General features: G+C 67.9%; 52 protein-coding genes, 1 pseudogene and 1 riboswitch (2 of these 54 running past the window's edge). Of the genes and pseudogenes, 25 read left to right on the top strand and 28 right to left on the bottom strand.

Annotated features, from left to right (window positions below; all coding sequences use genetic code 11):
* Positions 1-1,410 carry the 3' portion of a 2-isopropylmalate synthase gene (locus tag GV790_RS08425; protein ID WP_163812255.1) on the top strand. The gene continues 357 nt to the left of window position 1, outside the view, so only the last 1,410 of its 1,767 coding nucleotides appear in the window; the start codon falls outside the window, past its left edge; it ends in the stop codon at positions 1,408-1,410.
* Between the two features lie 119 nt (positions 1,411-1,529).
* Here the strand turns inward: GV790_RS08425 and GV790_RS08420 are convergent, their stop codons facing one another.
* Positions 1,530-2,051, bottom strand: coding sequence for a DinB family protein (locus tag GV790_RS08420; protein ID WP_163812253.1), 522 nt, complete (start codon positions 2,049-2,051; stop codon positions 1,530-1,532).
* Positions 2,052-2,110: 59 nt separating this feature from the next.
* Positions 2,111-2,740: a maleylpyruvate isomerase family mycothiol-dependent enzyme gene (locus GV790_RS08415; protein ID WP_163812251.1), complete on the bottom strand. Its 630-nt coding sequence runs from the start codon at positions 2,738-2,740 to the stop codon at positions 2,111-2,113.
* Positions 2,741-3,003: 263 nt separating this feature from the next.
* On the opposite strand from GV790_RS08415, the gene GV790_RS08410 reads away from it, so the two are divergent.
* The 5 genes and pseudogenes from GV790_RS08410 (at position 3,004) to GV790_RS08390 (ending at position 7,217) form a co-directional block, all read left to right on the top strand.
* On the top strand, positions 3,004-3,465 hold the full coding sequence (locus GV790_RS08410) for a thioredoxin family protein (RefSeq protein WP_163812249.1): 462 nt from the start codon (positions 3,004-3,006) through the stop codon (positions 3,463-3,465).
* A 112-nt stretch (positions 3,466-3,577) separates the two neighbouring features.
* Positions 3,578-5,041, top strand: a complete 1,464-nt coding sequence (locus tag GV790_RS08405) for a serine/threonine-protein kinase (protein ID WP_280211598.1) — start codon at positions 3,578-3,580, stop codon at positions 5,039-5,041.
* Between the two features lie 118 nt (positions 5,042-5,159).
* Positions 5,160-5,990: an IclR family transcriptional regulator gene (locus tag GV790_RS08400; RefSeq protein WP_163812247.1), complete on the top strand. Its 831-nt coding sequence runs from the start codon at positions 5,160-5,162 to the stop codon at positions 5,988-5,990.
* Between the two features lie 181 nt (positions 5,991-6,171).
* A pseudogene (locus GV790_RS30520) lies at positions 6,172-6,407 on the top strand (alcohol dehydrogenase); the annotation flags it as partial.
* Positions 6,408-6,563: 156 nt separating this feature from the next.
* Positions 6,564-7,217 carry a cutinase family protein gene (locus GV790_RS08390; RefSeq protein ID WP_256673122.1) on the top strand — a complete coding sequence of 218 codons (654 nt, stop codon included), beginning with the start codon at positions 6,564-6,566 and terminating at the stop codon, positions 7,215-7,217.
* Between the two features lie 9 nt (positions 7,218-7,226).
* Here GV790_RS08390 and GV790_RS08385 read toward each other — a convergent pair whose 3' ends face one another.
* The 3 genes from GV790_RS08385 to GV790_RS08375 all read right to left on the bottom strand — a co-directional run bounded on the left by GV790_RS08385 (position 7,227) and on the right by GV790_RS08375 (position 11,996).
* Positions 7,227-9,257 carry an SDR family oxidoreductase gene (locus tag GV790_RS08385; protein ID WP_163812245.1) on the bottom strand — a complete coding sequence of 677 codons (2,031 nt, stop codon included), beginning with the start codon at positions 9,255-9,257 and terminating at the stop codon, positions 7,227-7,229.
* Between the two features lie 341 nt (positions 9,258-9,598).
* Positions 9,599-10,282: a biliverdin-producing heme oxygenase gene (locus GV790_RS08380; protein WP_280211592.1), complete on the bottom strand. Its 684-nt coding sequence runs from the start codon at positions 10,280-10,282 to the stop codon at positions 9,599-9,601.
* 151 nt (positions 10,283-10,433) lie between these two features.
* Entirely contained in the window at positions 10,434-11,996 is a 1,563-nt protein-coding gene (locus tag GV790_RS08375; RefSeq protein ID WP_218586384.1) for a threonine/serine exporter family protein, read from the bottom strand.
* Positions 11,997-12,163: 167 nt separating this feature from the next.
* On the opposite strand from GV790_RS08375, the gene GV790_RS08370 reads away from it, so the two are divergent.
* A complete protein-coding gene (locus GV790_RS08370; protein WP_163812240.1) occupies positions 12,164-14,095 on the top strand; it encodes an acyl-CoA dehydrogenase family protein in 1,932 nt (643 codons plus the stop codon).
* Between the two features lie 114 nt (positions 14,096-14,209).
* Here the strand turns inward: GV790_RS08370 and GV790_RS08365 are convergent, their stop codons facing one another.
* From GV790_RS08365 to GV790_RS08355, 3 genes are all read right to left on the bottom strand, one after another.
* Positions 14,210-14,878, bottom strand: a complete 669-nt coding sequence (locus GV790_RS08365; protein ID WP_163812238.1) for a phosphatase PAP2 family protein — start codon at positions 14,876-14,878, stop codon at positions 14,210-14,212.
* 34 nt (positions 14,879-14,912) lie between these two features.
* On the bottom strand, positions 14,913-15,791 hold the full coding sequence (locus GV790_RS08360) for a nuclease-related domain-containing protein (RefSeq protein WP_280212815.1): 879 nt from the start codon (positions 15,789-15,791) through the stop codon (positions 14,913-14,915).
* 134 nt (positions 15,792-15,925) lie between these two features.
* Positions 15,926-17,335 (bottom strand): DUF2252 domain-containing protein, encoded by a 1,410-nt coding sequence (locus tag GV790_RS08355; RefSeq protein WP_163812235.1) that lies wholly within the window; start codon positions 17,333-17,335, stop codon positions 15,926-15,928.
* Positions 17,336-17,530: 195 nt separating this feature from the next.
* Between GV790_RS08355 and GV790_RS08350 the strand changes: the two genes are divergently transcribed.
* The 7 genes from GV790_RS08350 (at position 17,531) to gcvP (ending at position 24,884) form a co-directional block, all read left to right on the top strand.
* Positions 17,531-18,121: a CDP-alcohol phosphatidyltransferase family protein gene (locus GV790_RS08350; protein WP_104361077.1), complete on the top strand. Its 591-nt coding sequence runs from the start codon at positions 17,531-17,533 to the stop codon at positions 18,119-18,121.
* Positions 18,122-18,184: 63 nt separating this feature from the next.
* A complete protein-coding gene (gene gcvH, locus GV790_RS08345) occupies positions 18,185-18,583 on the top strand; it encodes a glycine cleavage system protein GcvH (protein ID WP_163812232.1) in 399 nt (132 codons plus the stop codon).
* A gap of 159 nt (positions 18,584-18,742) precedes the next feature.
* Positions 18,743-19,228 carry an oxoglutarate dehydrogenase inhibitor Odhl gene (odhI, locus tag GV790_RS08340; protein WP_036536402.1) on the top strand — a complete coding sequence of 162 codons (486 nt, stop codon included), beginning with the start codon at positions 18,743-18,745 and terminating at the stop codon, positions 19,226-19,228.
* A 54-nt stretch (positions 19,229-19,282) separates the two neighbouring features.
* On the top strand, positions 19,283-20,092 hold the full coding sequence (gene ftsR / locus GV790_RS08335; RefSeq protein ID WP_163812230.1) for a transcriptional regulator FtsR: 810 nt from the start codon (positions 19,283-19,285) through the stop codon (positions 20,090-20,092).
* A 158-nt stretch (positions 20,093-20,250) separates the two neighbouring features.
* Positions 20,251-20,724, top strand: a complete 474-nt coding sequence (locus tag GV790_RS08330) for a bifunctional nuclease family protein (RefSeq protein WP_163812228.1) — start codon at positions 20,251-20,253, stop codon at positions 20,722-20,724.
* 229 nt (positions 20,725-20,953) lie between these two features.
* Complete coding sequence (locus GV790_RS08325) at positions 20,954-21,511, top strand: MerR family transcriptional regulator (RefSeq protein ID WP_014350797.1); 558 nt, start codon at positions 20,954-20,956, stop codon at positions 21,509-21,511.
* Between the two features lie 311 nt (positions 21,512-21,822).
* Positions 21,823-21,919: riboswitch (glycine riboswitch) on the top strand.
* A 214-nt stretch (positions 21,920-22,133) separates the two neighbouring features.
* Positions 22,134-24,884, top strand: a complete 2,751-nt coding sequence (gcvP, locus tag GV790_RS08320) for an aminomethyl-transferring glycine dehydrogenase (protein WP_218586388.1) — start codon at positions 22,134-22,136, stop codon at positions 24,882-24,884.
* A gap of 137 nt (positions 24,885-25,021) precedes the next feature.
* Here the strand turns inward: gcvP and GV790_RS08315 are convergent, their stop codons facing one another.
* Positions 25,022-25,609: a TetR/AcrR family transcriptional regulator gene (locus GV790_RS08315; protein ID WP_163812224.1), complete on the bottom strand. Its 588-nt coding sequence runs from the start codon at positions 25,607-25,609 to the stop codon at positions 25,022-25,024.
* Positions 25,610-25,733: 124 nt separating this feature from the next.
* Between GV790_RS08315 and GV790_RS08310 the strand changes: the two genes are divergently transcribed.
* Complete coding sequence (locus tag GV790_RS08310; protein ID WP_163812222.1) at positions 25,734-26,591, top strand: Vgb family protein; 858 nt, start codon at positions 25,734-25,736, stop codon at positions 26,589-26,591.
* Between the two features lie 147 nt (positions 26,592-26,738).
* On the opposite strand, the gene GV790_RS08305 is transcribed toward GV790_RS08310, so the two are convergent.
* The 6 genes from GV790_RS08305 to GV790_RS08280 all read right to left on the bottom strand — a co-directional run bounded on the left by GV790_RS08305 (position 26,739) and on the right by GV790_RS08280 (position 32,798).
* Positions 26,739-28,409 (bottom strand): VWA domain-containing protein, encoded by a 1,671-nt coding sequence (locus GV790_RS08305; RefSeq protein WP_195019254.1) that lies wholly within the window; start codon positions 28,407-28,409, stop codon positions 26,739-26,741.
* 84 nt (positions 28,410-28,493) lie between these two features.
* A complete protein-coding gene (locus GV790_RS08300) occupies positions 28,494-28,742 on the bottom strand; it encodes a WhiB family transcriptional regulator (protein WP_163812220.1) in 249 nt (82 codons plus the stop codon).
* A gap of 28 nt (positions 28,743-28,770) precedes the next feature.
* Positions 28,771-29,319, bottom strand: coding sequence for an HNH endonuclease (locus GV790_RS08295; protein ID WP_163812218.1), 549 nt, complete (start codon positions 29,317-29,319; stop codon positions 28,771-28,773).
* 322 nt (positions 29,320-29,641) lie between these two features.
* Entirely contained in the window at positions 29,642-30,175 is a 534-nt protein-coding gene (locus tag GV790_RS08290; protein WP_163812216.1) for a DM13 domain-containing protein, read from the bottom strand.
* Positions 30,176-30,263: 88 nt separating this feature from the next.
* Positions 30,264-31,397, bottom strand: coding sequence for an acyl-CoA dehydrogenase family protein (locus tag GV790_RS08285; RefSeq protein ID WP_163812214.1), 1,134 nt, complete (start codon positions 31,395-31,397; stop codon positions 30,264-30,266).
* 108 nt (positions 31,398-31,505) lie between these two features.
* On the bottom strand, positions 31,506-32,798 hold the full coding sequence (locus GV790_RS08280) for an acyl-CoA dehydrogenase family protein (RefSeq protein WP_163812212.1): 1,293 nt from the start codon (positions 32,796-32,798) through the stop codon (positions 31,506-31,508).
* 272 nt (positions 32,799-33,070) lie between these two features.
* On the opposite strand from GV790_RS08280, the gene GV790_RS08275 reads away from it, so the two are divergent.
* On the top strand, positions 33,071-35,251 hold the full coding sequence (locus tag GV790_RS08275; protein WP_163812210.1) for a malate synthase G: 2,181 nt from the start codon (positions 33,071-33,073) through the stop codon (positions 35,249-35,251).
* A 94-nt stretch (positions 35,252-35,345) separates the two neighbouring features.
* On the opposite strand, the gene GV790_RS31865 is transcribed toward GV790_RS08275, so the two are convergent.
* Positions 35,346-35,585 (bottom strand): hypothetical protein, encoded by a 240-nt coding sequence (locus GV790_RS31865; protein ID WP_178127695.1) that lies wholly within the window; start codon positions 35,583-35,585, stop codon positions 35,346-35,348.
* On the opposite strand from GV790_RS31865, the gene GV790_RS31860 reads away from it, so the two are divergent.
* Positions 35,493-35,759: a methyltransferase gene (locus GV790_RS31860; protein WP_178127713.1), complete on the top strand. Its 267-nt coding sequence runs from the start codon at positions 35,493-35,495 to the stop codon at positions 35,757-35,759. The two genes, GV790_RS31865 and GV790_RS31860, sit on opposite strands and share 93 nt — an antisense overlap.
* 53 nt (positions 35,760-35,812) lie before the next feature.
* Here GV790_RS31860 and GV790_RS08265 read toward each other — a convergent pair whose 3' ends face one another.
* The 3 genes from GV790_RS08265 to GV790_RS08255 are packed head-to-tail and all read right to left on the bottom strand — an operon-like array spanning position 35,813 to position 40,584.
* Positions 35,813-37,228 carry a phytoene desaturase family protein gene (locus GV790_RS08265; RefSeq protein ID WP_163812208.1) on the bottom strand — a complete coding sequence of 472 codons (1,416 nt, stop codon included), beginning with the start codon at positions 37,226-37,228 and terminating at the stop codon, positions 35,813-35,815.
* A 51-nt stretch (positions 37,229-37,279) separates the two neighbouring features.
* On the bottom strand, positions 37,280-39,085 hold the full coding sequence (locus GV790_RS08260; protein WP_163812205.1) for a DUF3556 domain-containing protein: 1,806 nt from the start codon (positions 39,083-39,085) through the stop codon (positions 37,280-37,282).
* 41 nt (positions 39,086-39,126) lie between these two features.
* A complete protein-coding gene (locus GV790_RS08255; protein ID WP_163812203.1) occupies positions 39,127-40,584 on the bottom strand; it encodes a class I adenylate-forming enzyme family protein in 1,458 nt (485 codons plus the stop codon).
* 165 nt (positions 40,585-40,749) lie between these two features.
* On the opposite strand from GV790_RS08255, the gene GV790_RS08250 reads away from it, so the two are divergent.
* Positions 40,750-42,021 carry a PucR family transcriptional regulator gene (locus tag GV790_RS08250; protein WP_163812201.1) on the top strand — a complete coding sequence of 424 codons (1,272 nt, stop codon included), beginning with the start codon at positions 40,750-40,752 and terminating at the stop codon, positions 42,019-42,021.
* Positions 42,022-42,273: 252 nt separating this feature from the next.
* A complete protein-coding gene (locus GV790_RS08245) occupies positions 42,274-43,173 on the top strand; it encodes an SDR family NAD(P)-dependent oxidoreductase (protein WP_163812199.1) in 900 nt (299 codons plus the stop codon).
* 221 nt (positions 43,174-43,394) lie between these two features.
* Here GV790_RS08245 and GV790_RS30720 read toward each other — a convergent pair whose 3' ends face one another.
* The 3 genes from GV790_RS30720 to GV790_RS08230 all read right to left on the bottom strand — a co-directional run bounded on the left by GV790_RS30720 (position 43,395) and on the right by GV790_RS08230 (position 45,948).
* On the bottom strand, positions 43,395-43,613 hold the full coding sequence (locus tag GV790_RS30720) for a WhiB family transcriptional regulator (RefSeq protein WP_218586387.1): 219 nt from the start codon (positions 43,611-43,613) through the stop codon (positions 43,395-43,397).
* Between the two features lie 134 nt (positions 43,614-43,747).
* On the bottom strand, positions 43,748-44,608 hold the full coding sequence (locus GV790_RS08235; protein WP_218586383.1) for an acyl-CoA thioesterase domain-containing protein: 861 nt from the start codon (positions 44,606-44,608) through the stop codon (positions 43,748-43,750).
* Between the two features lie 179 nt (positions 44,609-44,787).
* A complete protein-coding gene (locus GV790_RS08230) occupies positions 44,788-45,948 on the bottom strand; it encodes a low temperature requirement protein A (RefSeq protein WP_163812194.1) in 1,161 nt (386 codons plus the stop codon).
* Positions 45,949-46,200: 252 nt separating this feature from the next.
* On the opposite strand from GV790_RS08230, the gene GV790_RS08225 reads away from it, so the two are divergent.
* Entirely contained in the window at positions 46,201-47,094 is an 894-nt protein-coding gene (locus GV790_RS08225) for an HpcH/HpaI aldolase/citrate lyase family protein (RefSeq protein WP_163812192.1), read from the top strand.
* Positions 47,095-47,119: 25 nt separating this feature from the next.
* On the opposite strand, the gene GV790_RS08220 is transcribed toward GV790_RS08225, so the two are convergent.
* The 6 genes from GV790_RS08220 to GV790_RS08195 all read right to left on the bottom strand — a co-directional run bounded on the left by GV790_RS08220 (position 47,120) and on the right by GV790_RS08195 (position 52,133).
* Positions 47,120-47,815, bottom strand: a complete 696-nt coding sequence (locus tag GV790_RS08220; RefSeq protein ID WP_375139379.1) for a GntR family transcriptional regulator — start codon at positions 47,813-47,815, stop codon at positions 47,120-47,122.
* 211 nt (positions 47,816-48,026) lie between these two features.
* Entirely contained in the window at positions 48,027-48,479 is a 453-nt protein-coding gene (locus GV790_RS08215; RefSeq protein WP_163812190.1) for a MaoC family dehydratase, read from the bottom strand.
* A 12-nt stretch (positions 48,480-48,491) separates the two neighbouring features.
* Positions 48,492-49,373: an FAS1-like dehydratase domain-containing protein gene (locus GV790_RS08210; protein WP_280213023.1), complete on the bottom strand. Its 882-nt coding sequence runs from the start codon at positions 49,371-49,373 to the stop codon at positions 48,492-48,494.
* A complete protein-coding gene (gene fabG, locus GV790_RS08205) occupies positions 49,370-50,116 on the bottom strand; it encodes a 3-oxoacyl-ACP reductase FabG (RefSeq protein ID WP_163812188.1) in 747 nt (248 codons plus the stop codon). Before fabG ends, GV790_RS08210 begins: the two co-directional genes overlap by 4 nt.
* Entirely contained in the window at positions 50,113-50,982 is an 870-nt protein-coding gene (locus tag GV790_RS08200) for an HpcH/HpaI aldolase/citrate lyase family protein (protein WP_280213025.1), read from the bottom strand. Before GV790_RS08200 ends, fabG begins: the two co-directional genes overlap by 4 nt.
* On the bottom strand, positions 50,979-52,133 hold the full coding sequence (locus GV790_RS08195; protein ID WP_280213031.1) for an acyl-CoA dehydrogenase family protein: 1,155 nt from the start codon (positions 52,131-52,133) through the stop codon (positions 50,979-50,981). Before GV790_RS08195 ends, GV790_RS08200 begins: the two co-directional genes overlap by 4 nt.
* 158 nt (positions 52,134-52,291) lie before the next feature.
* Here GV790_RS08195 and GV790_RS08190 point away from each other — a divergent pair, with 158 nt between their 5' ends.
* The 5 genes in view from GV790_RS08190 to GV790_RS08170 are tightly spaced (at most 50 nt apart) and all read left to right on the top strand, a layout consistent with a single transcriptional unit that may run on beyond the window.
* On the top strand, positions 52,292-52,774 hold the full coding sequence (locus GV790_RS08190; RefSeq protein WP_339384730.1) for a MaoC family dehydratase: 483 nt from the start codon (positions 52,292-52,294) through the stop codon (positions 52,772-52,774).
* Between the two features lie 29 nt (positions 52,775-52,803).
* Positions 52,804-54,747, top strand: a complete 1,944-nt coding sequence (locus tag GV790_RS08185; RefSeq protein ID WP_163812184.1) for an AMP-binding protein — start codon at positions 52,804-52,806, stop codon at positions 54,745-54,747.
* A 10-nt stretch (positions 54,748-54,757) separates the two neighbouring features.
* Entirely contained in the window at positions 54,758-55,933 is a 1,176-nt protein-coding gene (locus GV790_RS08180) for an acyl-CoA dehydrogenase family protein (RefSeq protein WP_163812182.1), read from the top strand.
* Between the two features lie 14 nt (positions 55,934-55,947).
* The gene (locus GV790_RS08175; protein ID WP_163812180.1) at positions 55,948-57,093 is read left to right on the top strand and encodes a CaiB/BaiF CoA transferase family protein; all 1,146 of its coding nucleotides are present in this window, start codon (positions 55,948-55,950) and stop codon (positions 57,091-57,093) included.
* Between the two features lie 50 nt (positions 57,094-57,143).
* Positions 57,144-57,671: the 5' portion of an enoyl-CoA hydratase/isomerase family protein gene (locus tag GV790_RS08170; RefSeq protein WP_163812178.1), read on the top strand. 264 nt of this gene lie beyond the right edge of the window; 528 of the gene's 792 nt are visible here — the first part of the coding sequence; its start codon is at positions 57,144-57,146; its stop codon lies beyond the right edge, outside the window.

Below are 57,671 nucleotides of genomic sequence, written 5' to 3'. Positions count from 1 at the left end.
ACCGATATCGTGCCGTCCGACGTCACCATTGTGGTGTTCACGCCCGCCCGGCGGGACCTGATCGAACGGACCGTCGCATCGGTGCGTGGACTGCGCAACGAGGTCGTCATCCACATGTACACCGCTACCGCGCCGGTATGGCGCAACACCGTGCTCGGCAAGGACATTCGTGAACTGCGCGACATGATCCTGGCGGGCGGACGCGATGTGCTCGAATTCGCGGGCGATCTGCCCGATGTGCGCTTCGAGTTCTCCCCGGAGGTGTTCAACTTGACCGAACCGGGTTATGTGCGCGATATCTGCGATGCGATGACCGAGCTGTGGGATGCCAGGCCCGAACGGCCGGTGATCCTCAACCTGCCTGCGACGGTGGAAGTGGCGACGCCGAATGTGTACGCCGATCAGATCGAGTACATGCATCGCACCTTGGCGCGGCGTGACGGCGTCATCCTGTCGGTGCATCCGCACAACGATCGCGGCACCGGCATCGCCTGCGCCGAACTCGCCGTGCTGGCCGGGGCGCAGCGGGTGGAGGGCTGCGTGTTCGGCAACGGTGAACGCACCGGCAACGTCGACATCGCCACCCTCGCCTTGAATCTGCACGCCCAGGGTGTGGACCCGATGATCGACTTCTCCGATATCGACGAGATCCGCCGCACCGTCGAACACTGCACCCGGCTGCCCATCCCCGAGCGCCATCCCTACGTCGGCGATCTGGTGCATACCGCGTTTTCGGGCACCCACCAGGACGCCATCAACAAGGGACTGGCCGAGCACCGTGCCCGCGCCGCCGCCACCGGCCGCCCCGAACGCGAGCTCGACTGGCAGGTCCCGTATCTGCCGATCGACCCCGCCGACCTCGGCCGCAGCTACGACGCGGTGATCCGGGTGAATTCCCAATCCGGCAAAGGTGGCATCGCCTACCTGCTGAACAGTGAATTCGGCATGGACCTGCCGCGGCGCCTGCAAATCGATTTCGCCCGGCACGTACAGCAACACACCGACGGCACCGGTGCCGAGATCACCGCGGCCGAGCTGCGCGAACTGTTCGACCGGACCTACCTGGCCACCGGTTCCGCCACCGTGACCCTCGACCACTGGCAGTCCGGCGAATCCACTACCACCATCACCCTGACCGCCGACGGGCGCACGCACACCACCGACCATCACGACGTCGGGCCGATCGACGCACTGGCCTGCGCGCTCCGGGACATCGGCCGCCCGGTGGAAGTCCTGGCCCTGCATCAGCAATCGCTCGGAGCAGGCAATGCCGGTCCGGCCATCACCTACCTCGAGTACCGGATCAACGGCCGAACCGGATGGTCGTGTGGCCGTAGCGATTCCGTGCTGACCGCGTCCATGGCCGCGGTGATGGTGGCCGCGAACACGGCCGTGCCCTCGATGATCTGACGGTCGGCGGTGCGGTGGTCGCCCGCGATCATCGCACCGCCCGGTTCGCTCCGGGGCAGCTCGGTGCCCCGGGGGAGTGCAGCCGGCCGCATTCGGCCGCGGCGCAGCCGGCGGATGTCCTACTCGCCCGTCCGTCCGTCGATGCGTTCGCGGAGGAAGTCGGCGTGGCCGTTGTGGCGGGCGTATTCCTCGATCATGTGCAGGTAGATCCAGCGCAGGGTGTATTCGGTGCCGGTGACGGGGTGGTGGCAGCGGTGGTCGAGGGGGAGGGCGGCCACGGCGGCGTCGGCCGCTTCGATCTCGCGGTGGTAGGTGGCGAGGTCGGTGGCCGGGTCGGAGTCCGGGACGTCGTCGAAATCGCCGTCGGGATTGTCCTCGGAGCAGTAGAGGTAGCCGAGGGATTCGCCGGCGGCGGTGACGCGGAACCAGCCGCGTTCGTTCTCGGTGAGGTGCCGGACGAGACCGTGCAGGGACATCTTCGACGGGGCGACGCACCGTTGCGCGAGCTGAGCGGCGTCCAGGCCCGCGCATTTCAGCAGCAGCGTCTGGCGGTGGTAGGCCAGCCAGGACTGCAACATCGGCCGTTCCTCGGCCACGGACAACGTCTCGATCCGATCGATCTCGGGGGCTATCCATGCCACCGGGGGACTGTACCGCGCGGGCCACGCAAGCGTGGGATGAATTTTCGGCGGCGCCGGACTCACCGGGCGGCGCTGAACCGATCCGCCGCAGAACCGCGCAGACGACCTGCCGGGAGGCTGCGTCCGCACAACACCAGCAGCAGGTCTTGGGCGCGGCCGGTGAGCGGGGCGCCGGTGCCGTAGGTCCAGTCGAGGTCGTCGGCGCGCAGCTGGATGCCGTCGAGGTCGACGCCGAAGTACTTCACCTGCTTCGGCCGCACCGATTCCAGCACCGGTCGCAGCCGATGTTCGGGCAGCACGTCGTCGAGGCCGAGGCCGACGGTGATATCGAGGCCGTGGATGATGTCGTGGCTGAGGGCGCCGACGTAGCCACCGCCGGGCGGCTTCCATGGGTGGTGCACGTTGTCGTGCAGGCAGGTCAGCAGCTGTGACGAGGTCATGTGCGCCGCGTCGGCGCGGGCGCTGCGATCGGACATGCGGTTGAAATTGCCGCCTGCCCTGATCATGCCGAGGACGAACCGCGGCAGCGAGAGCCGGTACGGCATGGTGATGTGGGCGACGACTTCGCGCACCCGCCACCCCTCGCACAGCGTCGGCGCGTCCCAGCCCGTTTCGTCCAGCCCACCCAGCACCTCGGTGAGATATCGGCGTTGCTCGGCGACCACCGCCCGGACATCGGTTTCGGTCATTGTCGACTCCTGTTCGTCGCGCATCGGCCGGCCGCGCACACCGGCCGTTCAGGGATAGGACCGGTCGAGAGGACGGAATTCATCGGCGAGCGCGGGATGAGGCCGGCGCCGTCCTGTCCCGGCGCAGCTGCCCGGTCGGCGAGGCGATCGCGGTGAGTGCGGGCGACCTCGGCGCGCGGGCGGGCGCGTTCTGTGCCAGGATTCGAGGTCGGTTGCACGCGAGGAGCGACTCGGGTCCGAGCCGGTCGCCGGGAGGAACACCGATGCCGACGAGAGCGCTCACCCAGCAGACCTTCGACCAGGTCATCGCGAGCAACCACATCGTGCTGGTGGAGTTCTGGGCATCCTGGTGCGGCTGGTGCACCCGTTTCGCGCCGGTCTATCAATCCTCGGCCGATACTCATCCGGACATCGTGCACGCCACCATCGACGGTGAGGCCGAACCCGGCCTGGTCGCCGCCGCCCAGGTCGACAGCTATCCGTGGCTGATGGGTTTCCGTGAAGGCCTGCTGGTGTACTCGCAGGCCGGCTACCTGCCCGCCGGCCACCTCGAAGAACTGGTCCAGCAGATCCGCTGGATGGACATGGACGCCTACCGCCGCACCATCGCCGACGCCGCCCGCACCCAGGCATCCCCACCGCAGCCCGCGCCGCAGCAGGCCGCCCAGCCCCGGCTGGCGGGCTTGGCGCCCGGTTCCTCCCGGTACGGGTGGCCCGGTCTCTGAGCCGAATCCCGTCGCACGCACGATCCACACCCCCGCGCCATGAGAATTCGTGGCGGTCGGCGGGCCCCGCCCATCCGCTAAGGTATGCGGCAGTTTCGTGGAGGGATTGCGGGTGGATCGACGGCTGGCGGTGGGGCAGGAGTTCGCCGGTTATCGGATCGAACGGCTGCTGGGGGAGGGCGGCATGGGGCAGGTGTACCTGGCGCATGACCGGGATCTGCCTCGGATGGTCGCGTTGAAGCTGCTCAGCCCCGTAATCGGGGACGACGACGAGGTGCGCGCACGATTCCTGCGGGAAGCCGATACCGCGGCGCGGCTCGCGCACCCGAATATCGTCGCGGTGTATGCCAGGGGGCAGGAGCAGGACCGGCTGTGGATGTCGATCCAGTACATCGAGGGCACCGATGTGGCGACCGCACTGCGGGAGGGGCCGATCCGGCCCGCCGACGCCGTCCGGATCACCGAGGAAACGGCGAAGGCCCTCGATCACGCGCATCGGTTCGGTGTGTTGCACCGAGATGTCAAACCCGCCAACATCCTGCTGGAATGGGGACCGCAACGGCAGGTCTACCTCACCGATTTCGGTATCGCGAAGGCCCTCGACCGCGTCGACGGCCTGACCAGGACCGGGGAGCTGTACGCCAGTTTCCATTACGCGGCGCCGGAGCAGTTCGAATTGCGCGCCGACACCGACCACCGCGCCGATGTGTACGCCCTCGGCTGCACCCTCTACTACATGCTGACCGGGGAGCTGCCCTATCCCGGGGCCAGCACCGGTCAGCTCATCGCCGCCCACCTCAACGCACCGGTGCCGCGTCCGAGCGCGCGCAACCCGGCGGTTCCACCGGCCTTCGACGACGTCATCGCGAGAGCCATGGCGAAGAATCGCGACGAAAGATACGGCAGCTGTGGTGAATTGGCGGCCGCTGCCCGCCGGGCATTGACCGCGCCGCGCGCGACCGGCCCGACAGCGTTGTCTCCGAACGCCGCGCCGGGAGCCGGATCCGGCGACCGGCCCGCGGTCGCCACTTCCGCGATGAACCGGGCGCCGGCATCGCGATGGCGCACCGCACGCAAACCACTGGCCGCGGCGCTCGCCGCCCTCGCGCTCTTCGCCGCCGCCGCCATCACCGCGGTGGTGCTGCGCGGCGGCGGCGACCCGCAGATGCCCGCACCGCCCACGCCGCCCGCCGGGGCACAGGCGGCCGCCGAACACGCGGCCTGCGAGTACAGCAAGCTGATGGCCACCTACGACTACGACGATCCCGACAGATGGGAGCAACGCGTCTATGACGGCGCCACCGGCGAATGGGAAACCCAGGCGCAGGGGGTGCTGCCGGTGGTCGGGATGCTCGTGGCCTCCGACCCGATCCGGTCACGTGCCGCCGACGCCGCATGCACCGCCACCATGAGCGCTGCCGACACCGTCGCCGACGTCGATGTGCTGCTCACCCAGATCAACTCGCCGCCGGGCAAACCGGAGGAGACCGAGCAGATCTCGATGTCGGCTCGCATGGAGCTCGTCGATGGCCGATGGCTGTGCAGCAGGCTCATCACCCCGCTGCTGCCCAACTGACGGCGACCCGTGATACCGAGACCGGCCGGTATGTGATCGTGGTCTCGGCCGGCCGAATCCATACTGCCCGTGGGTGCACCGCTCCTAAGCTGTACCCGCTGCACGATGGAGGTTGATCTTGACGGTCGAGGTGCCGACTCACCCCGGGACCGGCGCGTTGCGGGCCGGTCGGGATCCGGTGCCACGCCCCGAGCCGCCGGTCTCGATGATCGAGCGGATGACCCTCATCCTGGACGCTTTCGACGGTGCCACCCCGATACTCACCCTGCACCAACTGGTCGAACGCACCGGCTTGCCCCGCTCCACCGTCCACCGCATCCTCGATCAGATGATCCGGCTGCGATGGCTCGCGCACGCACCCGGCGGCTACCGGCTCGGCCTGCGCGTGCTCGAACTCGGCGGTTTGGCCGCTGGGCACAACGAAATCCGCGACGCGGTGAGCCCGCTGCTGCACGACCTGTGCAGGCACAGCGATCTCGAACTCGTCGGGCACCTCGGTGTGCTGGACGGGCGCGAGGTCCTCTACCTGGACAAAGTGGGCGGCCGGCATACCGCGAACGTCCCCACCCGGCTGGGCGGGCGCATGCCAGCGCACAGCACCGCTCTCGGCAAGGCCATGCTGGCCGCACTGGAGCCGAGTGTGGTCGACGCCTCGTTCCGGGAGCGGCTACCGCAGCTCACCGCACGCACCATCGGCGACCGCGTCGAACTACACCGTGAACTGGCCCGTATCCGGCACCGGCAGGGCGTCGCGGTCGACAATGAGGAATCGGTGCCCGGAATAGGTTGTGTCGCGGTGCCGGTGCGCAGGCGGGGGATGGCGGTCGCGGCTCTGTCGCTGAGCACCCGGGTAGGGGCCGACCGGTCCGCCACCGATATCAGCAGTCAGGCTCGCATGCTCATGAGTCTCGCGCGGGAAGCCGCGGATGTGCTGGCATCTCGTTTCTGACCGCGGCGTCACCACGCCCATCGGACGGCCGGGTCGTCACAGCGGAGTAGTCTTCGTCGCAGAAACCGTCCACACCGCTCGTCGTCGAGCACGAGGAGTGCGATGGAGCAGCAGGTCAGCGACAGGTATCGCCGATGCGGTGCTGGCGAGTGCGCACGCCGGGCCCGATGGGGAGCGGCCCGCGGGCATACACCTCAGCGATGTCCCGGCCATGAACTATCAGCGGCATCTGTTCCGGGAACGCGAGATCCGCTGCGTCACCGCCAATACCCGCGACGACGCGCACGAGTTCCTCGCCGCCGCGGGCCGGCAGCGCATCCACCTGGCCACCCACCCCGATCCGCTCGACGCCGCCGATCGCGCCCTCGGCGACCTCGCGCACGGACGATTCGCGGCGCCGCGGTGCTCGTTCCGTGACGGATCAGGACACGGTTGGGCGTTGAGTCGATATCGGTTGGCGCATCCGGCTTGACCCGGTAGGGCACCGTTCGTACCTTCGCGGATACGGCCGGGCCGGTGTGCCGACACCGTCTCCCCGGCAGGCACTTTCGGGTGTGAACGGCGGTGATCACGATGGCCGGACAGTGTGGTCGGACCATTATTCGTACTGCGGCAACATTATTCGCGGCAGTTCTGCTCGCGCTCGGTACCGGGTGCTGGAGTGCTGCGGCCAGGGGAGACGGCTGTGCGGCGGCGGAACTGGTCGTCGCCCGCGGCACCCATGAGCCGGGTTATCTCGGTGCGGTGGTGGGCGATCCGCTGTACGCCGCGGTGACCGAGACGGTTCCGGTGAGCGTCGGGGCCTATCCGGTGCGTTATCCCGCCGACCTGCTCGACCCGGGGTCGGTCGGCCAGGGCACCACCGATCTGGTCGGCCACCTCGTCGACCGTTCCGCACAGTGTCCGGGACAGCGCTACATCGTCACCGGGTACTCACAGGGTGCCCTCGTCGTGCACGGGGCGCTGGGCACCGGAGTGATGGCCCTGATGCCGGGAATCCGGCAGCTGCCGCCCGCGCTGGCGCCACGGATCGCCGCGGTGCTGCTGTTCGGTGATCCGCTGCGGCTCAACGCGTGGTCGGTCACCGACATCTATGCGGGCCGGACCAGGAGTTATTGCGCGCCAGGCGATCCGATCTGTGAGCTCGGCGCGATGAACCCGGACGCGCACGTCGGCTACCGCGACACCATCGCCGCGGCAGCCGACTTCGCGGCTCGCCTGCTCTGAGCTGCCGGATTACCAGTGCAGGCCCGGAACCACCCTGGCCATCCGCGCCGCCGGACCCGGCAAGGCCATGAGCGGCAGCAGGACCGGCGACAGCGCGGTCAACGGGTTGCGCGGCTGCTCGGCGAACTGATCGGCGGTGGCCGCACCGGGGCCTTCCGGCCGCGGCGCTACCCCGGCGGCGGCCTTCGATTCACCGAAGATCCGGTACCCCTGGTGCATGATCGTGCGCTTGACCGACGGCATCAGCAGCTCCACCGCCTGCGCGAACGTGCCGACCGGCGTGTCGATCCGGTCGGGGCGTTCGACCAGTGCCCGCACCACGATGGCCGCCGCCTGCGCAGGATCGGGGACCGGCAGTGAACGGTAGAGATCGGTCGGCGCGATCATCGGCGTGCGCACCAACGGCATCCGCACCGAGGTGAACGTGATACCCGCATCGCGATTCTCCACCGCGGCGATCTCACTGAAATTGTCCAGCGCCGACTTGCTGGCGACGTAGGCGGCGAACCGCGGCACCTTCGTCTGCACCGCGATCGAGGAGATGTTGACGATGTGGCCGAAGCGGCGCTCGCGCATCGACGGCAGCAGCGCCAGGATCAGCCGGACCGCGCCGAAATAGTTGACCGCCATGGTCCGTTCGAAGTCGTGCATCCGGTCGGTGGAATTGACCACCGAGCGGCGGATCGACCGGCCGGCATTGTTCACCAGGTAGTCGACCCCGCCGTGGTCGGCGAGAATCGTGGCGACCAGGGTGTCGACGGCCTCGGCATCGGTGATATCGCATGGATAGGCGTGCGCGTCACCGCCATCGGCACCCACCGCCTCCGCCGCGGCCGCCAACTCCGCGCGGCCACGCGCCACCATCAGCACTGTCGCACCGCGCCGCGCCACCGCATGCGCGGTGGCCAGCCCGATTCCCGACGACGCGCCGGTGATGAGCACTACCCGGCCGGTGAAGATCTCCTCGGCGGAGGCGGGCCGGTGACGATCCGGATCGAGGTTGGCGCGCCAGTACTCCCACAGCCGGGCCGCGTAGCTGTCGAACTCCGGCACCGGCAGCCCGCGCAGCAGCGCGCGGGTGGAATCGGAGACGAACTCCGCCGAGAACGACACGTGCGGCGCGACCGCGGCCGGAATGCCCACCCGTTCCAACAGGAAATCGCGCACCGCGGGCACGCCGGGCAGATGCGACAGCCCACTCAACGCGCGACGGCTGCCCGGCAGCGGACCCACGCCCGAGGGCGCGCCGGCCGCGGCGGCGAGCGCGCCGTAGATCTCACCGAAGGGTTGCGGGCGCGGATTCACCAGGTGGAACGTGCGCCCGTCCAGGCCCGGCCTGCGTACCAGCTCGACCATGGCCGCGGCCACGTAGTCGACCGGAACCACGTTGGTCGCGCCGAGATCGGGCAGCGGCAGCGGCAAGTCGGCGGGCAGCCCGCCGAGCGCGGCAATGGCGGGGAAGAAGTAGTAGGGGCCGTCGATCTTGTCCATTTCGCCGGTACGGGAATCGCCGACGATGATCGCCGGCCGATACACCCGCCAGCGCACACCCTGGGATTCGCGCACCATTTTCTCTGCCGCGAACTTGGTGCGGTGGTAGGGCGAGGTCAGGCGCTGCCCGAGATCGAAATCCTCTTCGAAGAACTGGCCGCGATGATCACCGGCCACCGCCACCGATGAAACGTGATGCAGCACCGCGTCGAGTTGTTTCGCCAGTGCCAGAACCGAATTCGTGCCGCGCACATTCGCTGCGTGCGCGGTGGTCTCGTCGGCGGTCATATCGTAGACGGCGCCGAGATGGATGATGTGATCGGCGGCGGGTGCGGGCTCGGTGAGTCCGAGGCCGTCCGCGGTCAGGTCGCCGACCAGCGGGTGCAGCCGTTCCCTCCCGCGCCAGCGAGTCGCCAGCGAGGCGAACTTGGCCAGCGATTCGGGGCGAACCAGCACATGCACCTGTGCGTCCGGTTCATTGTCCAGAATTCCTTGCACGACACGACGACCCAAAAATCCGGTACCGCCTGTCACAATAAAAGAGACCACTGTCTACCCCTGCTGTTCACTCGAAGCCGTTGTCGCACAGAGCTGTCCGGCATGCAGCGGTGAATGCGGACAATCGAAGATTTCGACCCCCCGAAAGATTTCGCCGGGCCGAAAGTAGGAACACCTTCGTCCTGACTGATCGGAACAGTAATCGGGGTTACCCGTCGGTAGCAAGCCGGATGGGCGCGGAGTCGTTGTGGGAATGGTCACGACGGCGCCGACGGGGATTTTGTGTGTTACAACAGTTTTCAGATAAGGATTATGAAACCGAGGGTGACAGATAACCGAATCGCCCGTCCAGAGCGGACAATCGGTCGCTTGACCAGATGTCGCCTACCGGATCAGGACGGCCGTCGCGTAGGGAATTCCTCGGCCAGCTCCTCGAACACGGCGGTATTCATCGCGAAGGCCCGCTGACCCTCATCGAGGACGCGGCGACGCTCCAGATCGTCGAGCGGAATCCGGTCCAGCAGCGCCCGGTACTCGCGTTTGAACGCGGCCGGGTTGCCGACGCCGTCGAAGACGTAGAACCGCACACCATCACCCCGGTGGGGCAGATTCCACAGTTTCTCAGCGGTCCCGCGGATGACCTGGCCACCGGACAGGTCGCCGAGGTAGCGGGTGTAGTGGTGGGCGATATAGCCGCCCGGCCACTCGCGCGCGCACTCATCGATGCGCGCGGCGTAGGCGGCGGTGGCGGGCAGCGGTTCGAGCCCGTCACGCCACCGCGGGCCGGCCAGATGGGCGAGGTCGCGTTCGAGTTCGGCGGTGCGAGCCAGCTCGGGACGGATGAACGGCCCGGCGATCGGGTCATCGGCCAAAGCGTCCCAGCGGCCCTCCAGCGCGCGGTAGATGAACCAGAGCTGGCCGGTGTAGCGCAGGTAGGACTCGACGCCGAGTTCGCCGCCGAGCATGTCGGAGATGAACGAGGAGTTCTCCGCCTCTTCGTGCTGACGGGCGGTGGCGCTGCGGATCTGCACCGAGAACGGTAGCGGCTCCGCGGTAGCGTGATCGGTCTCCGACACATTCGGACCGTGCGACATATCCGAAACCACCTCACCCTCACTGAAACCGTCTGCGCGGCCGGCCGCGGGCCCGGGCACGCCGTGGCGGGACCGCGCCGCGGCGGACCGATCGCTTCGACGATACCGGCTCACCGATATTCCCGCGATGGGCTCACTTCTGCTTGCGGAGGTAGGGCGGGATCTCCTTGCGCAGGTACGGCGGCAGTCCGGCGGGCCTGCGACGGCGCCGGACGATGGGCCGGCGCAGGTTGCCGAAGCGGCGCAGCACCGGCGGGCGCACCACCGTCCGGTCGAACCATTCGCCGAGGGTGACACCGGCGGCCAGCGCACACCCGACACCGAGGGCGGCCAGCAATTGATTGGCCCCGATCAGCAGTTCGTCGTTGAGCGTGCCGTACAGGCCGCGATAGACGCTGAGGCCCGGCAGCAGCGGGGTGATGCCCGCGACCGCGACGATCAACGGCGGGGTCAACGCGCGCCGCGCCATCAGACCACCGGCGAGGCCGATGATCGTGGCCGCGGCGCCGGAGGACACCACCGGCCCGAACCCGGCGTGCTGAACCAGCAGGAAGACGACGGTGCCCACCGCGCCGCTGAGTGCGGCGGCGGCCAGTGCCCGGCGCTCGGCGTAACAGGCCAGCGCGTAGGCCAGCGCCGCCACCGCACCGGCGAGCAGTTTGGCAGGCAGATCGGTGAAGACCCGGGCCGGAGTGAGATCCAGCGGGGGTGAGGTGGCACCGAGGATCTGGCCCATCCGCAGCGCCAGCGCGATCCCGGCGACGATGCCGCCGGTCATCATCACCACCTCGAGCATGCGTGCCGCCGCGGTGATCGGGCTGCCGGTGATGGCGTCCTGCACCGAACCGACCAATTGCAGACCACTGAGCAACACGGTGATACCCGCCGCGATGATGAGCGTCGGGTCGACGTCGATGCCGAGCGGTTCGGCCAGCGTCGCCAGCACGATCGCGGGTGCGGCGGCGATCGCACCGCCGACCATGTGCTGGAAGAAGAAGGGCAGTCCGTATCGATTGAGAATCCGGTTGACGCGGTCGATCGCCGCCGTGGCGGCGAAGCTGATCACCGCGACCAGCGCACCGGCACCGAGCAGCACCGCGATCGAGGCGGCGAGCAGTGACCAGCCGAAGGTCGCCACCCAGCGCGGATAGGGGTGTGGCGCCGAGGTGATGGCGTCGAGCGCCGCACGCGCGTCTTCGGGGTCGACGATCTGGGTGCGGATGCGCCGGGTCAATCGGTCCACCGCCGCCAGCCGGGTGAAATCCATCCCCCGGTAGTGCACGATGCGCATGCTGCTGGCCGGCGGCAGCGAGCGGCCACGGTCGGCCCAGATGCGGATGGCGTCGAAGGTGACATCGACATCGCAGCGCGCCAGACCGTAGGTGGCCGCGATGAACCGGACGGTCGTGGTGGTGTCGTTGACCGAGGTGCCGGAGGCCAGCACCACCTCACCCATCCGCACGGCGAGGTCGAGCACCTCGGCGACCTTGGCGTCGTCGGTGAGGTCGATCGGCTGCAGCGGCGTCGGAGCGGCGACGATGGTGTCGGCGGTCGCCTGCCGGTCACCGACCAGCCGTCCGAAGGCCTGCGTCACGACCGGCAGCCGGAGAATTCTGCGTCGTCGTGGACCACGCGCCGCGAAATCGTCGACGCGTGGTTCGCCGATGTCTCCTCCCGAGGGCGCGCCAATAGCCATAGCCGTGAAGGTAGTCACCCCGACCGGGCCCGCGCATCGTGATACCCGCAACCGCAGGCAGACGCGGTATCCGCCGTCCCGGCGGCCGGGGCGAACCGTGCTGTGGTGACCGATCTCGCCCCGCGTTCTTTCGGCCCGGCGCCGACGGATGCGGCTATGGTCGGGTCATGGCTACCGGCAGCGCATCGACGGCAGATCACCTTCGTGAAGCCCTGGACGGACCGTGGGGCGAGGTCCGGGAACAGGCAAGGGAACAACTGGCTGGCGACCGGTTCGCCGGCGATCCCGAACTCGACCACCGCGCCGCACGGGCCAGGGTGCTCGAGCAGATGCGGGCGCTGGCCGGGCTCGGTATCGCCGAACGCGGCTTTCGCCGGGAGAACGGCGGTACCAGTGAGCCGGGCGCGGCCGTCGTCGGGCTGGAAATGCTGGCCTACACCGACCTGTCGCTATGGGTGAAATCGGGCGTGCAGTGGGGCCTGTTCGGCGGCGCGGTGGAAAACCTCGGCACCGAGCGGCATCGCGATTTCATCAAACGGCTGATCTCGCTGGATCTGCTCGGCTGCTTCGCGATGACCGAATCCGGCCACGGCAGCGACGTCGCCAATCTGGAGACCACCGCGACCTACGATCCGGCCACCCAGGAATTCGTGGTGCACACCCCGACCCCGTCGGCGCGTAAGGACTACATCGGCGGCGCGGCCGAACACGCCCGCATGGCAGCGGTTTTCGCGCAGCTGATCACCGCCGAGGGCAAGCACGGCGTGCACTGCCTGCTGGTGCCGATCCGCGACGAGCAGGGCAACGACCTGCCCGGCGTCACCACTTCTGACTGTGGGCTCAAGGGCGGGCTGCCCGGCGTCGACAACGGCCGCATCGTCTTCGACCACGTGCGCGTGCCGAGGGAGAACCTGCTCAACCGCTACGCCGACGTCGCACCGGACGGCACCTACAGCTCCGAGATCGAGAACCCGAGCCGCCGGTTCTTCACCACCCTCGGCACCCTGGTGCGCGGCCGCGTGAGCGTAGGCGGCGCCGCGGCGGCAGGCGCGCGGGTGGCGCTGAGCATCGCAGGCCGCTACGCCCTGAAGCGCCGGCAATTCGGCGACCCGGACGACGGCGGCGAGATCCTTCTGCTGGACTACCGCAATCACCAGCGCAGACTGCTGCCGCTGATCGCACGGTCCTACGCGCTGGCCTTCGCGCAGAACGACCTGGTCCGGCGCATGCATCTGGTGCAGACCGGCCAGGACCTCGATCCGGGCGCCCAACGCGCGCTGGAGAAGCGCGCCGCGGGCCTCAAGGTCGCCCAGACCCGGCACGCCACCCGTGCCATCCAGGAATGCCGCGAAGCCTGCGGCGGCGCCGGCTACCTCACCGAGAACCGCCTGGTCACCCTCAAGGCCGATACCGATGTGTTCACCACCTTCGAAGGCGACAACGTCGTCTTGACCCAGCTGGTCGCCAAGGAACTGCTGACCGCCTACTCCGATGAGGTGCGCGATCTCGACGCGCTGGGCTGGGTGCGCTTCGCCGCCACCATGGCAGGCGATGTGGTGCGCAAGCGCTCGGGCGTGCGTCAGCTGATCCAGACCCTGCGTGATCGCGGCGACGAATCCGTCGACGAGGGCGATCTGTCCAAGCGCGCGGTCCAGTTGCAGTTGTTCGCCGACCGCGAGGACTATCTGGTCCGCACCGCGGCGCACCGGCTGCGCGCGCGGGCCGAGGAGACCAGCCCGTTCGAGGCGTTCAACAACGCGCAGGATCATATTCTGGCCGCGGGCTCGGCCCATATCGATCGGCTGGTGCTCGAGGCGTTCATCGAGGGCATCAGCGGAATCGAGGATCCCGACGCCCGCGCCTTGGCGGAGACGGTGTGCGATCTGTTCGTCTACGCCACCCTCGAAGAGAACCTGGCGTGGTTCATCATGCACAGGTTCATGTCGGTCGAGCGGGGCAAAGCCGTGCGGCGCGGAGTGAACGAACTCGTCGACCGGTTGCGCCCGGACGCGCTGACGCTCATCGAGGCGATGGGCGTGCCCGAATCCATGCTGCGCGCGGCCATGCTCGACGACGCGAGCGTCTACGAGCGGCAGTGAGAGGGTAGGGCCTGTCTCGTCCGCGCCGAGTGGCACGATGCGCTCGGCGCGGGTCCTGCACGCCGGGCTCGGGGGCGATCCGAGTCGGGCCGCACCCGCTCGGCGCGTGGATCGTCACCCGGACTGCGCCGTACGACGCTGCACCTGCGCGATCCCCGAACACAGCAACACCGACATCGCGATCGCCGCACCCGCGCCGCCGATGATGTCGGTGGCATGGTGATAGTCGAGGGCGATCATGCCGATAGCCGCCGATACCCACGCCACCACCGCGCAGCCGGCGATGATCAGCCGCGCCCTGGTGGATTCGATCAGCACCAGAAACGTCGTCGCGACCGCTACCAGATGCACGGTGTGCCCGCTCGGATAGGCGAGATAGTCGTGCAGTGGACGACCCCAGAACGGTTTGAGCGCCCAGGTATTGAGCCCGGCCGCGACCTCCGGCACCGCCACCATGCTCGCGGCGCGCCACCAGCGCTGCTGCCAGCCGAACCAGGCGGCGCCGGCCAGCATCAACGCGATCACCACCCAGGTGTTGCTCGCCAGCGCCAGCACCTCGGCGACCCACGGCCGGGGATCGAGGGCGGCGCTGATCGGTTCGCCGATGCGCTGATCGAGGCCGGTCGGCCCGCCGTCGGGCGGGAAGCTCAGCGGAATCGCGACGGTGGCCGTGCCCGCGACCGCGGCCGCACCCCACGGGCCGGTTCGGTCGGGCATCGGCGCGTCGGGTGCGGTATCCGGTCCACGCGCCGCGGGTTCGCCCGTTCCGGGTGCTGCGATCACCGCAACGACGATAGTCACCGCCGCCGACAAGCGCCTACGGACCGTAGGTGAGGATGGCGGTGATCACCATCCACAGCACCCAGGCGAAGGCGATGACCATGCCGACCGCGAGGGTGGATCGCATGAACGCGCGCCCGAAATCGACGTCGCCGCGCTCCGGCGGATACAGCTTCCACGGGCTGTACCAGGGCGCTTGCAGCACCTTGGGCTTGGCGGCCTCGCGTTCGGCCTGCGCCAGCTCCTCGGCGTAGGCCTCGGCCTGCGCCTGCGCCGGGCCGCCGTGCCACAGCGTGATATCGATGGGGCCGAGGAATCCTTCGTTGAGCAACTCCTGTGGGGCGGGCAGATACGGCAGGATGCCGAGCCCGCGGAAGGCGATCGCGACGTCGTTGGCGGTCCAGAGGTGGTTCTCGGCCTGGGCCAGGGTGTCGAAGTAGTGCCGCAGGCGCTCCGGATCGTCGCCGAGAATGGCATCGAAACTCGGGTCGCTCCAAGCTTGTTCGAGCTGTATCCGGGCGCCGCGCATCGGCACGATCAGCGCCACACCGTGCACCGCGCGTTGGCCGAGCCCACGGGCCGCCAGCCAGTTCTGGAGCGCGAAGGTGTGATCGCGGGAGCGTTCCAGGGGGGTGCGCCGGTCCTTGTTCTCCCAGACGGCGGGCTCACCCGAGACCGTCCACGCGCCGTTGAGCGGGATCTGCAGCACGCCCTCCTGGCGTGCCATCAGTGCTTCGGCCTCGATCACCACGCAGCTGGTCGGCGTCCAGATGACCGCATCGAACTGATGCAGGGTGTCCTGATGGAACAGGCTGCAATTGATGGTGGCGACCCCGTGTGGGCTACCGGGGTCCTTCCAGGTGCGCAACCAGTCGATCAATGCCCGTTCGGCATTGGTGCCTGCGCTGTTCTGCACTCGCACGAGCATTGGCGACCGCCCTTCACGTCGACACCCGGTACCGGACAGGATACGAGGCGGGTCGGCGCCGACCCGAGATTTGCGGCTCCGCGCTGTGTCCGGGGCGGACGGGCGTGGCGCCGGTCCGAAGGCTACCCGTCCGCGGGCTCCGCGGGAAGTTTTCCGGCGCGCACCGCGGCGACCAGCTCGGCATGATCGGCTTCGGTGCGGTCGGCGTAGCGCACCGCGAATTCGGCCACCGCCTCCTCGAAACGTTCGTCCTCGCCGAGATATCCGGCGGTGGCGCGTGGGTCGAGCGACCGGGTGTGCGCACGGGCCAGCAGTGCGCCCGCGAGCCTGCCGTAATCGTCGAGATCCTTCGAATCCAGTTCGGCAGGGTCGATCGCGCCCTTGAGGTTGCGGAATTGGCGCACCACGAACGGCAGTTCCCGCTCGGGTTCCTCGGCGGTCGCGGGCACCCGCATGCTCGTCCAGCCGAGCAGGATGTCGGTCTCGGCCTGAACCAGCCTGGCGCCCTGCACGATTCGCTCACCCTCGTGGCGCGGCGGGGCCGGCGCGACGAAGGGCGTCAACGCCGACGGATTGGCCTGCTTCAACTGCAGCACCAGCACTTCGCCGTCGTTGCCGTGCAGCAGTGCGACGTAGCTGTGCAGGCCGACGCTGCCCGTCCCGACGATACGAAACGCGATGTCGGACACCGAGAATCGGGCCAGCAAACCCTGCCTGGACTCGCGCAGCGTGCTCCCGTAGTTCTCCAGCGCGTCGATGGCGGCCTCGGCCACCGCCTCGTCGACATGGGTCAGAATCGGCGGATCGTTGACGAAACGCTGCTTACGAATGCCGGTTTCGTGGTCGTCGAGGTGCTCGGTCCATTTGGCGACCACCTTGGCGCTGGTGTTCTTACGGGCCTTCTTCGCCGCCTTCTTGAAATCGTCGAGCAGATCGTCGGCCTTGGCCTTGCTGATCATCGATTCGTCGGGCAGGGCGGTCCAGGACTCCATGAACGGCATCTCGGCCAGCGCGGCGATGGTGCGACGGTAGGAACGCACCGCGTCTCGCGCGGCATCACGGCAGTCGTCCTCGCTGGAGCCGCCCTCGCGCCCGGCCAGCACCAGGCTCGCCGCCAGCCGCTCCAGGTCCCACTCCCATGGCCCGGCCACGGTCTCGTCGAAGTCGTTGATATCCATGACGATGTCGCCGTGCGGGGTGCCGTAGAGGCCGAAGTTGGCGGCGTGCGCGTCGCCGCACAGCTGGGCGGTGAGCCCGGTGACCGGCCCGGCGGCGAGGTCGGCGGCCATCAGACCGGCCGCACCGCGATAGAAGGTGAACGGCGAGGTGGTCATCCGTCCGATTCGCAGCGGGACCAGATGCGCCAACCGGCCCGCATTGCTCGCCGCGACGAACGGGAGCACGCCGGGGCGATCCGGGGCGGCGGCCTCGCGATCGCGCGCGCTGAAGGGCACCTGTTCGCGCAGTGCCGCGCCGCGGGCGCGGACGTCGTCGGCGGAGACGTGGCTGCGGAGGTCGATTCGACTGCTCATCACCGCGTACGCTACCGACTCCGGCGCCGCGTACGGGTGCCCGGTACGGGAGTGAGCCCGCACGCACCCCGCACGGGGCCATGTGATGCCCCCAGGTGCGGGCCGGATGGCGCGTGAGAGCGCCGATGCGGTATGCACGGGGCTGTGACAAGCGAATCGGGGACGACCGAATCCGGCCGGGGTGCCGAGCGCGAGGTGTTCGGCGGCGTCTTCGCCGACCGCATCCTGACCGTGCCCAACGCGCTGAGCGTGCTGCGGCTGATCGGCGTACCGGTGTTCCTGTGGCTGATGCTGGTCGAGCATGCCGACGGCTGGGCCTTCGCGCTGCTCGTCGTCAGCGGCGTCACCGACTTCCTCGACGGCAAACTGGCCCGGCTGCTCGACCAGTCCTCGAAGCTGGGCGCCCTGCTCGATCCGTTCGTCGACCGGCTGTATCTGGTGACCACCCTGGCCGCCTTCGTGATCCGCGGACTGATCCCCTGGTGGGTGGCGGCGCTGCTGATCGGCCGCGACCTGATCCTGACCCTGACCCTGTCGGTGTACCGGCGCCGCGATCTGGATCCGCCCGAGGTCATCTATCTGGGCAAGGCCGCCACCTTCGCGCTGATGTCGGCGCTGCCCTGGCTGCTGGCCGGGCAGATGGACTGGCCGGGCGATGGTTTCGGCCGGGCCTTCGGTGGGGCACTACTGGTCTGGGGCACCGCGGTCTACGTCTGGACCGGCGTGCTCTACACCGGTAAGGCCATCGCCGTAGCACGGGCGATACCGCGCAGGACCGACCACTGATCCACGCTCGGACCGGCGCTCGCTATAGAGTTGCGTGCACCGTGCACAACGAAAGGATGCCTTGTGACCCAGACGCCCGAGGACCTGCGCTACACCGAAGAGCACGAGTGGGTGCGTCGGATCGGCCCCTCCAGGGTCCGGGTCGGCATCACCGACTACGCCCAGTCCCAGCTCGGTGACGTCGTGTTCGTTCAGTTGCCTGCCGTCGACGTCGATGTCGCGGCCGGTGAGAGCATCGCGGAGGTCGAATCGACCAAGAGCGTCTCCGACATCTATGCTCCCCTGAACGCGAAAGTTGTTGGGGCGAACCAGGAATTGGAGAACGCACCGGAGACCTTGAACACCGACCCCTACGGTTCGGGGTGGCTGTTCGAGCTCGAGGTGAGCGATGCCGCGGCGCTGGACACCGCACTCGGTGAACTGCTCGATGCCGCAGGTTATCAAGGAGTTATCGGGGGCTGACCCGGCCTTCCCAGTTCTCCCTGCACGGGTCCGCCCCGGCAGGGTACGGTCAATGCCAACGGATGTGCTGCCGGCCGCTGGTGGGTTGTGCGGCCGCGACTCGAGGTCGCGGCGGTCGAGGCAGCAACTGCCTTATCAGGTTCGAGGAGGAGAGAAACGGTGAGCGAGAACAAAGACCCGGGTTACGGGGAGACCGCGGCCGAGACGACGTCGGTCTTCCGCGCGGATTTCCTGAACGAGGTCGACGCGTCACGCTCCGGAGAGGCGACCGGCGAACAACCGGTCCAGGGTGTCGAGGGACTGCCCGTCGGCGCGGCCCTGCTGGTGGTCAAGCGCGGTCCGAACGCGGGCTCGCGGTTCCTGCTGGACCAGCCGACCACTTCGGCCGGACGTCACCCCGACAGCGACATCTTCCTCGACGACGTGACCGTCAGTCGCCGTCATGCCGAGTTCCGTCAGGACGAGGATTCCTTCCAGGTGGTCGATGTGGGCAGCCTCAACGGCACCTACGTCAACCGGGAGCCGGTGGATTCCTCCGAGCTGCAGAACGGTGATGAGGTGCAGATCGGCAAGTTCCGGCTGGTATTCCTCACCGGTCCGCGCGCCCAGACCACCGATTCGGCGGCGGGTGCGGGCAGCTTGTGACAGGCGGTGCGCCGGTACACGTGATCGGCGCTCTCACATGAAAGACTCGATGTCATGACGGGCGCGGCGCAGTGGGCTCGCGGAGGCATGTCGATCGGCTCCGTGCTCGACCTGCTGCGGCCGGATTTCCCCGACATCACCATCTCCAAGATCCGTTTCCTGGAGGCGGAGGGGCTGATCCGGCCCGAACGCACGCCCTCGGGCTACCGCAGATTCTCGGTGGCCGACTGCGAGCGGTTGCGTTTCGTGCTCACCGCGCAGCGGGATCAGTACCTGCCGCTGAAGGTGATCAAGGAACAGCTCGAAGCGATCGACAGTGGTGCGGCGACGCTCGGTGTGCGGGAAGCCCGCGCCCGGGCGCACTCCGTGCGCACCGAACCCGAACGTGCCGCCGGCGAGGGCGAGCGTGCCGCGGGGGAGCGGGCCGCGGCCCCGCGCAGGCTCGGCGTGGTTCCCGGCGAGATCTCCCCGGATGAGCTGCGCTTCGACCACGAGGTCCGGCTCACCCGCGCCGATCTGCTCGAGCAGGCCGGTATCGACGAGAAATTCCTCAACGACCTGATCCGGGCCAATCTGATCACCCCCGGCGCCGCCGGTTTCTTCGACGCCGACGCGGTGACGCTGGCCAAAACCGCTCGCGCGATGTCGGAGTTCGGTTTGGAGGCACGGCATCTGCGGGCGTTCAAACTCGCCGCCGACCGTGAGGCGGCCCTGGTCGCCCAGATCGCGGCCCCCATCGCCAAGAGCCGCGACGCCGGTGCGCGCGCCCGTGCGGAGGAGACCGTGCGTGAGCTGGCGGCGTTGTCGCTGACCCTGCACACCAGCCTGGTGAAGGCCTCGGTCCGGGCCTCGCTCGGCAACTGATCGCGCGGCGTTCGAGAGGGTCCGCAGCGGTGCTCGACGACCGCGCAACGCCGTGAACTCAGCCATCGCGGCACCGTCGGGAATTCGCTTAGACTCGTGTTACGGCGAGCTCGGGTAGGGACACGGCGGGCTGTCGGCGAGTATTGGGAGGCAGTGCGATGAGCGAAATGCGCGTGATCGGCATCCGTGTCGAGCAGCCACAGAACCAGCCCGTGCTGTTGCTCCGGGAGGCATCCGGTGACCGGTATCTGCCGATCTGGATCGGGCAGGCCGAGGCGACCGCCATCGTGCTGGAGCAGGAGGGCGTCACCCCTATCCGCCCGCTCACCCACGACCTGATCAAGATCTTGATCACCGATCTCGGGCACACCTTGAAAGAGGTCAGGATCGTCGATCTGCAGGAGGGCACCTTCTACGCGGATCTGGTCTTCGACAACGATCTGCGCATCTCCGCACGTCCGTCGGATTCGGTGGCGATCGCCTTGCGCGTGGGCTGCCCGATCTTTGCCGAGGAAGCGGTGCTCGACGAGGCGGGTCTGGTGATGCCGGACGAGCGCGAGGACGAGGTGGAGAAGTTCAAGGAGTTCCTCGAGTCGGTCTCGCCCGACGATTTCAAGGCCACCGACAGCTGAGCGCGGAAACTATTTTTTAGACCTTAAGTACAGGTCGAGACTCTTACCGCGCGTCGCGTTTGGTCGGACGAGACCGCTCCCGAGACAATCGAGAAGAGTAATCTCGATAGTTGGGCCACGTCCGTTTCGGCAGGATCGCGCCGGGGTACCGGTGCTCGATTCGTGGGCCGTGACGGAGCCGGGTCATCGATGAGGCTGAGAACGCGTCGGCGGAACAAGGGAGTGGTCAGTGGCAGAGCATTACCAGGACGAGGTACAGCCAGGACTGTTCCCGGACGACTCGGTGCCCGACGACCTGGTGGGCTACCGCGTGCCGAGCGCATGCCAGGTGGCCGGTATCACCTACCGGCAGCTCGATTACTGGGCGCGCACGGGTCTGGTCGTGCCGTCGATCCGCGGGGCGGCCGGCTCGGGGAGTCAGCGGCTGTACTCGTTCAAGGACATCCTGGTCCTCAAGATCGTCAAGCGACTATTGGACGCGGGCATCTCGCTGCAGAACATCCGCATCGCGGTCGACCACCTGCGCAGCCGCGGCGTACAGGATCTGGCGGGCATCACCCTGTTCTCCGACGGCACCTCGGTCTACGAGTGCACCTCACCCGAGGAGGTCGTCGATTTACTGCAGGGCGGGCAGGGCGTCTTCGGTATCGCCGTCAGCGGTGCCATGCGTGAGTTGACCGGCGCGATCGCCAACTTCCCGGCCGAACGCGCCACCGCGGCCAGCGACCGACCCGAAGACGAGCTCGCCTACCGCCGAAAAGCACGGATGAACCGTAAGACGGGCTAGTTCCCGTCCGGTCACGCCCGCGCACGGTCGGGCCGCCGACTGTGCCGAAACGATGGTCCCGACGCCGGGGATGCGCCGGGACCACCGTGTTCTCGAGCACAGATCAAGATCACACAAGCGTGCGCCCTGCTATGGCCGCAGCTCTCTTCCTGACCGGAAACCGCCAGGTAGACCGCGTGGTTTCTGCCCGGCTCGGGTTTCGGGGCAGCAGCGTGCGTGCCGCAGGCGCGAGTCGCGGCCGCCGACACCCGAGCCATCCGGGGGGCCGAAAACCGGCTGTTCTGCAGCTGCGGCCTAAAATGACAGGGCGTCGCCGCCGTGCGGGAGAGTTCCGGGCCTCGAGTCCGGGCGCCGAAGGAGCAGCACCTCCCCGTCAATCTCTCAGGCAACAGGGACCGTACGGGCTTCGGCGCCTCTGGAAAGCGGTGGCTGCGGGCTGCCCGCCCATGGGGAAAGGGGCACGGCCGTCCGGTCGTCGCCACCGAATCTCTCAGGCGCCACGACAGAGGGGGAGGGCTGGAACCCGTCGACCACTGGGTCGACCCGCCCGACCTGGGAGTTAGCCGTGAGACGCACCTTCGCCGACCGCCACATCGGACCCGACAGCGCCGAACTCGACCGGATGTTGCCCGTCGTCGGCGTCGATTCGCTCGATGATCTGGCCGCCGCCGCGATTCCCGCCGGGATCCTCGATGGCTCCGCCCTGTCCGGGCTGCCGCCGGCCGCCAGTGAGCACGAAGTGCTGGCCGAGCTGGCCGCGCTCGCGCAGTCCAACACGGTGGCGACCTCGATGATCGGGCTCGGCTACTACGACACGCTGACGCCGCCGGTGCTGGTGCGCAATCTGCTGGAGAACCCGGCCTGGTACACCGCCTACACCCCCTATCAGCCCGAGATCAGCCAGGGCAGGCTCGAGGCCCTGCTCAACTTCCAGACCATGGTTTCGGACCTGACCGGCATGGAGGTCGCCAACGCGTCCATGCTGGACGAGGCCACCGCCGCCGCCGAGGCGATGACGTTGCTGCGCCGCGCCAACAAGTCGGCCTCCCCGCGCCTGCTCATCGACGCCGACCTGTTCCCGCAGACCCGCACCATCCTCTACACCCGCGCCGAGCCGCTGGGCATCGAGATCGTGGAAGCCGACCTGGCCTCCGGACAGCTGCCCGACGGTGAATTCTTCGGGGTGCTCACCCAGGTTCCCGGCGCCTCGGGCCGGATCGTGGACATGGCGCCGATCATCGAGGCCGCACACGAGCGGGGCGCACTGGTCGCCGTCGGAGCGGATCTGCTGGCACTGACCTTGATCACGCCGCCGGGCGAGCAGGGCGCCGATGCCTGCTTCGGCACCACCCAGCGTTTCGGCGTCCCGATGGGCTTCGGCGGCCCGCACGCCGGCTATCTGTCGGTGCACACCAAGCATGCCAGGCAGCTGCCCGGCCGGCTGGTGGGTGTGTCGGTCGACGCCGATGGCGCGCCCGCCTACCGGCTGGCCCTGCAGACGCGCGAGCAGCACATCCGGCGGGAGAAGGCCACCTCCAATATCTGTACCGCCCAGGTGCTGCTGGCCATCGTCGCCGCCATGTACGCCAGCTATCACGGTGCGGACGGCCTGCGCGCGATCGCGCGACGTGTGCACGGACATGCGGCCGCGATCGCCGCCGGTCTCGATGGCGCCGTGGTGCACGAGCGGTTCTTCGACACCGTGCTCGCGCATGTGCCCGGCGGTGCGGAAGCCGTTGTGGGCAAGGCGAAATCGCGTGGCATCAACCTGCGGCTGGTGGATGCCGATCATGTCGGCATCGCCTGCGACGAGGCGACCACCGAGGCCCACGTGGCTGCGGTGCTCGAATCCTTCGGTACCGCACTGCCTTCGGAGCAGCCGGGTGGCGAGCCGGTGTCGATCGAGACCCGCACCTCGGAGTTCCTGACTCATCCCGCGTTCACCAGCTACCGCACCGAAACCGCGATGCTGCGCTATCTGCGCCGGCTCGCCGACAAGGACATCGCCTTGGACCGCAGCATGATTCCGCTCGGTTCCTGCACCATGAAGCTGAACGCGACCGCCGAGATGGAGGCGATCACCTGGCCCGGATTCGCGCGGGTGCATCCGTACGCGCCGGTCGAGGACGCGCCCGGCCTGCTGCGGCTGATCGCCGATCTGGAGGGCTGGCTGTCGTCGATCACCGGCTACGACTCGGTGAGCCTGCAACCCAACGCGGGCAGCCAGGGCGAGTACGCGGGCCTGCTGGCGATTCGCCGCTATCACCTCGATCGCGGCGACACTCACCGTGACACCTGCCTGATCCCGTCCAGCGCGCACGGCACGAACGCGGCGTCGGCGGCCATGGCGGGGCTGCGGGTCGAGGTGGTGGCCTGCCGCGACAACGGCGACGTCGACCTGGACGATCTGCGCGCCAAGATCGCCGATCACGCCGACCGGCTGGCCTGCATCATGATCACCTATCCGTCGACGCACGGCGTGTACGAGCACGAGGTCGCCGAACTGTGCGCGCTGGTGCACGAGGCGGGCGGGCAGGTCTACATCGACGGTGCGAACCTGAACGCGCTGGTGGGCCTGGCGCGGCCGGGCCGGTTCGGCGGCGACGTCAGCCATTTGAATCTGCACAAGACCTTCTGCATCCCGCACGGCGGCGGCGGTCCGGGCGTCGGACCGGTGGCGGTGCGTTCGCATCTGGCGCAGTATCTGCCCGGCGATCCGCTGGAGCCCGGTTCGCACGCGGTGTCGGCGGCGAAATACGGTTCGGCCTCGATTCTGCCCATCACCTGGGCCTACATCCGGATGATGGGCGCCGACGGCCTGCGCCGGGCGACGTTGTCGGCGATCGCGTCGGCCAACTACATCGCCCGCCGGTTGAACGACTACTTCCCGGTGCTCTACACCGGCGAGAACGGCATGGTCGCCCACGAGTGCATTCTCGATCTGCGCGAGATCACCAAGCAGACCGGCGTCACCGTCGATGATGTGGCAAAGCGGTTGGCCGACTACGGTTTCCACGCGCCGACCATGAGCTTCCCGGTGGCGGGCACCCTGATGGTCGAGCCCACCGAGAGTGAAGATCTCGCGGAGCTCGACGATTTCATCGAGGCGATGATCTCCATCCGTGGTGAGATCGATCAGGTCGGCGCCGGCGTCTGGCCGGTCACCGACAACCCGCTGCGCGGTGCGCCGCATACCGCCGCGAGCCTGGTCGGGGAGTGGGAGCACCCCTACAGTCGTGAAATCGCGGTGTATCCGCGCGGTCTCGGCCACGCCCGCGCCAAGGTATGGCCGCCGGTACGCCGTATCGATGGCGCCTTCGGCGACCGCAATCTGGTGTGCTCCTGCCCGCCGCTGGACGCCTACACCGACTGACGAATGCGCGACCGCCGCCACGGGTCATGCCGTGGCGACGCGGGAATCCGGTTGTGGTGCAACCACATTGTCGAGATCAGGGTTGCGACGCAGAGCCGGGAAGCGCCCCCGACCGGAGAACGTACGGCCCGGTGGTCTCAGAGCGCGCCGGCGCGGGCGGCAGCGATGGCGGCACGCGCGGCGGCTTCGGTATCGGCGGCGGCGACCGGTTCGTGTGAGACGAAGAGCCGGTAGTAGATCGGGGCGACAGCGAACCGGATCACCGCGTGCGCATCGACGTTTGCAGGCAGTTCGCCGCGGCCGACAGCCCGCTCGATCACCCGCGCGGACTGTTGATGACGTGCGGTGAAGAAGGCGTTGAGCGCTGTTGCCGCCGAAGGGTTCTGCATGGCGGCGGTAATGAACGCGGTGGAGATCGGGCCCGCCTGCGGGTCGGCGAAGCCGGTGCGTACCAGTTCGACGATGGCGCACAGATCGCCCTCGATGCTGCCGGTGTCCGGGATCGGCCACGGTTCGGTGGCGGCGAGGTCGAGCGCATCGGCGATGAGCCCTTCCGGGTTGGTCCAACGCCGGTAGACGGTGGTTTTGTGCACGCCGGACCGTTTGGCGACGTTCTCCATGGTCAGGCCTGGATAGCCGTGCTCGGCCAGTTCGGCGATGGTCGCCGCGCGCACGGCATCGCGGACACGTGCACTGCGCCCGCCCGGCCGCTTCTTGACCTCCAAAGACAACTCCTATTGCGTTAGTGTCTCCATTCCACTAGCTTAAGGCTACACAAGTTGCGATTGGAATCGGCATGGCGGCTACGGACAGGCGTGACGAGGACGATCGAGAAGGGAACCCGCAAGTTTGACCGACACTTTCCAGACGATCGTCGTACCCGGCGCGCCCTACGGGGTCACGATCGCCTCCGACGGCACGATCTGGTTCTCCATGGCGACAACCGGTGCCATCGGCCGCTACCGCGACGGCGTGGTCGACACCTTCGGCCTCGATCCCGCCGACGGGCAGCCGACCATCATCATCGAAGGCCCGGACGCGGCGATGTGGTTCACCGAATTCCGCGGCGATCGGATCGGGCGGATCACCGCCGACGGCGAACGGACCAGCATCGACGCCGACGCGCCGTACGGTCTGTGCGTCGGCCCGGACACGGCGCTGTGGTTCACCGAACTGCAATCCGGACATATCGCCAGACTCGGCGCCGACGGCGAGATCGCCCGCTTTCCGGTGCAGGGCATGCCGTCGATGATCGTCGCGGGGCCTGATGGGGCACTGTGGTTCACCCTCAATCAGGCCAACGCGATCGGCCGCTGCACCACCGCGGGCGAGATCACCGTCTACCCGCTGCCCACCGAGGCGGCGAACCCGGTCGGCATCACGGTAGGCCCCGACCACGCGCTGTGGTTCGTGGAAATCGGCGCGGGTCAGATCGGCCGCATCAGCACCGACGGCGCCATCGAGGAGTTCGCCCTGGCCGATCGCGCCGCGCGTCCACACGCCATCACCACCGGCCCCGATCAGGCGCTGTGGTTCACCGAATGGGGCTCGGGCCGGCTGGGCCGGATCACCACGGACGGCAAGATCAGCAGCGTGGACCTGCCTGGCGCCGAACCGCATGGGCTGGTCTCCGGACCGGACGGAATCATCACGGTGGCAATGGAATCGGGCGGTTTGGCGCGGCTGCCGATCGGCCTTTCGAAATGACGAGCGAACCCGGACGTTGGCAAGGTCCGGGCATGCCGCCGCTGCGAACCGACCTGCGCGGCAGTGACGGCCGTATGTTCGCAGCGGGCGGTGTTCTGGTGTAGATCGGGATCGGTCGGGCCGAGGCGGGCACCGGAGGGTGAACCGCTACGTCGTCGTGAGAGCCTGCACCATCGCCGTGCCGAAGCTGATGTCATTGGACGTCGGGACGCGGGTGTAAGTTCCGCCGGTGCGCTCGGTGACCGTACGCAGGGTGTCGGTGCCCTCGCCGCCGATGACGATCACATCCACCCGCACCGGGGTGGCCGGATCGCCTGCGGCTGTGAGATCGGCGAGTAGCTGCGCGCCGGTGAGTGCCGAATCGTCTTCCGGGCCATCGGTGATCAGCAGCACCGAATTGGTGCGGCCGGTGGTGTATCCGGAGACGGCGGCACGGTACGCGGCCAGCAGCGCGGGATAGCACTGATCGGCCCGAAGATCGGAGGGCCGGATGGCGTTCAGCGATCGGGTGACCTCGGTGCGGTGTTCGGCGGCCAGCGGTGCGGTCGCCGCCTGCACTCGATAAGGCGTGTTCCCGTCCAGGTTCTTGCCGAAAGTCCAGACACCGAGGCCGAAGTCGGGCGGCATGACGTTCATGGTGGAGCGCAATGCGCCGAGGGTATTGGTGAGCCGAGTGGAGGATCCATCGGTGCCCGCCATCGACGCGGACACGTCGAGCAGCACGGTCGCCGAGACGCCGAGCACCGGATCGGCGAGTGTGGCACCGATCTTGTCCAGCGCGGCACGTGTGGGTACCGCAGCGGTGGCGGCGGGCGCGGGGCCGAACCCCGCGGCGGCGAACACGGCCGCCTGCTGCGGAGCGCGCAGATAGTCGGCGAAGACGCCCGCGGCCATGTTCTGGGTGGTGTCGACCCAATGACCGGTCATCAACGCCGCCGGATAGTCGGCGACCGGCGCAGCGCCGGCGGGAACGAAGGCGGTGAGCCCGCCGTGCGCGTTGATTTGCTGCTCGGTAGCGGCGACCGCGTGCAGGGCGGCGGCCGCCGGTGGAGCGGAGGTGAGCGCGCCGAGCGCGGTGCGGGTGTCGGCAACCTCCGGTGCGCTGGTGGCCAGAGCGGACACGGCCGCGACCACCTGACCCGACCGTGCGGCCTCCTCGGTGAGCGGCTCCGCCCCCGACACCCCGGAGGCGACGGCCGTCGCGGCGGCCAGCGTGGCATCACCAGGCGGCATCGCCATTGCGAGCCCACCCCACGGCAATTGCAGCTCGTCGAGTGAACTGCGTTGCAGGCGAGGCAGATCCGCCCAGGTGATGCCCGCACGCTGCAAGGCCGCGCCGAGTTCACCGGGGACCGCCAAGGCGATCGGACTGACGGCTACAGACGCGGGCGTGCCCTGGATGAGCCCGGGCACCCGTACGGATTCGATCTGGCGCATCGACTCGGGGATCCACAGCGCGGGCTGCGGGCCGAGCGCGGGATCCCACGGGGCGTTTGCGGTGAACGTCGCGACAACCGCCGAGGCCGGCCTGCCCTGCACCGCCACCGTTACGCAGTGATCGCCGACGATCGGCTCGGTGGCGTTGTACCGATCGGCGATCGCGCGTACCGGCGCCTCGAGCGACGGGTCCACGGTCACATTGAGGACGGTATCGCCCTCCACGCATTCCGCGGCCGCCGCACTGCTGTCGCTGCTCGAGCGGTCGCGTAACTGGAACCAGCCGAACACCGCGCCGACGAGTAACAGCACAGCCACCACGGCGATAACCGGACCTTTGCTGATGCCCCGTGACCTGGAATGGCTGCGATGTGTACCCACGGGGCACGAGTGTATGCGTGTGTGGGCCGCCACACCCGGGCTGTGGCCCGCCGCCGGTGGACGACGACGGGCCACAGCTCCGGATCATTCGCGGATCACCCGCCCGCGATCGAATTCGTGCCCACCCCACACACCGGACTGTCCGGTGCGCTCGGCGAAATCGCCGCAGGCCAGGCGGATCGGGCAGCCCCCGCAGACCTCGCGGGCGTAGGCGAAATCCTGCGACGGATACGGGAACCACGCCTCATGGTTGGGGTCACCACGGCAGGCGGCGCGGTGCCACTCCCGGCTGTCCGACAGCGGGAGCAGGTCGGTCAAGGTGGTGACGGTCATGGCGATCCTCTCCTTTCTGCGGATCTCGTCAGGTGGTGGCGGCGAGCTGCTTCCAGATGTGGCGCTGCCGCTTGGCCAGCGGATCGGGTGCCTTCGGCTCCCACAGCAGCCGCATTCCCGCCTCCTCCGGGGTGCGGTCGGCCTTGCTGGTGTTGCACGGTGCGCAGCAGGCGATGAGGTTGGCCCAGGTGTTGGGCCCACCCCGGCTGCGCGGACGGATGTGGTCGACGGTGCGCGCCCACCCCGCGCAGTACCCGCAGCGGTGCTTGTCGCGGCGCAGGACACCGGCCAGGGTGGCCCGGCTCTCGTCGCGCATCTGGGTCACATGGTCGAGGTAGACGTAGCGCAACAGCCGAATCGTCTCGGGCAGAACGATTTCCACATGCTTGGAGCGAATCGGGAAACGCGGCTCCCGCTCGGCGATCGACTCGGCGGCACCGCTGAGCAACAGCACCACCGCGCGGTCGGCGGTGATCTCGTCGATCGCCTCGTAGCTGGCGTTGAGCACCAGCACCGGGGTGTGTATCCAGTTGTCGGCAGACGGGGCCACCACGGTGGTGGCATGGCGTATCGGCATGGGAATCACCATGTTTCGGCAGAGCGAGAAGGAAGGTCGAACAGCGAAGAGGGGAGCAGGGGCTCGGGGTCAGCGGCCGTCCTGGAGGCGGCCGGACTCGAGTTCCGAGCTCGCGATGCCGGGCATGAGCCGCGGCTGGGCGAGTACGACCGGAGCGCACAGTCGCACGGGTTTCTGCGTCGAGTACAAAGCCACCTCCTCTCCTGAGTTCTCGTCGATCACCGCCGGATGCGGTCGATCGGCGTGGAGATCATGGTGGCACACCGGATGTGGTGTTGTCGGGCCATTTTTCGGCCGGCCGGTCACGCGCGGCGGCCGTACCTCACGCCTGTTGCAGCAGTGCCGCGCCAAAGGAGACGTTGAACCGGTCGCACCAGATGGACACGCTGGTCAGCTGGGTCAGATCGACCTCGGCCGGGATGGGGTAGTTCTGATTGCCCTTGTTGCCGCGCAACTTGCCCAGGTCGCGGTAGGCGCCGTCGTCGAAGACGCCCCACCCGTCTCGACCGGACAGCACCGGCGCGTCCGACAGCCACACGTGCAGGTCGGGGCCGTCGGAGGTGTCCAGATTCTCCAGCCGCAGTACCCGGCTGCCATCGGGCAGGCCGAGCACGACCACGGTCCCTGAGGTGTCGTGCTCATGGGAGATGAGTGCGCCGCGGGCGAGCACCCGGGGCTCGGCGGGCGGCGCACCAGGGGTGACCGGCACGCTGACGGTCGGAGCCGCTTCGTCGACCGTGGTGTCGGTGAACAACCGCCAGGGCTGGAAATACGCGAGCCCGATGCCGATGCCGGTGACCACGATCAGCGTCAGCATCCAGGTCAGTGGCGAACGGGCGAGTCGTTTCACGGCCATCTCCTCGGTGTCTGTCCGCTCCGCTGCGAGGACGGGCTCTGCCACCATTCAACTCCACCGGGGCGGGGGGACCCGCCCGAATCGGGTGTCATCCCATCGGGCCGTGCCCGAGCAGCACGCGCCCGGTGAACCGGGTCTGCTTGGCGCGGGGCAGCGGATGGAACAGGCAGCCGTGGATGTCGCGGTAGTACATCTCCAGCTCGCAGGTGCGCGAGTAGCCGACCCCGCCGACGGTCTCGATGGCCAGGCGCACCGTGTCGATCAAGGCGGTCGCGGCCACCGTCTTACGGCTGAGGATCCGGGCCGCGTACTGATCGGTGGCGGCGAATCCCAGGTTCTGCGATGCGGTGAACATCGCCTCGATGAGGTCCTCGGCGGTGGTGTGGGCGTTCATCATCTCCCCGGCCACTTGCAGCGTGTGCGGGTCGGCCCGGCCGGACACCTGCGCGACCGTCAGCTCGACGGCGGCGTCGGCGATGCCGAGATAGGCCGACATGACCAGCGGCATCGCGGCGCCGATCACGGTGTCGAGGATCGGCGGCCAGGTGTCGGCGGGCCGGATCATCGCCACGGCGGCGTCCGGGACGAACACCTCGTCGAAGACGAGGGTGTGCGAGCCGCTGGCCCGTAGCCCGAGGGTGTCCCAGGTGTGCTCGATCCGCACACCGGGCGCGTTCATCGGGATCGCGCAGTGCAGCACCTGCGGCCCGTCGGGCGCGCTGTCCCAGCGGATACTGGTCACCGCGATCGTGCCGACCTCGCAGCCGCTGGCGGGCGCCTTCCGTGCGCTGACCAGGTAACCACCGTCGACGCGCTCGGCGCCGCCATTGGAACCCACCCAGTCCGAGGCCCCGGTGCTCACCAGGATCGCACCCGACACCACCTTGCCGAACACCGCGCTCGCGTCCATCCCGTGCTTGTGCCGCCACACCTGCGCGGCCACCAGATGCGAATGCATCGCGAACGCGACGGCGGTCGAGGGATCGTGGCGGCCGAGCTCGCGCAGGATCGCGCCCATCTCGCGGTGGCCTGCGCCGCCGCCACCGAATTCGCCCGGGACCAGCGCCGCGGTGAGACCGGCGGCGCGTAGTCGATCGAACGCTTCGGTGGCCAGCAGGCCGCTGCGGTCGCGTTCGGCGACGCCGGGGCGCAGTGTTTCGCCGATCTCGCGGGCTCGGGCGATCCAGTCGGTGGTTTCGAGGAGGTCTGTGGTGACAGTCATGGACGAAGCTACGAGCGTGCGTCGCACCTGGTTCGATCGCCCGGTGTTCGGGCAGGTCGCGCGCCCGGGGCGAAACCCCTGCCGACCAGGCGCGATGGCGCCGGCGGGTCAGAGATTGCCGACGATGTGTTCCAGCCGCTGGGCGATGTGCTCGCGGGCCTGCTCACGCAGCGCCGGCCGGTACCCCGATGGATACACCGGGTCGCCGGGCGCGTAGTTCTTCAGCACCTCTTTGGCGAGGGTGATCTTGTGCACCTCGGTCGGACCGTCGGCCAGGCCCATCACCTCGGCGTAGTTCATCATGTCGACGAACGGCAGATCCTGGCTGACGCCGATCGCGCCGTGCAGATGCAGCGCGCGCTGGGCGATATCGTGCATCACCCTCGGCATCGCCACCTTGATCGCGGCGATGTCCTTGCGCACCTTCAGATAGTCCTGCTCCTTATCGATGCGCCAAGCGGTGCGCAGCACCAGCAGCCGAAACTGCTCCATCTCGATCCAGCTGTCGGCGATCCGTTCCTGGGTCATCTGCAAGCTGCCCAGCGGGCGGCCCTGGCGCATCGGACGCGAGACCGCGCGTTCGCACATCATGTCGAAGGCCTTGCGCACCAAGGCGACTGTGCGCATCGCGTGATGCACCCGCCCGCCGCCGAGCCTGGTCTGTGCCACGATGAAACCCTGTCCCTCGGCACCGAGCAGATGATCGGCGGGTACGCGGACATCGGTGAACCGCAGGTGACCCTCGTGCTCGCTGAACCCGTGCACGTGGAAGTTCTTGACGATCTCGAGGCCGGGTGTGTCCGCGGGCACGATGAACATCGACATGCCCTGGTACGGGCTGACATCCGGGTTCGTCACCACCATGACGATGTGGAACGCGGCGAATTGGGCGTTGGAGTTGAACCACTTCTCGCCGTTGATCACCCAGTGGTCGCCGTCGCGTACCGCGCGGGTCTTGAACAACGTGGGATCAGAACCGCCGGTGGGTTCGGTCATCACGTAACAGGAGCCGATCTCGCCCGCCAGCAGCGGTTCGAGGTACTGCCTCTTCTGCTCCTCGGTGCCGTAGTGGGCGAGGATCTCCGCGTTGCCGGAATCGGGGGCCTGGCATCCGAACACCGACGGCGCCCAGACCGAGGTGCCGAGCACCTCGTTGAGCAGTGCCAGCTTCATCTGGCCGAACCCTGGACCGCCCAGCTCAGGGCCGAGATGGCAGGCCCACAGGCCCTCCTGCTTCACCTTCTCCTTCAACGGGCGCATCAACGCCATCGCCTCGGTGTCGGTGCGGTCATAAGGGTTCGGGTAGATCAGGTCCAGTGGCTCAACCTCGGTGCGGACGAACTCCGCGGCCCAGTCCAGTTTCGCCTGGTACTCCGGATCGGTCTCGAAATCCCAAGCCATGGTCGGCCTTTCGTCGGCATCTGCGCTGCCGCGGCGGATCGCCGTGGATCGCGGGTGTTCCGTAGAGCACACTATCCACCGCCGCATACCGCGGCAAGGGTCGCCGGGAGCACCGGCTCCTCGTCGGCGAGTGGTAAAACGCCCGGTAGGGTCGGGTGGCGGCGGAACATACCGGCCGGTGCCGGTGTTGACCCCGACGCACGGTCGTAGCACTACCGACGGGTAACATGGCTGCGACTTTTCCTACTCGTTTCTCGACAAGTGAGGCTTAGATGACAGAGCGGATTCAGGTCGGCGGGCTACAGGTGGCACGCGTTCTCCACGAGTTCGTAGAGAACGAGGCGCTTCCGGGTACCGGCGTGGATTCCGCCGCGTTCTGGGCCGGTGCGGAACAGGTGATCAACGATCTCGCCCCGCGTAACCGTGCCCTGCTGGCCGAGCGCGACGAGATCCAGGGCAAGCTCGACGCCTGGCACGGCGAGAACCCCGGCGCGAACTACGACAAGGCCGCCTACAAGAACTTCCTCACCGAGATCGGCTACCTGCGTCCCGAGCCGGCCGATTTCCAGATCGCCACCCAGAACGTCGACGACGAGATCGCCACCACCGCCGGCCCGCAGCTGGTGGTGCCGGTGATGAACGCGCGCTTCGCGATCAACGCCGCCAACGCCCGCTGGGGTTCGCTCTACGACGCCCTCTACGGCACCGACGCCATCTCCGAGGAGAACGGCGCGGAGAAGGGCAAGGGCTACAACAAGGTCCGCGGCGACAAGGTCATCGAGTGGGCGCGCAACTTCCTCGACGATTCGGTCACCCTGATCACCGGCTCGCACATCGGCTCCACCTCGTACAAGATCGTCGACGGTGAGCTCGAGGTCGGCCTGGAAGACGGCACCGAGATCGGCCTGGCCGACGCCTCCCAGCTGGTCGGCTACAAGGGCGACCCGGAGTCCCCGAGCTCGATCCTGCTGAAGCACAACGGCCTGCACATCGAGATCCAGATCGACCCCGAATCGCCGATCGGCAGCACCGACAGCGCCGGCATCAAGGACGTCGTGCTGGAGTCCGCGGTCACCACGATCATGGACTTCGAGGACTCGGTGGCCGCAGTGGACGCCGAGGACAAGGTGCTCTGCTACCACAACTGGCTGGGCCTGATGAAGGGCACGCTGGCCGAAGAGGTCAGCAAGGGCGGCAAGACCTTCACCCGCACCATGAACCCCGACCGCGTCTACACCGCGCTCGACGGCTCCGAGCTGGTGCTGCACGGCCGGTCGCTGCTGTTCGTGCGCAACGTCGGCCACCTGATGACCTCCGACGCCATCCTCGATGCCGAGGGCAACGAGGTGCCCGAAGGCATCATGGACGGCCTGATCACCTCGCTGATCGCCAAGCATTCGCTCAACGGCGACACCGAGCTGAAGAACAGCCGCACCGGCTCGGTCTACATCGTGAAGCCGAAAATGCACGGCCCCGACGAGGTCGCCTTCACCAACGAGCTGTTCGGCCGCATCGAGGACGTCATCGGCGTGCCGCGCAACACCCTCAAGGTCGGCATCATGGACGAGGAGCGCCGCACCACGGTCAACCTCAAGGCCTGTATCGCCGCCGCCAAGGACCGCGTGGTCTTCATCAACACCGGCTTCCTCGACCGCACCGGCGACGAGATCCACACCTCCATGGAGGCCGGGCCGATGGTCCGCAAGGCCGATATGAAGGCCCAGCAGTGGATCGCCTCCTACGAGGACTGGAACGTCGACACCGGCCTGGCCACCGGCCTGCCGGGCAAGGCGCAGATCGGCAAGGGCATGTGGGCCATGCCGGACCTGATGGCCGACATGCTGGTGCAGAAGATCGGCCACCCCAAGGCCGGCGCCAACACCGCCTGGGTGCCCTCGCCCACCGCCGCCACCCTGCACGCCACCCACTACCACCTGGTTGATGTGTTCAAGCGGCAGGCCGAGCTGGCCAAGGGCGGCGCCCGCGCCACCGTCGACCAGATCCTGGAGATCCCGCTGGCCGCCGACATCAACTGGTCGGACGAGGAGAAGCAGCAGGAGCTCGACAACAACTCCCAGTCCATCCTCGGCTACGTGGTGCGCTGGATCGACCAGGGCGTCGGCTGCTCCAAGGTGCCCGACATCAAGGATGTCGCGCTCATGGAGGACCGCGCCACCCTGCGCATCTCCAGCCAGCTGATGGCCAACTGGCTGCGTCACGGCATCGTCTCCGCCGACGACGTGGTGGCCAGCCTGGAGCGGATGGCCCCGGTCGTCGACCGGCAGAACGCCGGCGACCCGAACTACCGTCCGATGGCCCCCGACTTCGCCGGCAGCGTGGCCTTCCAGGCCGCCAAGGAGCTCATCCTGGAGGGCACCAAGCAGCCCAACGGCTATACCGAGCCCATCCTGCACCGCCGCCGTCGCGAGGCGAAGGCACTGGCGAACAAGTGATGCTCAGTGCGTGAAAAGTAGCTCCCAGCAGCTCTTTTCGACGAAGGCCCCGTACCGGTGACGCGCGGTGCGGGGCCTTCGTCATCACTGGAGATCAGCGCGAATACCGGCCCGTCACGGTCGAAACGGTCACAAAACCGATCGCAACCTCACTCGGTTCAACTGGTGTGCCTACCGACGTGCTCGCCTCGGCTGCACCGGGTCGAGCACGAGTCCGCCGCATGACCCGACCGCCGCCGTCCTGGAAGCGCTCGGCCTCGCCGGCACCGAGGACCTCGCCGACATCGGATGCGGTGACGCCCGGTTCCTCGCGCGCCTGAACGATGCTGGCCATACGGGCCGCCTGGTCGGCGTGGACACCTCGCCCGCGATGGCGGCCGCCGCCAACGCCATCAGCGGAGTTACCGCCGTCACCGCCGAGGCAGAACGGTGGTTCACCGACCACCCTGGCGAAGTATGGCGTGACCCCAAGGGCTACACCCATCGCGACAGCAACCGTGCCCGCTGAATAACCAAGTCCGGACCGACGAAGGGTGCGCGGTCCCGGTGACAGCCGCACCGCTACCTGCGGAGCCGGGCCAATGCGTCTTGCGCTGCGTTGTACCCGCACATGCCGTGCGCGCCCGGGCCGGGAGCCGTCGCGGCCGAGCAGATGTACATCCCGGGGACGCCCACCCGGTACGGGTTCAACGCGATCCGGGGGCCGAAGACCAGTTGGCGGATGTCCTTGGCGCCGGTGATGATGTCGCCACCGACGTAATTGGCGTTGTAGACCGGCATTTCGGTGGTGGGGCGAATCGCGGTGCCGATGATTCGCTCGCGGAAGCCGGGCGCGAAACGTTCGATCTGGGCGATGACGGCCGCGGTCGCGTCGCCGGTGTAGCCGTGCGGGACATGGGCGTAGGCGTAGAGCGGGTGGATATCGCCGACCGAGCGTCCGGGATCGGCCAGATACTGCTGGCCGACCAGCACGAACGGGCGCTGCGGCATACGCCCGGCGTGGATTTCGCGCTCGGTGGCGGCCACCTCGGCGAAATCGCCGCCGAGATGCACGGTGCCGGCCCGACGTGCCGCCGGATTGGTCCACGGCACACCGCCGTCGATTGCGAAATCCACCTTGAATGCTCCGGGTGCCCGCCGGAAGCGACGGTAAGCGTCGGCCACCCGTGAAGGCAGCCGGTCACCGAGGATCTCGGCCACCGCACCGGGCTCGAGATCGAACAACGTCACCTCGGCGGACGGAAGTTGCGCCGCCGACGTGACCCGAACACCGGTCTCGATCTTGCCGCCGAGATCGCCCAGCAGGTCGGCGAGCGCATCGGTGATGACCTGCGAACCTCCCTGCGCCACCGGCCACCCGTGCCGGTGACCCGCCGCGATAATGCCCATGCCGATCGCCGCGGTCATCGGATAGTGCAGGGGCCGGAAGGTATGCGCGGCGACACCACCGAACAGCGCCCGCCCCGGCGGTGTGCGGAACCACCGCGCCACCGTCGAGGCGGGCAGCACGGTCGGCGCGCCGAACCGGGCCAGGGTCAGCGGATGCCGGGGCAGGTGCAGCAGCGGCACCATGATGTCCTCGGCGAGGGCATCGAATCGGGCCGCGGGGCGGGCGAACGCCGCCCGCCACCGGGCGCCGTCACCGCCGAGACCGGCAGCGGTGTCGTCGATGGAGCGGTGCAGCACCCCCGCCCGGCCGTCGTCGAGCGGGTGCACGCAGTCGATTTCGGGCCAGCGCCAGCGCAGACCGTAACGCTCGAGACCCAATCCGGTCAGTAACGGTGAACCGACGGCCATCGGATGGATGGCGGCGCAGTGATCGTGCAGCAGGCCCGGCACGATGGCCTCGCTCGAACGGACGCCACCACCGACTTCCTCGTCGGCCTCGAGGACGGTCACCTGCACGCCTTCGCCGGCGAGGGTGACGGCTGCGGCGAGTCCATTCGGTCCGGCACCGACCACTACTGCGGTACTCATGCGGTTCCTTTCCTGGATGTAGGTTCGACGAAACGCTGCCGTGGGCCCGGACTAGGCCACTACTCCGTAGTCGCCCTGCTGCGAGAGTCGCGGCTCGCTCGCACCGGCCCGAGTCCAGCTGACCTGCAACGGGATCGGGCCGTTGGGCAGCCAGGGTTGTTCGGCGACGGCGTCGGCGACCCGCCAGGAGCCACGCTCGATCACCCCGAGTGCCGCATCGATCAGCTGGTAGCGCTGGATGCCGCTGCCGAACGCCTCTGACTCGACCCAGGCGACCACGCACTCACCCGGCTCGAACCGCGCTTCGTCCTGTACGGCTCGAATCATGTCCTTGCCGTGCAGATGGCCGTCACCGAAATTGAACCCGATGATGGAGTTACAGAGGAATTCGCCTTCGCGCACGGTCCGGGTGTCGATATCGGGCAGCCGCGACAGCAGCAGCGAGAACAATCCGCGCGCCTGGCTGTGCATGCTGCGCCAAGCGATGGTCTTCTGCAGCGTGATCTCTGCCCACTCGGGCTCGTATCCGAATTCGATGAACTGGTCGATCTGGTTCTTCGCCGACCGGGTCACGCGGTCCAGCTTCGCTTCGGCTCCAGGTGTGAACGCCCAGATCGCCGAGGCCCAGTTTCCTGCGTACTGCCGCATCGACGGCAGGAACGACACCTTGTCCGGACGCAGGTTACCCAGGATCGGGAAGAAGAGCAGCGCCGCCACGACACCCGCGAGCAGCAAAGGCGAGGACATATCCCAGGCAGCATAGCCCGCGCCATTAGGGAAGCCCAGGAACAAGAACACGGTCGCGTAGGCGAACAGCACGTTCCATTCCAGTGGCACCGCAAGTGGGAACGTCGAGACGATGAACAGGTGGAAGATCACCATCATCGCCACCGCCGCCATCGTCAGATACAGGTTGGTGGAAAACAGCAGGACCAGCGGAGTGATGATCTCGACAGTGGTGCCACCGACATGCGCCATGACATCGGCCAGCCGCGACGGACGCATATCGTTCGGGAAACTCCGGTAGTGCGCCCGCTTGATGGCCTTGAACGGCGTCGACGGGCTGTTGCTCACCATGGGCGGAACCACATTCGAGAAATGCTTGCCGAACTTCGAGAAGCCTGCACCCAGCCACACCACCACGATCAGCAGCTTCAGCGCGATGATCATGTCGGTGAACGGCAGCACCGCGAAAAAGACCAGCGCCGGCAGATACTGCTCGCCGCGAGCGGCGAGGAAGATCGTCTTGTCACGCAGGCCGTTGAGGATCAGCAAGGCGATCGGCGCGGCCACCAGCAGCGGATTCACCAGGCCGGACGTATTGTCCGGCAGGGCGGCCGACAGCGAGGTGCTGATAACCCCTGGCCGGACAATGGCCACGAACAGGCTGACCAGCAACGCCAGGTAGAGCACCACATCGAACCAGGTGCGGCGATCGCCTCTGGTGCCGGGCACCCAGGCCCACGGCCGCAGGCGGATGGTGCCCGGCCGGGCCCAGAACAGGATGCCGCCGGTCATCGGCTTCACCTTGCCGGCGAGCGGCCCCCAGGAGCCGGCCACGCCGATGGCCTCGAGCAGCACCGTCCAGAGGATGAGCTTCTGGTACACGATCGGCTGGTTCCACCATTCGGCGACATGCCAGAAGGCAGGCAGCCCCGAGGTCGCCGTCGCGATGGTGACGCCACCGATCGCGTACAACACGATGAGCTTGGCGATGTAGACGCAGTGCACCATCTTCGGTGAACCGAAACCGTTTTCGGCCCAATCGAGACCTAGGATGCGCATCCGCTCCATGAGCGGTTTCCGCAAGAATTCGTCTGGATCGACCGCCGGTAGATCCGGTTTCGTGAAACCCATGATGTGGCTCCTTCTAGATGGACGGGTGGGGTGCGTCGCCGCTAGCGGTCGGCGTCGAGAACCAACTGCCGCAGTTTCGGCTTGTCGAGCTTTCCCACGGCATTGGCGGGAAGTTCATCGAGAATCGTGATCTCCACGGGCACTTTGTATTTCGATAGCGAGGCGCTGAGGTGGGTTCGGATGCGCTGCTCGTCGATGTGCGCGCCGGCGTTCAGCGCCACGTACAGCACGGGCTCCTCGCCGTAGACGGGATGGGCGCGTCCGATGACCGCCGCGGTCGCGATCTCGGGCAGCTGGTAGGCCACGGCCTCGATTTCCTTGGGGTAGATGTTCTCCCCACCGCGAATGATCATGTCCTTGGCACGATCGACCAGCACCAGGTAGCCGTCCTCGTCGAAGCGGCCGATATCGCCGGTGCGCAGCCAGCCGTCGACCAGCGTTCGGGCGGTCTCCGCTGGACGACCGAGGTAGCCGCGCATGATGTTCGGGCCGCTGATGAGCACCTCGCCGGCTTCTCCCGGGCCGACATCCGCGCCATCGGCGTCGACGATGCGCACCCGCTGACCGGGCAACGGCAAACCAACGGTTCCCGGTTTGCGCCGTTCCAATGGATTGACCGTGCTGGCGCACGTGCCCTCCGACAGGCCGTAGCCCTCCACGATGGGAATGCCGTACCTGGATTCGAATCTCTCCAGCAATTCCACACTCGCCGGCGCGGCGCCGCAGATCGCGAAACGGACCGCGGAGGTATCCGGGCGCACGTCCGCGGGCAGGTCGGCGAGCATCGCGTAGATCGTCGGTACCGCGGAGAAATAGGTGGCGCCGCTGCGCACGAGCCGGTCGAAGAAGGTCTGGGCGCTGAACCGGCCCGCGATGGTGGTGGACGCGCCTACCAGCAGGGGTGACAGAGTGCTGACCACGATGCCGTTGACGTGGAACAGCGGAAGCACGAGCAGGCTGCGATCGGCCGCGGTCAGCGCGAACTGGCCGATCATCATCGCGCACATCGCGTTCAGGTTGGCGTGGTCGAGCATCACGCCCTTCGGCCTCCCGGTCGTCCCGCTGGTGTAGATGAGCAGCGCGAGCGCGTCGGCGGGCACATCGACCGGGTCGGCGGTGACGTCGCCGCTGAGCTCGCGCACCGGCAGCACCACAGGGACATCGACGTCGAACCCGAGCGGGCCCGCGGCAACCAGCACCGCCGCACCCGCATCGGCCACCTGATAACCCACCTCGTCCGGGACGAGCGCGGGGTTCAGCGGTGTCACCGCCGCGCCGAGCCGCCAGGCCGCGAACAGCGCGACGACCAGATCCACCGTGTTGGGCAGCATCACCGCGACGACGTCACCGGCACCCACCCCGTGGGCGCGCAGGGCGCCGGCGGCCCGGCGCACGGCCTCGAGGAACCCGGTGTTGTCGAGTTCGACGTCGTCGTCGGCGAGAGCGGGTGCGCTGGGATGCTGCGCGGCGCGGCGATCGGGCAGCGTGGACAGGTTCATCGTCACTCCTGGCTGTACTGGCGTGGCTTGTGCCATAAAGCTAGGAATCTGAGAGCTGGATCACACCGTCGTGCGGCGATGAAGCTCGCGGGCCGGTTTGTCTCCCGGAGACAAGGACGCGGGAATGCGCACTCTGGACGGCGATGCGCGTTCTACTGTGTGGCCATGTCCAGCGCAGACGATGATGCGGCGGTCGGCGTGCAGGCGGCCGTCGTGGTCGAACGCCTCACCGACCGGCTCGGCGAGGTGAGCCGCACGATCGCACAGCATCTGCTCGCCGAGATCGCCGATCTCCAGGGCGATCAGCAGTTACACGAATTGCTGCGCGACAGCGTCGAGGGCAATGTCGACACCATCTTCTCCGCGATCCAGCACGCCATCCCGATCGAGAACGTGGAGCCACCGACTGCCGCACTGGAGTACGCCCGCCGGCTCGCCCAGCACGGCATCGCGCCGAACGCGCTGGTCCGTGCCTACCGTCTCGGCCAGCAGAAACTCCTCGGCATCGTCTCCGAAGAGGTCAGAAACCTCGACCTCGACCCGCAGGTTCGGTTGGACATCTTCGAGCAGATCACGACGATCACGTTCGGGTATATCGATTGGATCTCCCAGCAGGTGGTCGAGACCTACCAGAACGAACGCGATCACTGGCTGGAGAACCGCAACAGCACCCGCGCGGTCCGGGTGCGGGAAGTGCTCGACGGTCATGCCGTCGACGTCGACGCGGTGACCGACGCGATCCGATATCCGCTGCGGCGTACGCATCTGGCACTGGTGCTGTGGTTGCCGACCGGTGGTGACGAGCTCGGTCGCTTGGAGCGGTTCGTCCGTGAGCTCGCCGAGTCCATGGGAGCACTCGGCGCCGGATTGTTCGTGGCCGCGGACCGTTTGACCGGATGGGGGTGGATACCGCTCGCCGCGGCCACCGCGCACAACTGCGCCGAGCAGGTCCGCCGCTTCGCCGAGACGCGCGAGGACGCACCGTGGGTCGCGCTCGGCACACCGCAGCCGGGCGTCGAAGGCTTCCGGAGCTCGCATCGCCAGGCCCTCCAGGCCCGCACGGTCGCGCTGGCGGGCGGATCGGCCGCCGCCCGGGTCACCGCTGCGGGAGATCCGGGGCTGACCGCCGCGGCCCTGCTCGGACGTGATCTCGCCGCGGCCCGCGAGTGGGTCCAGCAGGTGCTCGGCCCGCTGGCCGTCGACAGCGACAACGACGCACGGCTACGGGAGACGCTGCGGGTATTCCTGCTCACCGGCTCCAGCCACAAGGCCGCCGCGGAGGCCCTCAACCTGCATGCCAATTCGGTGAAATACCGCGTCAACCGAGCGATCGAACGTCGTGGTGGACCCATCTCCGGCGATCGGCTCGATGTCGAGATGGCGCTGCTCGTCTGCCACTGGTTCGGCGAGTCGGTGCTGCGACCGGAGGTGCGGTGAATCTGTTGCCGCAGACGGCTGACTCCACGATGTAGGTCGACTCGCGGGACGTCTTCGCGCCCGCGGTGCACCGATCCCGGATGCCGAATCTCGATCAGTTCTTGCCGCGCATCAGTGGCCGCATTTGCGCGTTCTCCTTGCGCTCCGCCGCTGTGTTTGCCATATACTATTAAATATATTGTCGCTGTGATGGGTACCTTGGCGTCCCGTCGACCTGTCGTCCATGCGAGTCATGGAGGAAAGAGAGAGACCATGTTGCGTTTCGACGGGAAGGTCGCCCTCGTCACGGGCGGCGGCCGGGGGCTCGGCCGCTCGCACGCGCTCCTGCTGGCTGCACGGGGAGCATCGGTGGTAGTCAACGACTTCGGATCGTCTGCTTCCGGGGAAGGGTCCGACACCTCTCCTGCCGATGCCGTGGTCGCCGAGATCGTCGCGGCGGGCGGAAAGGCTGTCGCGAACTACGACAACGTATCGACCGGCGCGGAGGCGATCGTGCGGACCGCGATCGAGGAGTTCGGCCGTCTCGACATCGTTGTCAACAATGCCGGCATCAATCATTTGACGCCTTTCGGTCCCGAAGCGATCGAGGGGATCCGCCGGCATATGGAGGTCAACTTCTTCGGCACCGCGGCGGTGACTGCGGCCGCGTGGCCCCATCTCATCGCGTCAGGCGCGGGGCGAGTGGTCAACACCGCGTCGCCGACGCTGGTCGGTTTCGAAGAGCAGAGTGCCTATGTTGCCTCGAAGGGCGCCATCTTCTCGTTCACCCGCACCCTCGCCATGGAAGCGCTGAAGGTCGGGATTCGGGTGAACGCGATCGCCCCCACCGCGTACACGCGTATGGCGGCGGAGGCGGAGATCCCCGACGATCTCAAAAAGAAGCTCGAGGACTCGATGACCACCGCGATGGTCTCCCCGACAGTGGCCTACCTCGCGCACGAGGACTGCTCCATCACTGGCGAGACACTGCTCAGCCAGGGTGGTTTGATGCAGCGTTTCGCGCTCTCGATGAACAGCGGCTATACGAACGCCGAGGTCACTCCCGAGGACATCCAAGCCAACCTCGACGCGATCCTCGATGACACGAGCAGCAAACCCGTCGGAATCATCGGCTCGGACAATGAGGGTTCACTGCTCGACTTGTTCGACTGATTTGTGCGGTTCCGCGCGCAGGCCCGGCTTGCCGCCGTTCACCGAGTACGGCGGCCCGGGTGTGACCTCGACGCGCCCGTAATCGTCGCTCGCTCAGTCGGTTTCGGCGCAGGGCCCGGGAATCGTCATTGATTTCTCGGGCCCCTCAGTTCTTTCTCCCGGATGATCTCGCACATGGTGCGCAGCGAGCCCGGGGGGCCGGAGCTATCGGGTCCACCGAGCTACACGTTCCTGCTCGACTCTCGCCATAGGTAACGGATTCGCTCGCCGGGAGTGAGTCCACCCCAGATGCCATGAGGTTCGTTGGCCGCTATGGCGTGGTCGCGGCAGATCGTGCGGACCGGGCAGGTGTCGCAGATACGCTTTGCCCGGTGGATGCTGGCGGTTTCGTGTTCTGCGGCGTAGAAGATGTTCACGTCGTGTGCTCGACAGGCCGCCATCAGCTGCCACTCCCACGCCTCGGCGCGGGGCGCCGGCAGCGCGAGCCCCTTCTTACGTGGCACTTGCCGCCCCCGAAGCGAACGCGGCCTGCCACGCGGTCCAAGGAAATCGCTGTGGGTAATGGTCGGTGAGTTCACGGCGACTCCTGCTGGTAGAGGTGTCCCGCGCCACGCTCGGCGAACGCGCGCAGGTCCACCGCCCGTCGCGGATCGGCGAGCCCGGTGACGGTAGCCGCACCGAGCACGCCCGCTCGGTCGAAAACCACGGCGGTACCAACCGATATGCCGTCCAGCTCGACTCGATCGGTCGCGGCCAGGCCCAGTTCGGTCCCTTGCGGTAATCGAGCCAATGTCAGTGCGACATCGGGATTGATGAATTCGAGTCCCGAACTACCCAGGTTGGCGACCACATTCATGACATCGGCCACCGTCGCGGCCAGTTGGAATGGAGACAGGTATTCACCGCGAACCACGGGTACGGGAAAGTGCCAGGTCTGTTTGCGCCGGCCGTTGTGGTGTGGGGCCGCTGACACCGTCCAGCCGACCTCCTCGCTGTAGAACAGCCGCTCCGGGTCGCCGCTCGACACACGATCGCGCTCGGGTGGCTGCGGGCATGCACCGCCGCTCCACACCGAGCCGGTCGGCGTCTCGCTGGGGCGGAGGAACAAGGCCGTCGCCCGGGCTACCGCCTCGCCCGCTTGTGTCAGCGTCACATCGACCAGGCACAACCTGCTGCTCGTCTGCACGATGGAGGTCGAGGTGGCGCATGGTCGCATCCGTGCGGCCCGGAACAGGTCGACGTTCCAACGCGCAGGCCGAAGATCATGGCGGCCGAGGGCGTGGATGGCCTGTTCGGCCGCGCGCGCCATGGCGCCACAGACCGCCATTCCGCGCATATGGTCCGGCCCCCAGCCGCTGGCGGCGACCGGTGTCGGCAGCAGTGGTTCTGCCGCGTGCCCCGATTCCGGTGCCAGGTCGAAGAATGCGCGAGACACCGTCGATACTCCCTCGGTCGAGCCGTGATGTAGCTATGCCCCGATGCATGCGTAGCAGATTGAATACATCATATATTAAATACTCCATTCGGCGGGTAACCGGAGGCGCTATCGGGCTCTGGAGTTCACGGCGGCAAGGAGAGTGCCGTCGCCGCGGCGGTGGATCGCCGGCCCTGCACTCACCCGGGCTCGGGCGTGACGGCGGGTCCTGGCCCGGCGGCGGTGCGGGAGAAGCCGATCGCCAGTGCCAGCAGAATCACGACCAGCGCGATCACGACGAGGTAGGCGGGCAGCCAGTACGCGACGCAGGCGGCCGACGCCAGCGCGGCGGCGCCGACGAGACGCGCCGGCCAGCCGGAACCGGTGGTCCGGTGGAAATACACCGCCTGCGCGATCAAGTAGATTGCCGGACCGGCCAGGATCAGCACGCCCGCGGTGCCTGACTCGGGGTCGTGTGCGTGTGCGAGCACGAGCTCGCTACCGGCAGCGAACACCACCAAGCCGGCGACCACCGCGTAGATGGCATTGATCCCGAGGTGTGCGGCACCGATCGGATCTTCGGTCGATGACAGATGGTCCTCGACGAGCTTTTCGGCCCGACGGAAATAGATCACCCACAGGCAGACCAGTGCGACGAAGCAGCCGAGGGCCAGAACGAGGGTGAGGAGGTCGGAATGATGTGCCGAGATCACTCTTCCGAGCGTCAGAACCGTCTCGCCGAGCAAGATGATCAGGAAAAGCCGCATCCGCTCCAGAATGTGGTCGGCGTCGAAGGGGAGTCGCCGGGTGTGGATGGCGCCGCTCGGCACTGGATGCGCGGTCCAGGTGCCCACCAGGTCGATGCACGCAGCCGCCGCCCAGCACCAGAGCCGCAGGTCGCCCTCGAGCGCGGCGCCTGCCAGCCACAGGGGCGACGAGACCGCGAACCAGATCAGCACATGCACGAAATGGCGGCGCAGCTCAGGCGAAGGCGCGGTCGCGGCCGCATAGATTCCGGGCCCCACGAGTGCGAGCAGCATAGGTACGACGAACAACCACGGGCTGTCGCCGAACGCATTGGCGATTCCCGCATTCATGAACAGGCCGAGGCCCATCACCGTGATCGTGACCAGTTGAGTGCCCGTGCGTTCGATATCGAGCATGGTGACCTCGAACGTGGTGAACGCCCAGACCCCGCATACCCCGATCAACGCGACCAGTGTCTCGGCAGCGCCGTGCCAGCTCAGGTGGGTGATCAGATGGTGGGTCAGCTGACCGACGGCCAGCACGAACACCAGATCGAAGAACAGCTCCAGCGGCGAGACCGCACGATGGAGGCCGGGCACCTGCCGGATGTGCATGGATTCCTCCTCATGGCGAGGTGATCGACCCGGGGGCGACGAGTGTGAATCTAATCGTCTGGCAGGGGAGTAGCCGAGGTTTCCGGCAGGGATGTCCTGATCGGTGGATTCCCGGGCGGTATCTCGTGGTGCGACGGCGGCGCGCATGGACGCGAGCGGGCAGGCCCACGTACCGTCCAAGATGGTATAGAATATATTATCTTGCATCTTCGTTCACCGTGCGTAACTCGCAGCATGCCAAGGAGGCACCCGATGAAACCGTATCGCTCGATGCTCTTCGTCCCCGGCCACAAGGGCGCATGGGCCGACAAGGGCGTCGCCTCCGGTGCCGACGCCCTGATTCTCGATCTCGAGGATTCGGTGCCTGCAGCGGAGAAGGAGCAGGGCCGCAAGACCGTCGCCGACACCATCGATCGATTGACCGCCGACGGCGTGCGCCCGGACCTGTGGGTGCGGGCCAACCCGGAAGTGAGCGGGCTGCTCAGCGCCGATCTCGAGGCCGTCGTGCGGCCGGGCCTGACGGGCCTGTTCCTGGCGAAGGTGTTCACCGCTGCCGAAATCGTCCGGCTGGACGCGGTATTGAGCCATATCGAGCAGCGCGAAGGTATCGAGGTGGGGACCGTCGAACTCATCGTGTCCTACGAGACAGCGGTATCGATGGCGCACTGTGAAGAGATCGCGGCGGCCAGCCCACGAGTGGCCTCGTTGCTCGGGGCCACCGGTCCGAGCGCCGACGTCGGCCGGGAACTGGGATTCGAATTCACCCCCGAGGGCCTCGAGACCCTGTACCTGCGCAGCCGGATCGTGCTGGCCGCCCGCTCCAACGGTCTGCACCATCCGGTGGCGGGTGTGTGGCAGGACATCAAGGACCTCGAAGGCTGCCGCCGCTTCTGCGAGGACAATCGTCGCCTCGGCTACCGCGGTCTGGTGGCCATCCACCCGTCGCATGTGGCGATCGCCAACGAGGTGTTCGCTCCGTCGCCGGAGAAGGTCGACTTCTACCGCCGCATGATTCTCGCGTTCAAGGAAGCCGAAGCCGCCGGCAGTGCCGCCGTCGATTTCGAGGGCCAGCACATCGATATCGCGCATGTGAAGACCGCTGAGGGCATCATCGCGCTGGCGGAGGCGATGTCGGTCGACGCGTGAGCGCCGGCGACGCCGAGGCGGCGGGTCAGCCCGTCGCCTCGGCGTCGGCCCACAGGCCGCGTTCCTCGAGCATCTGCACCACGTAATCGGCGCTCTCCTCGATGTGCGCCGCCATGATCTTCCTCGCCCGGCGCGCGTCGCGGCGTCGCAAGGCATCGATGAGTTGTTCGTGCTGGGCGCCCATCGTCTCCACGTGCGCTTCGATGGATGCGTAGAAGTGGTTCGGCAGATGGCTGACGACCGCGGCGAGCAATCGGGCCAGCCGGTCGGAATCGGCCGCGATGTTGATGATGCGATGGAAGCGGTGGCCGAGTTCGCCGATCTCGTCCACATCACCTCTGGCGCGTGCCTGTTCGCCTTGGTCGACCAGTCGCGTCAGCTGCTCGATCTCGGACGTGCTGATCCGCTTCGCCGCGCGCGCGGCGAGTTCGCCGGCCAATTGGCCCTGCGCCCAGAACAGGTCGCGGATGTCCTGCCTGGTAAAGGTCGCGACGACGAACCCGCGGCGCGGCAACGCGGTGACGAACCCTTCACTGCTCAGCGCGAGCAGCGCTTCGCGCACCGGGGTGATGCTGACGCCGACCGCCTCGGCGATCGGCTCCATCCGCAGAAACTCACCGGGCCGAAGCACGCCCGACAGAATCTGCTCCCGCACATACCCGGCGACCTGCTCGGGCAACTGCTGATGCCGCCGAGTGCGCACGGGAATACCGTTGTCGATCGCCTTCACGGTGCTCGCGCCTCCTTCTGTGTCGGGCGGCCGTGACCGGTGGTCGTGCGCTCCGCCGCCGGCGGGGGAGCGAGCCGCGTCGCCGAGCCCGGGCCGTTCCGGGAGGGATAGTCGATTATAGATAAAATGCAAAAGATCGGCTAATGGCGCGCTGATGGGCCGTCGAACGCGTGTCGCCGACGGCCCATCAGTGGTCTGCGGATCAGCCCGCGATCAGTACCAGCGTCTGTGCCACACAGGCCGGTTTGCTCGCGCCGCCGTCGACGACATACTTCGTCGTCACCAGCGCCCCCGCGGCGGATTCGGTGATGTCGGTGAGGGTGACCGTCGCCCGCAGCTGTGTCCCGACCGGCACGGGGGCCGGGAAGCGCACCTTGTCCACGCCGTAATTGATGCGCGCGGAACCGAATTCGAAGGACACCAGCGATCGGCTGAAATGCGGCAGCAGCGACAGCGTGAGATAGCCGTGCGCGATGGTCGCACCGTAGGGGCCGTTCGCGGCGCGTTCGGGATCGACGTGGATCCACTGGAGATCGCCGGTGGCTTCGGCGAAGCCGGTGATCCGCTGCTGATCGACCACCAGCGGATCGCTGGGGCCGATCTGCTCGCCCAGCGCGGCTCGCACCTCATCGAGGGAGGTGAACACTCGGGTCACGGTGGCTCCTGTCTATCGGGTGATGAGATCGACGGTCGCGTTCGGTCCGGCAGCTTCGCCGCGCGGCCCGAACAGCGCGAGCGCGACACTATCGGGCCCGGCCTCGGCGCGCAGGCGCGCTGGCTCCCCGCAGAAGAGCGGGGCCCGGCCGCGATGCCGCAGGGATGCGATCGGGGCGCCGGCGGCCAGCCGGTGGGTCTCGGCCAGTGCCAGCGCTTGCAGCGGGCCGTGCACGACAAGTCCCGGATAGCCCTCGACCCTGGTGGCGTAGGGCCAGTCGTAATGGATGCGATGCGCGTTGGCAGTGGCGGCGGAGAAACGCATCAGCAGCGCGGGGTCGGTGCGCAATGTCCACTCGGTATCCGAGACCCGATGCAGCGGGGCCGCGGGTTCGGCTGTGGCGGTGGGCGGTTCGGGTGCGGGCCCGGACGACGGTGCGGCAGCTTCCCGGTAGATGAGGTTCTGCACCTCCTCGACCGCGAGCACGTCGTTGTGGTCGAACAGTCTGGTTCGCACGTCGACCACCACCAGCGCACCGGTTCGGCCACTTTTTTCCGCCACCGAGATCACCTCGGATTCCCTGCGGATCTGCGTGCCGACGATCAGAGGTGCGTGGAAATGCACCTCGCCACCGGCGAACATGCGCCGCGGCAAGGCGACTGGCGGTAGAAAACCGCCTCGACGCGGATGACCGTCCGCGCCGAGAACACCCGACGCCGCCCAGCGCGGCAGCGCGACCCAATGCCACAGCGGCGGTAGCGGATCGCCCGGCAACGGGCTCGCCAGCCCGTCGTCGAAGATCGCCGCGAGGGCCGCGACGGGACCCGGGTCCAGGAGTTCGGTGCCGGTCTCGGTGTGCGGCAGCCAGCCGGAATCGGTATCGACGAGGCTCACATGAACCGCCCGCCGGTCACCTCGAGCACCGTACCGGTCATATACGAGGACAGATCGGAGGCGAGAAAGAGCGCGACATCGGCGATTTCGCCGACCTCGCCGGCCCGCCCGAGCGGGATCTCGGCCATCTTCTGATCCCAGACCTTCTGCGGCATGGCCTCGGTCATCGCGGTGCGGATGAGGCCGGGCTGGATGGCGTTGACCCGCACACCCAGGTGCGCGAGTTCCTTGGCGGCGGCTTTGGACAGTCCGACGATGCCTGCCTTGGCGGCCGAATAGTTGGTCTGACCGGCCAGGCCGATCTTGCCCGACAGCGACGACATGTTGACGATCGCCCCGCTGCCGCGCTCACGCATGATCGCGCCCGCCAGCCGGGTGCCGTTCCAGGTGCCCTTGAGGTGGACGGCGATCACCTGATCGAACTGCTCCTCGGTCATTTTCCGCATGGTGGCATCACGGGTGATACCGGCATTGTTTACCATCACATCGACGGGGGAGAAGGAGTCGGCGGCGGCATACAGCAGCGCCTGTACCTCGTCGGCGGAGGTGACATCGCAGCGGACGCCGCGGGCGAGTTCCGCGCCGCCGAGACGCTCGGCCGCGGCCGCGGCAGCCGCGCCGTCGATGTCGCCGACCACCACGCGTGCGCCCTCGGCAATGAATCGTTCGGCGATCGCGTAGCCGATTCCCTGAGCGGCGCCGGTGATGACGGCGGTCTTGTTGTGCAGCAATGGCCCGGTCATGGATTGTCCTCACAGTTGTCGGTGTTCGGTAGGGTGCCCGCTCGGGCCAGAATGCGCTGGGCCCGGTCGACGACGGGTTTGTCGACCATGGTGCCGTCGACGACGGCCACGCCGGATCCGGCCTCCACCGCGTCGATGACGCGCACCGCCCAGATCAGTTCACGCTCGCTCGGCCGCAGCGCGGCGGCGACGGGCGCGAGTTGGCGCGGGTGAATGCAGAGCTTGCCGGCGAATCCGAGGCGGGCGCCGTAGCGGGTGTCGTCGGTGAGCCGCTCGGCGTCGTCGATGGCGGCGGTGACGCCGTCGATCGGGCCGGGCAGCCCGGCCGCGGCGGCGGCCAGGACCAGCTGCTGGCGGGTCGCGGACAGCGCCGCGCGATCAGCGGGATCGATGCCGAGCTCCGCGGCCAGGTCGAAGGTGCCGAGCGCGAGCCTGCGCACCCGTGCGACGGCGGCGATCCGTGCCGCCTCTAGCACCCCGCGTGCGGTCTCGATCAGGGCGATCAACGGCACATCGGGGCCGAGTACCTGCGCCACCCGGCGCACGATCGCCGGGTCCTCGGCCTTGGGCAGCATCACCGCGCACCGTGCGGGAGCCAGTACCGCCAGTTCCGCGTCGTGCCAGGGAGTTCCGGCGGCATTGACTCGTACGGCACACCGGTGCCCGGCCGCCACCCAATCGGCGGCGTGACGACGCGCGCTCGCCTTGTTCTCCGGTGCAACCGCGTCCTCGAGGTCGAGCACCACCAGGTCGGCGCCGGCCGCGGCGGCCTTGGCGAACCGTTCGGGCCGGTCGGCGGGCACGAACAGCAGGGTGGCCGCAGTGCTGACCTGGTCGGTGATGCTCGGTGCGGTCGGGGCGCTCACGAGTTCTTCTTGGCTTCGCGTACCAGACCACCGCCGATGATCAGTCGCTGGATTTCACTGGTGCCTTCGTAGAGACGCAGCAGCCGCACGTCGCGGTAGATGTGTTCGACCGCGACCTCGCGCATGTATCCGGATCCACCGTGGATCTGGACCGCGTTGTCGGCGACCCGGCCGACCATCTCGGTGCAGAACAGCTTCGCCACCGAGGGCGCGATGCGCCGGTCCTCGCCGGAGACGTACTTGGCCGCGGCATCACGGACCAGGGCCCGCCCGGCCATCACGCCGGTCTGCTGATCGGCGATCATGGCCTGGACCAGCTGGAAATCGCCGATTGCGGTGCCGCCCTGGGTGGCGGTCGCGGCGTAGGCGACCGATTCGTCGAGGGCGCGCTGCGCGGTGCCGACGGCCAGCGCGGCAATGTGGACCCGGCCCCGCGAGAGCGAGCTCATCGCGGCACGGTAGCCGACCTCTTCGGCGCCGCCGACCAGCGCATCCGCCGGCACGCGCACGTCGGTGAACGCGACGTCGGCGGTCCATGAGCCCTCGTGGCCCATCTTCGAATCCTTCGGGGCGACAGCGACTCCTGGGGTATCGGCCGGGACCAGGAACACCGCGATACCCGGATCGCCCTTGGTTGCTTCGCGGGTACGGGCGAAGGTGACGAACAGACCGGCCAGCGGTGCGTTGGTGATGAACCGTTTCTCGCCGGTGATCACCCAGTCGTCGCCGTCGCGGACGGCCTTGGTGCGCAGCCCGGCCGGGTTGGAGCCCGCACCGGGTTCGGTGAGCGCGAACGACGCCACGGTCTCACCGCTGGCGATGCCTTCGAGCCACTGCTTCTTCTGCTCGTCGGTGCCGTAGTTCACCAGCACCTGTCCGGCGATACCGTTGTTGGTCCCGAACATCGAACGCAAAGCGAGATTGGTGTAGCCGAGCTCCATGGCGAGCTCTACGTCCTGGGTGAGGTCGAGGCCGAGCCCGCCCCACTGCTGCGGGATCGCGTAACCGAACAGGCCCATATCGGCGGCCTGCCGCCGGATATCGTCCGGAATGGCGTCGGTGGCCAGGATTTCGGCCTCGCGGGGCACCACTTTGGTCCGCACGAACTGTCGGACCTGCGCCAGGATCGGCGCGAAGTCCTCGGCACTCACTTCGGACACTGTCGGCTCCTTATGTCGGTTGGTCGCGGTGGTTCGATGATAAAATATATGATACGTCCCGCTGTGGCACCAGCTGGAGTATCGGGCGGTTGCATACATAATATATTATTAGCTAGGGTGTGGATCACACCACGGACGGCCGCACCGCTGTGCGCGAGAAAGGACATCACATGCCGGGCCTGTACTTCGAGGAATTCGAACCGGGAATGGTCATCGACCACCCGACCCGCCGCACGGTCACCGAGGCCGACAACACCCTGTTCAGCGTGATGACGCTGAACCTGGCTCCGTTGCACCTGGATGCCGAATACAGCAAGAACTCGATCTACGGCCAGCGACTGGTGAACAGCCTGTTCATCCTCGGCCTGGTCTCGGGCGTCACCGTTCCGGAGACCACCCAGGGCACCACGCTTGGCAACCTCGGCTTCGAACAGATCAAGTTCCCGAAGCCGGTCTTCCACGGCGACACCATCCATGTCCGCACCGAGATCGTGAGCAAACGAGAGTCCAAGAGCCGCAACGACTCCGGGATCGTCATGTTCCGCCACCTCGGCATCAACCAGCGCGACGAGATCGTCTGTGATGCGCTGCGCGCCGGCCTGATGATGAAGCGCCCGGTCGAGCAGGCCTGAGACGACGACCGACGAAGGAGAAACGCGGCATGGTGGATGTGCAGTCCCCGGAGGATTTCGCCTGGATACCCGGCGAATCGGTGCGCGAACGCAGCAGGCTGCTCGCGGCGATGCGTGACTGGGGTCTCGGCGATGACGCGGCCGCCGTCGCCGAACTCCACTGCCGCGCGATCGCGGACCCGGAGTGGTTCTGGCGCGCAGCGGTCGCTGACCTCGGCGTCGAGTTCGCGACGCCGTTCGAGCGGGTCCTCGACGAGTCGGCGGGCAAGGAGTTTCCGCGCTGGTTCCCCGGCGGCACGGTCAATATCGCCGAGCTGACCGCGCATCGCCATGCGCGCGGCGCGTTGGCCGACACCACCGCGGTGGTGTACGAGGGCGATGCCGGGCAGCGCCGCACCCTGACCTTCGCCGAGCTCGACGAGCAGGTACGCAGATTTGCGGCGAATCTGACCCAGCTGGGCGTCGGCCGCGGCGACCGAGTGGTGCTGTTCATGCCGGTGGTCCCCGAAGCCGCGGTGGCCTTCCTGGCCATCGCGATGATCGGTGCGGTATCGGTGCCCACGTTCAGCGGCTATGCCCCCGAGGCGCTGGCCACCCGGCTCCAGGATTCCGAGGCGGTGCTGCTGGTGACGGCCGACGGCACCACTCGACGCGGCAAGCAGGTGGATCTCAAGGCCACCGCCGATGCCGCGCTGGCCGTTTCGCCGACGGTGCGGTCGGTGGTCGTGGTGCGTCATCTCGGCGTCGAGGTGCCGATGCGGGCGGGGCGCGATGTGTACTTCGACGAACTCGATCCCGATCCCGCCCCGGTGGCGACCGCCGACACCGAATCCAACGATCCGTTGACCATCGTCTACACCTCTGGAACCACGGGCCGCCCGAAGGGAATCGTGCACTCGCACGGTGGCTTCGCGGTCAAGACGGCGGTCGACTTCGGCTACGGCTTCGACGTGCACACCGGCGATGTGGTCTCCTGGATCACCGATCTGGGCTGGCTGGTCGGTCCGATGCTGATGACCGGCCCGCTTCAGCTGGGTGCGACCATCGTGATGATCGAGGGCCTGCCGGTGCATCCGACCCCGATCCGGATGTGGGAGGTCATCGCACGCAACGGCGTCACGGTGGCCGGGATCGCGCCCACCGCGGCGCGCGCGCTCAAAGCCAACGACGCGGTCGCGCCGCAGATGCCGAGCCTGCGTTCGTTCGTCTCGACCGGCGAAGCCTGGGACGAGCCCACCTGGTGGTGGCTGTTCGATCAGGTGGGCGGCCGGACGCGGCCGATCGTCAACTACAGCGGTGGTACCGAGGTGGGTGGGGGCCTGCTGATCGGTTATCCGTTCCTGCCCGCCGCGGCGGCCGCGTTCAACGGTCCGTTGCCCGGTGTGGACGCCGCGGTCCTCGACGATGACGGCAACCCGGTCGTCGGCGCGATCGGCGAACTGGCGGTCCGCAACACCTTTCCCGGCATGACCCATGCGTTCTGGCAGGATCGCGACCGCTACCTCGACACCTATTGGAGCCGCTGGGACGGCGTATGGGTGCACGGCGACCTGGCCAGCGTCGACGAACACGGGATGTGGCGCATTCACGGCCGCTCCGACGACACCCTCAAGCTGTCCGGCCGACGGGTCGGTCCGGCGGAGATCGAGGCCTCGCTGCTGCGCGATCCGCGCATCGCCGAGGTGGCCGTGATCGGCGTCCCCGACGAGCAGCGTGGGCAACGTGCGGTGGCCTTCGTCGTGCTCCGTGACGGTGCGGCCACCGACGATCTGCAAGAGACGGCCATCGCCAACGCCGGTCGTTCCTTCGCGCCTGCCGTCCATCCGGTCGCGACCTTGCCGAAGACCAAGAACGGAAAGATCATGCGCCGGGCCATCCGTGCTCGGTTCCTCGGCGTGCCGGCGGGAGATATGTCCGCGCTGGACCCCGCCACCCCACTCGAAGCGATTCCCGTGTCCACGGGTAATGAATAGGAGAACCGCCATGACCGCAGCCCCCGGCACCGATACCGGTAGCAACGTCGAGGTCGTCCGCCAAGCCACCCGTGAGCTGGCCCGCAAGTTCGACAACGACTACTGGCTGGACAAAGACCGCAAACACGAATACCCCTGGGATTTCGTCAAGGCCTTCGCCGCGGGCGGCTGGCTGGGCGCGATGATCCCGGAGGAGTACGGCGGGATCGGGCTCGGCCTCGAGGAGGCCGCGGTGATGATGGGCGAGATCTCCGCCTCCGGTGCCGGCATGAGCGGCGGCTCGGCGATCCACTTCTACGTGTTCCCGCCTGCGCCGATCGTGAAGTACGGTTCCGAGCAGATGAAGCGGGAATACCTGCCCAAACTCGCCTCCGGTGAGCTGCTGATGGCCTTCGGCGTCACCGAACCCACTGCCGGGGTGGATACTTCGCGGATCAAGACCAAGGCCACCAAGGTCGATGGCGGCTGGGTGATCAACGGCCAGAAGGTGTTCATCACCAACGCGCAGAACGCGCAGAAGATTCTGCTGCTGGCCCGCACCTCGCCGCGGCGCGAAGACAAGCCGCTGTGGGGGATGTCGCTGTTCTTCGCCGATATGGATCGGTCCAAGATCACCGTGCGTGAGATCGACAAGCTGGGCCGCGCCGCCATCGACACCAACGAGTTGTTCATCGACAACCTCGAGGTCTCCGACGACCGCCTGGTCGGCGAGGTCGACAAGGGCTTCTACTACCTGCTCGACGGCCTGAATCCGGAGCGCATCGTCGTCGGCATGGAGGGCATCGGCCTCGGCCGGGCCGCGCTCGAGATCGGCGCCGAATACGCCAAGAACCGCGTGGTGTTCGACCGCCCGATCGGTCAGAACCAGGCGGTGGCGCATCCGCTGGCCGATTCCTGGATCCGGCTCGAGGCCGCCGAGGGCATGGTCGTGCGGGCCGCGAAGCTCTTCGACGCAGGCCTGCCGTGCGGGCCCGAGGCCGCCGCCGCCAAATATCTCGGCGCCGAAAGCGGATTCGAGGCCTGCGATCGGGCCTTCTCGACTCTCGGCGGGTACGCCTACGCGAAGGAGTACCACATCGAGCGGCTGTGGCGTGAGGTGCGGTTGTTGCGCAATGCGCCGTTCTCGCAGGAAATGGTGCGCAATTACATCTCTCAGCAGGTGCTCGGCCTGCCCCGTTCCTACTGACGAAAGGCCGGATCATGACGGGACCGTTGGCGGGAATCCGGGTGGTGGTGCTCGCGGGCATGGGGCCGGTGCCGTATGTCTCGATGCTGCTGGCCGATATGGGTGCCGATGTGGTGCGCGTGGTGCGGCCGGCGCACCGGTCAGCGCGGGCGCTGAGCCAGACCGTGGGGCTGGCCGAGGAAGCCGATGTGGTCAATCGCGGAGTCGGTTCCGTCGCTGTCGATTTGAAGGACCCGGACGGGCGGGCGACGGTGCTGCGGCTGGCCGACAGCGCCGACGTCTTCATCGAGGGTTACCGCCCGGGCGTCACCGAGCGTCTCGGGCTCGGCCCCGATGACGTGATGGGACGCAACCAACGCCTGATCTATGTCCGCCTCACCGGCTATGGCCAATCCGGCCCGCTGGCCCAGCAGGCCGGCCACGACATCAACTATGTGGCACAGTCCGGTGCCCTGCACGCGCTGGCGACCGCCGGTGGTGCTCCCCGCCCGCCGATCAACCTGCTCGGCGATTACGCCGGCGGCGGCGCGATCGGTGCGTTCGGAATCGCCTGCGCCCTCGTCGAGGCGGCCAGAACCGGTCGCGGCCAGGTGATCGATGCCGCGATGGTCGACGGTGTCGCGGTGCTGACGGCGAAACTCCAGGGTCTGCGTGCGGCCGGTTTGTTCTCCGATGAGCCGGGGACCAACTTCCTCGACTCCGGTGCACCTTTCTACGACACCTACCAGTGTCGCGACGGGCGTTATCTCGCGGTCGGCGCGTTGGAACCGGACTTCTACCGGGAGTTCATCAGTCGGCTCGGGGTCGACACCACCGACTGGCCGGGCCAGGACGATCGCGAGCAGTGGCCGCGGCTGCGTGAGCTGATCGCCGCTGCCGTCGCCGAACGCACCCGCGATGAGTGGGAGCAGGTGTACCGGGGCACCGACGCCTGTGTCACTCCGGTGCTGACCTTCGAGGAAGCGGCCGAGGACCCGCACAATCGCGCGCGTGGCCTCTACCGTCGCGTTGGCGAGGTGCTGCAACCCGCGCCCGCGCCGCGATTCGGCCGGACCCCGGCCAGGGCGCCCTCGGTGCCGCCGCGCGGCAGCATCGAGGCCGCGCGGGTGCTGGCGCGGTGGGAAGCAGCCGACGCTGCGGCCACTGCCACCGGCCGGTAACGGCGCGGAACCGACCGCACCGCAAGGAATCAGAAACGAGAGGATTATCCGTGCCCGACTACGCAGACTTTCCGTCATTGACCATCGATCGGCCATCCGATGGGGTGCTCCGCATCGTGCTCGACGGCCCGAACCTGAATTCGGTCGGCCCGGACATGCACCGGGAGCTGGCCGACGTGTGGCCGGTGATCGCGCTCGACGAGTCGGTGCGCGCGGTGCTTGTGCGTGGTGCGGGCGAGCGGGCGTTCTCCGCCGGCGGCAGCTTCGACCTGGTCGAGGACATGATCGGGGACTACCGGGCGCGGACCAGGGTCATGCGGGAGGCGCGTGATCTGGTGCGCAACATCATCGAGGTGCCCCAGCCGATCGTTTCCGCGATCAACGGCCCCGCGGTGGGTGCCGGTCTGGTGGTGGCGCTACTCGCCGATATCTCCGTCGCCGGGCGTAAGGCCAAGATCGTGGACGGGCATGTCCGGCTCGGTGTCGCGGCGGGCGATCATGCCGCCATCTGCTGGCCATTGCTGGCGGGGATGGCCAAAGCCAAGTACCACCTGCTCACCAACGAGGTGCTGACCGGC

Source organism: Nocardia cyriacigeorgica (assembly GCF_010858045.1).
In the GTDB taxonomy this organism is placed as follows: Bacteria; Actinomycetota; Actinomycetes; order Mycobacteriales; family Mycobacteriaceae; genus Nocardia; species Nocardia cyriacigeorgica_E.
Note: the sequence above shows the minus strand (reverse complement) of the source record. Positions and strands in the feature narration are given on the sequence as shown.

Bases quoted from the DNA above. Each gene is read 5' to 3' on its own strand.
- GV790_RS08285 (WP_163812214.1), bottom strand. From the start codon at position 31,397: ATGACTGTCACCACAGACCTCCTCGAAACCACCGACTGGATCGCCCGA.
- fabG (WP_163812188.1), bottom strand. From the start codon at position 50,116: ATGACCGGGCCATTGCTGCACAACAAGACCGCCGTCATCACCGGCGCC.
- GV790_RS08355 (WP_163812235.1), bottom strand. From the start codon at position 17,335: ATGAGCAGTCGAATCGACCTCCGCAGCCACGTCTCCGCCGACGACGTC.
- GV790_RS08185 (WP_163812184.1), top strand. From the start codon at position 52,804: ATGGTGGATGTGCAGTCCCCGGAGGATTTCGCCTGGATACCCGGCGAA.
- GV790_RS08390 (WP_256673122.1), top strand. From the start codon at position 6,564: ATGGCCGGACAGTGTGGTCGGACCATTATTCGTACTGCGGCAACATTA.
- GV790_RS08175 (WP_163812180.1), top strand. From the start codon at position 55,948: ATGACGGGACCGTTGGCGGGAATCCGGGTGGTGGTGCTCGCGGGCATG.
- GV790_RS08225 (WP_163812192.1), top strand. From the start codon at position 46,201: ATGAAACCGTATCGCTCGATGCTCTTCGTCCCCGGCCACAAGGGCGCA.
- GV790_RS08180 (WP_163812182.1), top strand. From the start codon at position 54,758: ATGACCGCAGCCCCCGGCACCGATACCGGTAGCAACGTCGAGGTCGTC.
- GV790_RS08265 (WP_163812208.1), bottom strand. From the start codon at position 37,228: ATGAGTACCGCAGTAGTGGTCGGTGCCGGACCGAATGGACTCGCCGCA.
- GV790_RS08250 (WP_163812201.1), top strand. From the start codon at position 40,750: ATGTCCAGCGCAGACGATGATGCGGCGGTCGGCGTGCAGGCGGCCGTC.
- GV790_RS08275 (WP_163812210.1), top strand. From the start codon at position 33,071: ATGACAGAGCGGATTCAGGTCGGCGGGCTACAGGTGGCACGCGTTCTC.
- ftsR (WP_163812230.1), top strand. From the start codon at position 19,283: ATGACGGGCGCGGCGCAGTGGGCTCGCGGAGGCATGTCGATCGGCTCC.
- GV790_RS31865 (WP_178127695.1), bottom strand. From the start codon at position 35,585: ATGGCCAGCATCGTTCAGGCGCGCGAGGAACCGGGCGTCACCGCATCC.
- GV790_RS08330 (WP_163812228.1), top strand. From the start codon at position 20,251: ATGAGCGAAATGCGCGTGATCGGCATCCGTGTCGAGCAGCCACAGAAC.
- GV790_RS08295 (WP_163812218.1), bottom strand. From the start codon at position 29,319: ATGCCGATACGCCATGCCACCACCGTGGTGGCCCCGTCTGCCGACAAC.
- GV790_RS08280 (WP_163812212.1), bottom strand. From the start codon at position 32,798: ATGGCTTGGGATTTCGAGACCGATCCGGAGTACCAGGCGAAACTGGAC.
- GV790_RS08260 (WP_163812205.1), bottom strand. From the start codon at position 39,085: ATGGGTTTCACGAAACCGGATCTACCGGCGGTCGATCCAGACGAATTC.
- GV790_RS08415 (WP_163812251.1), bottom strand. From the start codon at position 2,740: ATGACCGAAACCGATGTCCGGGCGGTGGTCGCCGAGCAACGCCGATAT.
- GV790_RS08245 (WP_163812199.1), top strand. From the start codon at position 42,274: ATGTTGCGTTTCGACGGGAAGGTCGCCCTCGTCACGGGCGGCGGCCGG.
- GV790_RS30720 (WP_218586387.1), bottom strand. From the start codon at position 43,613: ATGGCGGCCTGTCGAGCACACGACGTGAACATCTTCTACGCCGCAGAA.
- GV790_RS08255 (WP_163812203.1), bottom strand. From the start codon at position 40,584: ATGAACCTGTCCACGCTGCCCGATCGCCGCGCCGCGCAGCATCCCAGC.
- GV790_RS08300 (WP_163812220.1), bottom strand. From the start codon at position 28,742: ATGACCGTCACCACCTTGACCGACCTGCTCCCGCTGTCGGACAGCCGG.
- GV790_RS08290 (WP_163812216.1), bottom strand. From the start codon at position 30,175: ATGGCCGTGAAACGACTCGCCCGTTCGCCACTGACCTGGATGCTGACG.
- GV790_RS08370 (WP_163812240.1), top strand. From the start codon at position 12,164: ATGGCTACCGGCAGCGCATCGACGGCAGATCACCTTCGTGAAGCCCTG.
- GV790_RS08230 (WP_163812194.1), bottom strand. From the start codon at position 45,948: ATGCACATCCGGCAGGTGCCCGGCCTCCATCGTGCGGTCTCGCCGCTG.
- gcvP (WP_218586388.1), top strand. From the start codon at position 22,134: ATGTTGCCCGTCGTCGGCGTCGATTCGCTCGATGATCTGGCCGCCGCC.
- GV790_RS08410 (WP_163812249.1), top strand. From the start codon at position 3,004: ATGCCGACGAGAGCGCTCACCCAGCAGACCTTCGACCAGGTCATCGCG.
- GV790_RS08375 (WP_218586384.1), bottom strand. From the start codon at position 11,996: ATGGCTATTGGCGCGCCCTCGGGAGGAGACATCGGCGAACCACGCGTC.